The 54,999-nt window shown below is 73.3% G+C and carries 53 protein-coding genes (2 of these 53 running past the window's edge); 28 read left to right on the top strand and 25 right to left on the bottom strand.

Features of this window, described 5'->3' with window-relative positions; translation table 11 throughout:
• Positions 1-314, top strand: partial view of a methylated-DNA--[protein]-cysteine S-methyltransferase gene (locus AC27L3_RS13000; protein WP_487234180.1) — the 3' portion only. The gene continues 223 nt to the left of window position 1, outside the view; only the last 314 of its 537 coding nucleotides appear in the window; its start codon lies off the left edge, out of view; the stop codon is at positions 312-314.
• Between the two features lie 25 nt (positions 315-339).
• Here AC27L3_RS13000 and AC27L3_RS12995 read toward each other — a convergent pair whose 3' ends face one another.
• The gene (locus AC27L3_RS12995) at positions 340-876 is read right to left on the bottom strand and encodes a DUF4232 domain-containing protein (RefSeq protein ID WP_487234179.1); all 537 of its coding nucleotides are present in this window, start codon (positions 874-876) and stop codon (positions 340-342) included.
• A 127-nt stretch (positions 877-1,003) separates the two neighbouring features.
• Entirely contained in the window at positions 1,004-3,337 is a 2,334-nt protein-coding gene (locus AC27L3_RS12990) for an Orn/Lys/Arg family decarboxylase (RefSeq protein ID WP_487234178.1), read from the bottom strand.
• A 235-nt stretch (positions 3,338-3,572) separates the two neighbouring features.
• Between AC27L3_RS12990 and AC27L3_RS12985 the strand changes: the two genes are divergently transcribed.
• Positions 3,573-4,688: a PP2C family protein-serine/threonine phosphatase gene (locus AC27L3_RS12985; RefSeq protein ID WP_487234177.1), complete on the top strand. Its 1,116-nt coding sequence runs from the start codon at positions 3,573-3,575 to the stop codon at positions 4,686-4,688.
• An 85-nt stretch (positions 4,689-4,773) separates the two neighbouring features.
• Positions 4,774-5,475 carry a phosphatase PAP2 family protein gene (locus AC27L3_RS12980; RefSeq protein ID WP_487234176.1) on the top strand — a complete coding sequence of 234 codons (702 nt, stop codon included), beginning with the start codon at positions 4,774-4,776 and terminating at the stop codon, positions 5,473-5,475.
• A gap of 24 nt (positions 5,476-5,499) precedes the next feature.
• On the opposite strand, the gene AC27L3_RS12975 is transcribed toward AC27L3_RS12980, so the two are convergent.
• Positions 5,500-6,921: an alkaline phosphatase family protein gene (locus AC27L3_RS12975; protein ID WP_487234175.1), complete on the bottom strand. Its 1,422-nt coding sequence runs from the start codon at positions 6,919-6,921 to the stop codon at positions 5,500-5,502.
• Between the two features lie 655 nt (positions 6,922-7,576).
• Between AC27L3_RS12975 and AC27L3_RS12970 the strand changes: the two genes are divergently transcribed.
• Together AC27L3_RS12970 and AC27L3_RS12965 are read left to right on the top strand one after the other, a co-directional pair.
• Entirely contained in the window at positions 7,577-9,406 is a 1,830-nt protein-coding gene (locus tag AC27L3_RS12970; protein ID WP_487234174.1) for an ABC transporter ATP-binding protein, read from the top strand.
• Positions 9,403-10,371, top strand: coding sequence for a serine/threonine-protein kinase (locus AC27L3_RS12965; RefSeq protein ID WP_487234173.1), 969 nt, complete (start codon positions 9,403-9,405; stop codon positions 10,369-10,371). Before AC27L3_RS12970 ends, AC27L3_RS12965 begins: the two co-directional genes overlap by 4 nt.
• Here the strand turns inward: AC27L3_RS12965 and AC27L3_RS12960 are convergent.
• On the bottom strand, positions 10,270-11,298 hold the full coding sequence (locus tag AC27L3_RS12960; RefSeq protein ID WP_487234172.1) for a DUF72 domain-containing protein: 1,029 nt from the start codon (positions 11,296-11,298) through the stop codon (positions 10,270-10,272). The genes AC27L3_RS12965 and AC27L3_RS12960 overlap by 102 nt on opposite strands.
• Positions 11,299-11,409: 111 nt before the next feature.
• Positions 11,410-12,099: an APA family fibronectin-binding glycoprotein gene (locus AC27L3_RS12955; protein ID WP_487234171.1), complete on the bottom strand. Its 690-nt coding sequence runs from the start codon at positions 12,097-12,099 to the stop codon at positions 11,410-11,412.
• A gap of 167 nt (positions 12,100-12,266) precedes the next feature.
• On the opposite strand from AC27L3_RS12955, the gene AC27L3_RS12950 reads away from it, so the two are divergent.
• Entirely contained in the window at positions 12,267-13,205 is a 939-nt protein-coding gene (locus tag AC27L3_RS12950; protein ID WP_487234170.1) for a cyclase family protein, read from the top strand.
• 15 nt (positions 13,206-13,220) lie between these two features.
• Here the strand turns inward: AC27L3_RS12950 and AC27L3_RS12945 are convergent, their stop codons facing one another.
• Positions 13,221-13,757: a YrhB domain-containing protein gene (locus AC27L3_RS12945; RefSeq protein WP_487234169.1), complete on the bottom strand. Its 537-nt coding sequence runs from the start codon at positions 13,755-13,757 to the stop codon at positions 13,221-13,223.
• A gap of 422 nt (positions 13,758-14,179) precedes the next feature.
• Between AC27L3_RS12945 and AC27L3_RS12940 the strand changes: the two genes are divergently transcribed.
• The 6 genes from AC27L3_RS12940 (at position 14,180) to AC27L3_RS12915 (ending at position 23,218) form a co-directional block, all read left to right on the top strand.
• Entirely contained in the window at positions 14,180-16,990 is a 2,811-nt protein-coding gene (locus tag AC27L3_RS12940) for a SpoIIE family protein phosphatase (RefSeq protein ID WP_487234196.1), read from the top strand.
• A gap of 46 nt (positions 16,991-17,036) precedes the next feature.
• Positions 17,037-18,542, top strand: coding sequence for a sugar ABC transporter ATP-binding protein (locus tag AC27L3_RS12935; protein WP_487234168.1), 1,506 nt, complete (start codon positions 17,037-17,039; stop codon positions 18,540-18,542).
• Positions 18,539-19,540 (top strand): ABC transporter permease, encoded by a 1,002-nt coding sequence (locus AC27L3_RS12930; protein ID WP_487234167.1) that lies wholly within the window; start codon positions 18,539-18,541, stop codon positions 19,538-19,540. The genes AC27L3_RS12935 and AC27L3_RS12930 overlap by 4 nt, the downstream gene beginning before the upstream one ends.
• 19 nt (positions 19,541-19,559) lie before the next feature.
• Complete coding sequence (locus AC27L3_RS12925) at positions 19,560-20,720, top strand: substrate-binding domain-containing protein (RefSeq protein ID WP_487234166.1); 1,161 nt, start codon at positions 19,560-19,562, stop codon at positions 20,718-20,720.
• A gap of 132 nt (positions 20,721-20,852) precedes the next feature.
• The gene (locus AC27L3_RS12920) at positions 20,853-22,466 is read left to right on the top strand and encodes a class I adenylate-forming enzyme family protein (RefSeq protein ID WP_487234165.1); all 1,614 of its coding nucleotides are present in this window, start codon (positions 20,853-20,855) and stop codon (positions 22,464-22,466) included.
• Positions 22,457-23,218 carry a tRNA-dependent cyclodipeptide synthase gene (locus AC27L3_RS12915; RefSeq protein WP_487234164.1) on the top strand — a complete coding sequence of 254 codons (762 nt, stop codon included), beginning with the start codon at positions 22,457-22,459 and terminating at the stop codon, positions 23,216-23,218. Before AC27L3_RS12920 ends, AC27L3_RS12915 begins: the two co-directional genes overlap by 10 nt.
• Here the strand turns inward: AC27L3_RS12915 and AC27L3_RS12910 are convergent.
• Positions 23,172-24,047, bottom strand: coding sequence for a YceI family protein (locus AC27L3_RS12910; RefSeq protein ID WP_487234163.1), 876 nt, complete (start codon positions 24,045-24,047; stop codon positions 23,172-23,174). The genes AC27L3_RS12915 and AC27L3_RS12910 overlap by 47 nt on opposite strands.
• Positions 24,048-24,275: 228 nt before the next feature.
• Here AC27L3_RS12910 and AC27L3_RS12905 point away from each other — a divergent pair, with 228 nt between their 5' ends.
• On the top strand, positions 24,276-25,439 hold the full coding sequence (locus AC27L3_RS12905) for a PP2C family protein-serine/threonine phosphatase (protein ID WP_487234162.1): 1,164 nt from the start codon (positions 24,276-24,278) through the stop codon (positions 25,437-25,439).
• 43 nt (positions 25,440-25,482) lie between these two features.
• Here the strand turns inward: AC27L3_RS12905 and AC27L3_RS12900 are convergent, their stop codons facing one another.
• Positions 25,483-25,941 carry an Lrp/AsnC family transcriptional regulator gene (locus AC27L3_RS12900; RefSeq protein WP_487234161.1) on the bottom strand — a complete coding sequence of 153 codons (459 nt, stop codon included), beginning with the start codon at positions 25,939-25,941 and terminating at the stop codon, positions 25,483-25,485.
• A gap of 175 nt (positions 25,942-26,116) precedes the next feature.
• On the opposite strand from AC27L3_RS12900, the gene AC27L3_RS12895 reads away from it, so the two are divergent.
• The 3 genes from AC27L3_RS12895 to AC27L3_RS12885 all read left to right on the top strand — a co-directional run bounded on the left by AC27L3_RS12895 (position 26,117) and on the right by AC27L3_RS12885 (position 30,108).
• Positions 26,117-27,124, top strand: a complete 1,008-nt coding sequence (locus AC27L3_RS12895; RefSeq protein WP_487234160.1) for an asparaginase — start codon at positions 26,117-26,119, stop codon at positions 27,122-27,124.
• A 69-nt stretch (positions 27,125-27,193) separates the two neighbouring features.
• Positions 27,194-28,642: an aspartate ammonia-lyase gene (gene aspA / locus AC27L3_RS12890; RefSeq protein ID WP_487234159.1), complete on the top strand. Its 1,449-nt coding sequence runs from the start codon at positions 27,194-27,196 to the stop codon at positions 28,640-28,642.
• Between the two features lie 50 nt (positions 28,643-28,692).
• Positions 28,693-30,108, top strand: a complete 1,416-nt coding sequence (locus tag AC27L3_RS12885) for an NAD-dependent malic enzyme (RefSeq protein ID WP_487234158.1) — start codon at positions 28,693-28,695, stop codon at positions 30,106-30,108.
• A 272-nt stretch (positions 30,109-30,380) separates the two neighbouring features.
• Here AC27L3_RS12885 and AC27L3_RS12880 read toward each other — a convergent pair whose 3' ends face one another.
• From AC27L3_RS12880 to AC27L3_RS12860, 5 genes are all read right to left on the bottom strand, one after another.
• Positions 30,381-31,268: a peptidoglycan-binding domain-containing protein gene (locus AC27L3_RS12880; RefSeq protein ID WP_487234157.1), complete on the bottom strand. Its 888-nt coding sequence runs from the start codon at positions 31,266-31,268 to the stop codon at positions 30,381-30,383.
• A gap of 55 nt (positions 31,269-31,323) precedes the next feature.
• On the bottom strand, positions 31,324-31,548 hold the full coding sequence (locus AC27L3_RS12875) for a hypothetical protein (protein WP_487234156.1): 225 nt from the start codon (positions 31,546-31,548) through the stop codon (positions 31,324-31,326).
• 75 nt (positions 31,549-31,623) lie between these two features.
• Positions 31,624-31,821 (bottom strand): hypothetical protein, encoded by a 198-nt coding sequence (locus AC27L3_RS12870; protein WP_487234155.1) that lies wholly within the window; start codon positions 31,819-31,821, stop codon positions 31,624-31,626.
• Positions 31,822-31,852: 31 nt separating this feature from the next.
• Complete coding sequence (locus tag AC27L3_RS12865; protein WP_487234154.1) at positions 31,853-32,053, bottom strand: hypothetical protein; 201 nt, start codon at positions 32,051-32,053, stop codon at positions 31,853-31,855.
• 285 nt (positions 32,054-32,338) lie between these two features.
• Positions 32,339-34,789: a cyanobactin maturation protease PatG family protein gene (locus AC27L3_RS12860; RefSeq protein ID WP_487234153.1), complete on the bottom strand. Its 2,451-nt coding sequence runs from the start codon at positions 34,787-34,789 to the stop codon at positions 32,339-32,341.
• 212 nt (positions 34,790-35,001) lie between these two features.
• On the opposite strand from AC27L3_RS12860, the gene AC27L3_RS12855 reads away from it, so the two are divergent.
• On the top strand, positions 35,002-35,715 hold the full coding sequence (locus AC27L3_RS12855) for an AfsR/SARP family transcriptional regulator (RefSeq protein ID WP_487234152.1): 714 nt from the start codon (positions 35,002-35,004) through the stop codon (positions 35,713-35,715).
• A gap of 82 nt (positions 35,716-35,797) precedes the next feature.
• Here AC27L3_RS12855 and AC27L3_RS12850 read toward each other — a convergent pair whose 3' ends face one another.
• The 3 genes from AC27L3_RS12850 to AC27L3_RS12840 form a co-directional block, all read right to left on the bottom strand.
• Positions 35,798-36,619 (bottom strand): SDR family NAD(P)-dependent oxidoreductase, encoded by an 822-nt coding sequence (locus AC27L3_RS12850; RefSeq protein WP_487234151.1) that lies wholly within the window; start codon positions 36,617-36,619, stop codon positions 35,798-35,800.
• Positions 36,620-36,794: 175 nt separating this feature from the next.
• A complete protein-coding gene (locus AC27L3_RS12845) occupies positions 36,795-36,989 on the bottom strand; it encodes a hypothetical protein (protein WP_487234150.1) in 195 nt (64 codons plus the stop codon).
• A gap of 105 nt (positions 36,990-37,094) precedes the next feature.
• The gene (locus AC27L3_RS12840; protein ID WP_487234149.1) at positions 37,095-37,682 is read right to left on the bottom strand and encodes a TetR/AcrR family transcriptional regulator; all 588 of its coding nucleotides are present in this window, start codon (positions 37,680-37,682) and stop codon (positions 37,095-37,097) included.
• A gap of 92 nt (positions 37,683-37,774) precedes the next feature.
• Between AC27L3_RS12840 and AC27L3_RS12835 the strand changes: the two genes are divergently transcribed.
• From AC27L3_RS12835 to AC27L3_RS12825, 3 genes are all read left to right on the top strand, one after another.
• The gene (locus AC27L3_RS12835; RefSeq protein WP_487234148.1) at positions 37,775-38,191 is read left to right on the top strand and encodes an organic hydroperoxide resistance protein; all 417 of its coding nucleotides are present in this window, start codon (positions 37,775-37,777) and stop codon (positions 38,189-38,191) included.
• A 170-nt stretch (positions 38,192-38,361) separates the two neighbouring features.
• A complete protein-coding gene (locus AC27L3_RS12830; protein ID WP_487234147.1) occupies positions 38,362-38,865 on the top strand; it encodes a hypothetical protein in 504 nt (167 codons plus the stop codon).
• Between the two features lie 232 nt (positions 38,866-39,097).
• Positions 39,098-39,985 (top strand): glycoside hydrolase family 19 protein, encoded by an 888-nt coding sequence (locus AC27L3_RS12825; protein WP_487234146.1) that lies wholly within the window; start codon positions 39,098-39,100, stop codon positions 39,983-39,985.
• A 199-nt stretch (positions 39,986-40,184) separates the two neighbouring features.
• Here the strand turns inward: AC27L3_RS12825 and rox are convergent, their stop codons facing one another.
• Positions 40,185-41,615, bottom strand: coding sequence for a rifampin monooxygenase (gene rox, locus AC27L3_RS12820; protein WP_487234145.1), 1,431 nt, complete (start codon positions 41,613-41,615; stop codon positions 40,185-40,187).
• Between the two features lie 241 nt (positions 41,616-41,856).
• On the opposite strand from rox, the gene AC27L3_RS12815 reads away from it, so the two are divergent.
• Positions 41,857-42,417: a GNAT family N-acetyltransferase gene (locus tag AC27L3_RS12815; RefSeq protein WP_487234144.1), complete on the top strand. Its 561-nt coding sequence runs from the start codon at positions 41,857-41,859 to the stop codon at positions 42,415-42,417.
• A 22-nt stretch (positions 42,418-42,439) separates the two neighbouring features.
• Here AC27L3_RS12815 and AC27L3_RS12810 read toward each other — a convergent pair whose 3' ends face one another.
• Positions 42,440-42,874, bottom strand: coding sequence for a MarR family winged helix-turn-helix transcriptional regulator (locus AC27L3_RS12810; protein WP_487234143.1), 435 nt, complete (start codon positions 42,872-42,874; stop codon positions 42,440-42,442).
• A 62-nt stretch (positions 42,875-42,936) separates the two neighbouring features.
• On the opposite strand from AC27L3_RS12810, the gene AC27L3_RS12805 reads away from it, so the two are divergent.
• Positions 42,937-43,752: an SAM-dependent methyltransferase gene (locus AC27L3_RS12805; protein ID WP_487234142.1), complete on the top strand. Its 816-nt coding sequence runs from the start codon at positions 42,937-42,939 to the stop codon at positions 43,750-43,752.
• On the opposite strand, the gene AC27L3_RS12800 is transcribed toward AC27L3_RS12805, so the two are convergent.
• The 4 genes from AC27L3_RS12800 to AC27L3_RS12785 all read right to left on the bottom strand — a co-directional run bounded on the left by AC27L3_RS12800 (position 43,718) and on the right by AC27L3_RS12785 (position 47,585).
• Positions 43,718-44,527, bottom strand: a complete 810-nt coding sequence (locus AC27L3_RS12800; protein ID WP_487234141.1) for a class I SAM-dependent methyltransferase — start codon at positions 44,525-44,527, stop codon at positions 43,718-43,720. The genes AC27L3_RS12805 and AC27L3_RS12800 overlap by 35 nt on opposite strands.
• A 7-nt stretch (positions 44,528-44,534) precedes the next feature.
• The gene (locus tag AC27L3_RS12795; RefSeq protein WP_487234140.1) at positions 44,535-45,038 is read right to left on the bottom strand and encodes a MarR family winged helix-turn-helix transcriptional regulator; all 504 of its coding nucleotides are present in this window, start codon (positions 45,036-45,038) and stop codon (positions 44,535-44,537) included.
• A gap of 24 nt (positions 45,039-45,062) precedes the next feature.
• On the bottom strand, positions 45,063-46,517 hold the full coding sequence (locus AC27L3_RS12790; RefSeq protein ID WP_487234139.1) for an MFS transporter: 1,455 nt from the start codon (positions 46,515-46,517) through the stop codon (positions 45,063-45,065).
• Between the two features lie 75 nt (positions 46,518-46,592).
• Complete coding sequence (locus AC27L3_RS12785; protein WP_487234138.1) at positions 46,593-47,585, bottom strand: NHL repeat-containing protein; 993 nt, start codon at positions 47,583-47,585, stop codon at positions 46,593-46,595.
• A gap of 470 nt (positions 47,586-48,055) precedes the next feature.
• Here AC27L3_RS12785 and AC27L3_RS12780 point away from each other — a divergent pair, with 470 nt between their 5' ends.
• The 3 genes from AC27L3_RS12780 (at position 48,056) to AC27L3_RS12770 (ending at position 50,745) form a co-directional block, all read left to right on the top strand.
• A complete protein-coding gene (locus AC27L3_RS12780) occupies positions 48,056-48,706 on the top strand; it encodes a hypothetical protein (RefSeq protein WP_487234137.1) in 651 nt (216 codons plus the stop codon).
• Positions 48,703-50,046: a sensor histidine kinase gene (locus AC27L3_RS12775; protein WP_487234136.1), complete on the top strand. Its 1,344-nt coding sequence runs from the start codon at positions 48,703-48,705 to the stop codon at positions 50,044-50,046. Before AC27L3_RS12780 ends, AC27L3_RS12775 begins: the two co-directional genes overlap by 4 nt.
• 141 nt (positions 50,047-50,187) lie before the next feature.
• Positions 50,188-50,745: a hemerythrin domain-containing protein gene (locus AC27L3_RS12770; protein ID WP_487234135.1), complete on the top strand. Its 558-nt coding sequence runs from the start codon at positions 50,188-50,190 to the stop codon at positions 50,743-50,745.
• 88 nt (positions 50,746-50,833) lie between these two features.
• On the opposite strand, the gene AC27L3_RS12765 is transcribed toward AC27L3_RS12770, so the two are convergent.
• The 3 genes from AC27L3_RS12765 to AC27L3_RS12755 form a co-directional block, all read right to left on the bottom strand.
• Positions 50,834-51,175, bottom strand: coding sequence for an antibiotic biosynthesis monooxygenase family protein (locus tag AC27L3_RS12765; RefSeq protein ID WP_487234134.1), 342 nt, complete (start codon positions 51,173-51,175; stop codon positions 50,834-50,836).
• A gap of 66 nt (positions 51,176-51,241) precedes the next feature.
• Positions 51,242-51,520, bottom strand: coding sequence for a hypothetical protein (locus AC27L3_RS12760; RefSeq protein WP_487234133.1), 279 nt, complete (start codon positions 51,518-51,520; stop codon positions 51,242-51,244).
• A gap of 256 nt (positions 51,521-51,776) precedes the next feature.
• Positions 51,777-52,073 carry an ATP-binding protein gene (locus AC27L3_RS12755; RefSeq protein ID WP_487234132.1) on the bottom strand — a complete coding sequence of 99 codons (297 nt, stop codon included), beginning with the start codon at positions 52,071-52,073 and terminating at the stop codon, positions 51,777-51,779.
• A gap of 196 nt (positions 52,074-52,269) precedes the next feature.
• On the opposite strand from AC27L3_RS12755, the gene AC27L3_RS12750 reads away from it, so the two are divergent.
• The 3 genes in view from AC27L3_RS12750 to AC27L3_RS12740 are tightly spaced (at most 4 nt apart) and all read left to right on the top strand, a layout consistent with a single transcriptional unit that may run on beyond the window.
• A complete protein-coding gene (locus AC27L3_RS12750) occupies positions 52,270-53,691 on the top strand; it encodes a pyridoxal phosphate-dependent decarboxylase family protein (protein WP_487234195.1) in 1,422 nt (473 codons plus the stop codon).
• Entirely contained in the window at positions 53,688-54,509 is an 822-nt protein-coding gene (locus AC27L3_RS12745; RefSeq protein ID WP_487234131.1) for a hypothetical protein, read from the top strand. The genes AC27L3_RS12750 and AC27L3_RS12745 overlap by 4 nt, the downstream gene beginning before the upstream one ends.
• A 4-nt stretch (positions 54,510-54,513) precedes the next feature.
• Positions 54,514-54,999, top strand: the start of a protein-coding gene (locus AC27L3_RS12740; protein ID WP_487234130.1) for a pyridoxal-dependent decarboxylase. 2,298 nt of this gene lie beyond the right edge of the window; only the first 486 of its 2,784 coding nucleotides appear in the window; its start codon is at positions 54,514-54,516; its stop codon lies beyond the right edge, outside the window.

Raw genomic sequence — 54,999 nt, 5'->3', positions numbered from 1 at the left:
TCGACCTCCCGCTGCTGCTGCACGGCACCGCCTTCCAGCAACGCGTCTGGGCGGCGCTGCGCGAGATCCCGTACGGGCGGACCTGGACGTACGGCGAGCTCGCCGAGCACATCGGGCAGCCGACGGGATCCCGGGCCGTCGGCCTGGCCAACGGCCGCAATCCCCTCGGCATCGTCGTGCCCTGCCACCGTGTCGTCGGCGCGGACGGCAGCCTGACCGGCTACGGCGGCGGCATCGAGCGCAAGCGCGCCCTGCTGGCGCACGAGTGCGCCCTGCCGGCGGCCTCCGGCGACGGTCAGGCCGCCCTGTTCTGACCTACCGCAGGTTCTCCTGCAGGTCCTACTGCACGTCGATGTGCTCGGTGAAGGCCGTCACCGACAGGTCGCCGTTGGTCACCAGCTTGTCGAACGGCACGGTCAGATGCTCGGTCGAAGCCGGCGGGGTGATCTGCAGGTACGAGGCCCGCACCATGACCGGGGCGTCGGCGTGCGCCCAGGCCAGCGCGGCCTCCGCGGAACCGCCCGGCTTCAGGAACAGGGTGCGCTTGCCCGGGTCGGTCACGAAGTAGGTGCTGCCCCAACGGGTGTGGCTGGTCAGCGTCTTGTGCGACGCGTCCTCCAGCCCCAGGCCCGGGTAGCCGCGCAGCGCGCAGGTGCGCCCGCTGGTGTTGGTGAGCTTCAGGACGGTGCCCTCGTGGGACATGCCGACCTGGTGGCCGGCGTCCGACAGCGAAGCCTTCAGGCCCGCGACCTGGCAGGTCGGTGTCGCCTCGGCCGGTGCGGCCGAGGCGGCGCCGGCCCCGCCGAGGACGGCCCCCGCCGCCAGCGCCGTCGCAGCGGCCGTCGCAGCGGCCCTGCCCAGTGTGTTCCGTATCATCACACGCCCCCTTGGAGTGAAGAGGAGAAGCACGAACCTTCCCCGTGCTCTCCATGATCTCTCTTCCGTCTGCCTCGCGCAGGTCTCCCCAAACGCCCTGCGGCACACGGAGGGTGTGTGATTTCCCTCAGCCGAGCCTGTCCTCGCGCAGGCACTCGATCTGGTAGTCGCCACTGGCCTCGTCGACCGTCACGCCGTGGGTCTCGCACCCGAAGCCGGGGAAGGCACGGTCGAAGGACTCCAGGGCGCGCAGGTAGCGCAGCAGGGGCCCGTCGGCGTCCCCGGTGGACTCGCCGGGCATGAGCACGGGGATGCCCGGCGGGGTGACGGTCACCATGGCGGCCGCCACCCGTCCCGCGGCGTCGGCGACCCTGACCCGTTCGGTGCCCTCGCGGATCAGCTGCCGGTAGCACCAGCGGGGGACGGCGACGGGCTCGGGCAGTTCCCTGAAGGCCCGGTCGAGGAGGGTGACGAGGTCGGCCCGGCGCAGGTGCTCGTGCATGGACCGGCACAGCTCGTCCAGCGTCACGCCGGCGTAGCGGCCGGGGTGGCGCTCGACGAGGCCGGGCAGGACGCGCTCGAGCGGTTCGGCGGCGTCGTAGAGGGACTTGAAGTCCATCAGGGCATCGAGCAGGGTGCCCCACTTGCCCTTGGTGATGCCCATGGAGAACAGGATCAGGGTGGTGTAGCTGTCGGTCTTCTCCACCACGATGTTGCGGGTCGCCAGGTAGGCGACCAGGACGCGGGCGGGGATGCCGCGCTCGGCCCAGGTGCCGGTGGCGTCCATGCCGGGGCAGGTCACGGTGACCTTGACGGGGTCGAGCAGGGCGTAGCCCTCGTCCAGGCCCGGGAAGCCGTGCCAGTCGGCGTCCGGTGCGAGCTGCCAGCAGGAGGGCTCGGTGCGCAGCAGGTCGGTCGGGGCGTCGGCGAAGGCGTGGCGCTCGCCGGTGGCGGGGTCGGTGACCTCCTCGGGCTGCCAGATGCCGAAGAACCAGGGGGGCCGGTCCGATGCCTGCTCGATGCGGCGTGCCGTGCGCACCACGGCCTGGCGGAAGCGGACGGCCTCGGTGATCGCCTCGTCGACGAGCCAGTGGCCCTGGGGGCCGTCCATCATGCCGGCGGCGACGTCGAGGGAGGCGATGGCGGGGTACAGCGGCGAGGTGGTGCCGTGCATCATGAACGCCTCGTTGAACCGCTCGTGGTCCACCGGGGCCCTGGGCGCCGCCCGGACGTGGACCATCGCGCTCTGCGAGAGCGCGGCGAGCAGCTTGTGCGTGGACTGGGTGGTGAAGACGGTGGGGCGCTCGGGGCCGGGGAAGGTGCCGGGCCCCACGGCCATGCCGTAGCGGCCGGCGTACAGGGGGTGGAAGCGCGCGTAGGCGAACCACGCCTCGTCGAAGTGCAGCCGCGGGGTGCTGGGGGCCAGTTCGTGCGCGAGGCGCACGGCGTCGTAGCACACGCCGTCGTACGTGGAGTTGGTGACCACGGCGTACTGGGCGGCGGGCGAGGTGGCCTGCGCGGCGAGCGGGTTGCCGGCGATGCGGGCGGCGACGGCGTCGGCGGCGATGCCCGCCGGGGGCAGCGGGCCGGCCAGCCCGTAGCCGTTGCGGGTGGGCACGAGGTAGACGGGCCGGGCGCCGGAGAGGACCAGTCCGTGCAGGACGGACTTGTGGCAGTTGCGGTCGATCAGGGCGACCTCGTCCTCGGCGACGCAGTACTGGCCGACCATGCGGTCGGCCGTGGAGTTGCCGTGCAGGACGAAGTAGGTGCGCTCGGCGCCGAAGATGCGGGCGGCGTTGCGCTCGGCGTCGCCGACGGGGCCGGTGTGCTCGAAGAGGGAGCCGAGCTCCTCCACCGAGATGGACAGGTCGGTGCGGAAGAGGCGCTCGCCGTAGTGGTCGAAGAAGGCGCGGCCCACCGGGGACTTGAGGAAGGCGACGCCGCCGGCGTGGGCCGGGGTGTGCCAGGAGTACTCGTGGGCGTCGTGGAAGCGGCGCAGGGCGCGGAAGAAGGGCGGCAGGACGGCCTCGCGGTAGGCGCGGGCCGCGCCGGCGATGCGGCCGGCGATGAACGCCGGGGTGTCCTCCAGCGGCCACACGTAGCCGACCACCGCCTCGGCGACCCACAGGGGCAGGCGTTCGAGGTCCTCGTCGGCGTCGTCGGTCATGACCAGCAGGACGGGAAGGCCCTTGAAGCGGCGGGAGATCTCGCGCAGGACGGTGGCGCCGCCGGGGCCGTCCGCTCCGGGGGCGCCGGCCGGGGCGAGGTCCCAGGAGACGACGGCGGCCGCCAGGCCCGCCTCGGTGCGCAGCACCGCCCGGGCGTCGGATTCGGTGCGGGCCCAGCGCACTTCGAGCCCGTGGGACTCCACCGCGGTGCGGATCCTGCGCAGTTGCTCGCTGTGGGATCCGGCGGCGAGCGGGTCCTGCTGCAGTGCGAAGAGGACGGTTCCGTCGGTCATCTCAACTCCCCCGTTATTGAGATCAACGGACCACACCCTGCCCCCTGCGGGCCGCGGCCACTCGCGGTACGGGGTCCGCCGGGGGTCAAACCACCCGGTCGTGGGGAACCGGTGGGCGGCTTGCGGGCGCGAGCCGTGGCGAGCGGGTGCTCCGGGTGCGCTGATCGGTGGGTACGGGCCGCGGGCGGGCATGGCGGCGGGCCGGGCCCGGGGCGTGGTGGTGTAAGCAGGAGGCATGGATCTCTGGCGCCCGCGCGGGGCCCCGCGCCGGCCGGGGCGGCCGCACCGGGCCCTGGTCGCGGTGCCGCTCCTGCTGGTCGTGGTCGTCACGGTGGTGGACATCCTGGCGCCGCCGGAAGTGCACCTCGGTCCTTTCCTGGTCGCCGCTCCCGCCGTGACGGCCTCGTTCGGCGGGGCGCGGCTGACGGCGTTCGTCGGCCTGGTGGCGGTGGTGGCGCAGACCGTCGTGGCGGTGGTGCGCACCACGGCGACCGATCTCAACCACACGCTGCAGATCACGGCGCTGATCCTCATTTCGGCGATCGTGACCGTCTTCGCGCACCGCCGGGAGCGGCACGAGCGGCAGATGACGCAGCTCAGGTCGGTGGCGGAGGCGGCCCAGGGCGTGGTGCTGCGGGCGCTGCCGCGGCGCTCGGGCCCGCTGCGGATCGCGTCGTTCTATCTGGCGGCCGAGGCGGAGGCGCAGATCGGCGGGGACCTGTACGCGGTGGCGCGGACGGCCGGCAGCACGCGGCTGGTCGTGGGGGACGTGCGGGGCAAGGGGCTGGCGGCGGTGGGGGACGCGGCGCTGGTCCTGGGGGCGTTCCGGGCGGCGGCGCACCGGCAGGCGGAGCTGCCGGACCTGGTGGCGGATCTGGAGGGCGCGCTCGCCTCGGGCGTGAACGGGCTCGGAGGGCGGGAGCGGGCCGACCGCAGCGAGGCGTTCGTCACCGCGGCCGTGCTGGAGGTACCGGACGGGGCGCCGGTGCTGCACATGGTCAGCTGCGGGCACCCGCCTCCGCTGCTGCTGCGCGAGGGCCGGGTGACGGCGCTGGAGGCGGCGCAGCCGGGGCTGCCGCTGGGGCTGGCCGCCTTCGACCGGTCGGGCTTCGTGCTGGAGTCCTTCGCGTTCGGCCCGGGTGACGTCGTCCTGCTGTACACGGACGGGGTGATCGAGGCGCGGGACGGGGCAGGGGTGTTCTATCCGCTGGCCGAGCGGCTGGCGGGGCGCTCGGGGGACCATCCGGAGGCGCTGCTGCGGCACTTGCGCGAGGATCTGCTGGCGCATGCGGGCGGGTTCCTGGGTGACGACGCGGCCATGGTGGTCGTCCAGCGCCTGGCCGCGCCGTAGGCGACCGCAGGGTCCTGTCCCGGTGGGGCCGTTGGCCGTCCTCGGTCGTCGTCTACAGTGCTGCGATCAGCCGAGGAGGGGTCCGATGACGTCCGTCCATCGCCGGGCAGCGGCCGTGACCGGCCTGGTGGCCCTGGCCGTCTTCGCCGTGCTGGCCGCCGTGGTCGTCCTCCGGGGCGGCGCTCCCCTGCCGGTGGACACCTGGGTGCTGGGATGGGCCGTGGGGCACCGGCCGGGACCTGCGGTGACCTTCGCACGCTGGCTGACCGGCACCGGCACGGGCGCCGTGCCGTACCTGCTGGCCGTCCTGGCAGGGGTTCTCGCCGGGCGCACGGCCCGGCAGCGCCTGCTGTCCGCCGCGTGGTGCCTGCTCTTCCTGGGCGCGGGTCAGGGGCTGCGGCGGGCGGTGCTGTACGTGGTCGAGCGGGTGCGGCCGCCCGTGCGGCAGTGGGCGACGCACGCCGCGGACTGGTCCTTCCCCTCCGGGCACGCGACGACGGCGGCCCTGACCGCCGCCCTGCTCGTCGCGGCGGTCCTGCTGCGCGCGCCGCGGGCCCGGTGGCCGCTGGCCGTGCTGGCCGGCTGCTGGGGCGTGGCGGTGGGGCTGACGCGGGCCTACCTGGGCGTGCACTGGATCAGCGATGTCGTCGGGGGCTGGCTGTTCGCGCTCGCGTGGTGCGGTGCGGGTGCGTGGGCGGCCACCCGGTGGCTTCCCGTGCCCTCGCCGCCGCGGCGGCGAGGGTACGCGGGCTCCCGGCGCGGTGCCGCCCGCGCCGGGAGCCGCTGAGCCGGACGGCGTAGCGCGACCGCGTCACCGACGGGGCCGGGTGCCCGGTTCCTGGCGCGGGGGCTGCTGGGCGGCGCCGGGGAAGGCGGGTGCCGGCAGGTGGGCGACGTCCCACTCGGCCTGGCGCAGCCGTTCCTCGGTGTCGGTGGGCAGGCCCGGCGGCCTGCCGGCGGCGGAACCGAAGCCGAAGGCGGAGGTCAGGTCGCCGAAGGTGCGCCGGCGCCAGGCGCTGATGTTGGGCTCGCGCACGCCCGTCCAGCGTTCGAGGAAGCGCAGCACCGAGGTGTGGTCGAACGCCTCGCCGGCCGCCCAGCCGCCCACCGTCCACGGCGAGACGATCAGGCAGGGCACGCGGAAGCCCCCGCCGATCGGCAGGCCCTGGACGAACTCGTCCGGGGTGCCCTTCGGGGGGACGGGCGGGGGCACGTGGTCGAAGAGGCCGTCGTTCTCGTCGAAGTCGAGGATGAAGACGGTCTTGCGCCACACCTCGGGGTTGTCGGCGATCGCTTCGAGCTTCTTGGCGATGAAGTCCGCGCCGGCTGCGGGCAACGCGTCGGGGTGCTCGCAGGAGGCGGTGGTGGGCAGGATCCAGGAGACGGCCGGCAGGCGGTCGTTGCGCGCGTCGTCCTCGAAGGTCCCCTCGGGGGCGACCCGCAGTCCGCGCTCGTACAGGGGGCTGCCGGGCTTGGCGTTCTTGAACTGCTGGAACTGTTCCAGCATGTTCGTGCCGTAGTCGTCCTCCTCCCGGTAGACGCGCCAGCTGATGCCGGCCTTCTCCAGGCGCTCGGGGTAGGTGGTCCAGCGGTAGGGCTTGGGCGCGGTGTTGTCGATGACGGGGCCGCCGCGGGTGCCGCCGGGGTCGATCGTGCCGGTCATCCAGTACAGGCGGTTGGGCCAGGTGGGGCCGAGGACGGAGCAGAAGTAGTTGTCGCAGATGGTGAAGGCCTCCGCGAGCGCGAACTGGAAGGGGATGTCCTCGCGCGTGTGGTAGCCCATCACGTAGGGGGCCTTGCTGCCGTCGGAGCCGGGGCGGCGGTGGGCGGTCATCCAGCGGTCCATCCTGCCGCCGTTCCACGACTCGTGCTGGGTGCGCCAGGAGTGGTCGGTCGAGGGGATCGCCTGGGCGCGGGTGCGGTGGGTGTCAAGGTGGAAGGGCAGCAGGTAGCCCTTGGGGTTCTTGGCGTCGGGCTGGTGGAAGACGCTGCGGCCGCCGGGCAGGGTGAGGGCGTCGGGGTCGGCGAAGCCGCGCACCCCCTTGAGGGTGCCGTAGTAGTGGTCGAAGGATCTGTTCTCCTGCATCAGCAGCACGACGTGCCGGACGTCGGCGAGCGAGCCGCCCCGCGCGGCTCCGGCGGCCACCGCCCGCTGGAGGCCGGGGGGCAGCACGGACAGCGTCGCGGCGCCGGCCGCCGCGCCGAGGAGCCTGCGCCGGGTGATGTCGGACATGAGGATCCCTCCCTGGGTGTCGTGTGGGGGCCACACGCATGACCGGTACGACTGTCCCGGTGCGGGCCCGTCGACAACAGGGGGGAGGGAGTGAACGATGCGGCAATTGGCTGTGAATGAGGGGAAGTTGACCGATCGGCGCCAGGGAGGGCGCCCGCGGCGCGCCGGGCGATCACCTACGGGGGGCGCGGGTCCTGCGCCCCGGCGCCCGGCATCCGTCCGGGTGCCGGGGCCGGCGTCCGTCCGGGTGCCGGGGCCGGCGTCCGTCCGGGTGCCGGGGCCGGCGTCCGTCCGGGGCGCCGGGGCCGATGTCCACGGGACGGGGTCGGTGTCCGGGGGACGGCGTTACGCTGGAATCGTGGCAGATTAAACCATCCCCGTTCCGGCAATCCCGCGGTGCGGGGACCGGGAAGATCCGGAGGAAGCCATGGGGATCCTGGCGAACCTGACTCCGGCCCTCGGCAGCATGCGCAAGCGCACTACTGACGACAGGCGCAAGAAGAGGACCAGTCACCACAAGAAGAGGGATCACCGTCGTCGCCACCGCAGGCACGGGGGCTACTGACGGCATCCGGCAACCGTCCAGGCCGGGCCGCGCAGGCCCGGCCGTGTCGATCGGGCGGGGGCACGCACCGTGTGGTCGCCGCGGCGGTTCGTGGCCGCCATCGCCAGTCCGCAGGAAGAGGAGTCGGTCGTCCCGGCCGCTCCCCCGGTGCCGCTGCGCGAGGTCTTCCGGCGCTTTTGGCCCTACACCCGCGGCGGGCGCCGCTGGCTGCCGGTGCTGCTCCTCCTCGTCGCCGCCGGTCCCGTACTGGACGCGGCCGGCGTCTGGCTGTTCAAGATCGTCATCGATGACGTCCTGGTCCCGCAGCACCTCGCCCTCTTCGTGCCCGTCGCCCTGGCCTACGTGGCGATCACGCTGGCCGCGGGCCTGGTGAGCTTCGGCGACGAGGTGACCTCCACCTGGGTCGGCGAGCGCTTCCTGATGACACTGCGCGCCGACCTCTTCCGGCACCTGCAGGGCCTGTCCCTCGGCTTCTTCGAGCGCCGCCGGCTCGGTGACGTCCTCGCCCGCCTGACGGGCGACGTCGAGGCGGTCGAGACGTTCCTGCTCTCCGGGATCGTCAGCGCGATCGCCCACCTGATGGAACTCGCCGTCTTCCTGACCGTGCTCTTCTACCTCAGCTGGGACCTGACGGTGGTCGCGCTCCTGGTCGCCCCGCTGTTCTGGGGCACGGCCCGCTGGTTCGCGGCCCTGGTCAAGGACGCCTCCCGGGAGCGGCAGCGGCGCAGCGGGACGATCAGCGCCGTCGCCGAGGAGAGCCTCGGCAACGTCGCCCTCGCCCAGGCGTACGGGCGCGAGGGCCACGAGCAGCGGCGCTTCCGGGCCGAGAACCTCGGCAGGTACCGGGCCGAGATGGCCTCCGCCCGGATCGCCGCCCTCTTCGGCCCGGTCGTCGACGTCCTGGAGCTGGGCGGCGTGCTGGTCGTCATGGGGCTGGGGGCCTGGGAGCTCACCCAGGGCCGGCTGACCCTCGGCGGGCTGCTGGTCTTCCTCACCCTCCTGACCCGGCTCTACGGGCCGATCCGGGGCGTGGCGCGGCTGAGCAACACCTTCTACGCGGCGTCCGCGGCCGCCGAGCGGATCATCGAGATGTTCGACCAGCGGCCGCAGGTCACCGAGACCCTCTTCCCCGCCCGCCTGGGGCGGGCACGCGGCGAGGTGGTCCTCGACGCGGTCACCTTCCGCTACCCCGGGGCCGCCCGGCCCGCACTGCGGGACGTCACCTTGCAGGCCGCGCCCGGCGAGACGCTGGCCCTGGTGGGGGCGAGCGGCGCGGGGAAGTCGACCGTCGCCAAACTGCTGCTGCGCTTCTACGACCCCGAGCACGGCGCCGTCCGCATCGACGGCCTCGACGTGCGCGAACTGCGCCTGGCCGAGCTGCGGGAGAACATCGCACTGCTCCTGCAGGAGACGCCGGTCCTGCACGGCACCGTCCGGGAGAACATCGCCTACGGCCGGCCCGGCGCGAGCGAGGCGCAGATCCTCGCGGCGGCGCGGGCCGCCGACGCCGACGGGTTCGTCCGCCGCCTGCCGCAGGGCTACGACACGGTGGTCGGCCAGCACGGCCGGCTGCTGTCGGGCGGGCAGCGCCAGCGCCTGGCCATCGCCCGGGCCATGGTGCGCGACGCGCCCGTCCTCGTCCTCGACGAGCCCACGACCGGGCTCGACGCCGCGTCGGGCCGCCGGATCCTGCAGCCGCTGCGGCTGCTGATGGGCGGGCGCACGACGATCATCATCTCCCACAACCTGCTGACCGTGCGCAGCGCCGACCGCATCGTGCTGCTGGAGGACGGCCGGGTCTCCGACAGCGGCACCCACGCCGAGCTCCTCGCCCGCAGCGCCTCCTACCGGCAGCTGCACCGCCTGCACGGCGTGGGCGACGGCCTGCCGCTCGCCCCGGCCGAAGGGGACGCCGCATGAGCGCCCGCGCCGGTCCGCGGCCGGCGCCGCTGCCGGCCGGTGCGCTCGTCGCCCCGGGCTACGAGGTGCTCGCGCACCTGCACCGCACCGGCTGGCTGGATCTGTACGACGCCTGGAGCCCGGAGCGCGAGTGCCGCTGCGTGGTGAAGGTGCTGCGCCCGGACCGCGCCGCCGACCCCGAGCTGCGCGAGCGGCTGGTGCGCGAGGGCCGCTGGCTGAAGGACTTCACGCACCCGCACCTGGTGCGCGCGTACGAGGTCGCCGGTGCCGCGGACCCGCGGCCGTACGTCGTCCTGGAGACGCTCACCGGCGAGACGCTCGACCACCTGGTACGGCACGCGGACGCCCTGCCGGACGCCGCCGACCTGGCGCTGCTCGGTGTGCAGCTGTGCTCGGCGGTGCACTACCTGCACGGCCGAGGGCTGCTGCACCTGGACATCAAGCCGGACAACGTCGTCATCGACTGCCGCCGCGCCAAACTCCTCGACCTGAGCACTGCCGCCCCGCCCGGCCCCGGCGAGCCCGGCGTCGGCACCCGCTGCTACCTCTCCCCCGAGCAGGCGCGGGGCGGGCCGCTGTCGGCGGCGACGGACGTGTGGGGCATCGGCGTCACGCTGTACGAGGCCGCCACGGGGACGGTGCCGTTCGGCGAGGGCGAGGAGGTGCAGGAGGAGTCGTCGGGCGAAGGCGGACCGGGCGAGGAGGAACCGGGCGAAGGCGAACCAGGCGAGGTGGAGCCGGATGAGGACGAACCGGACGAGGACGAGCTGATCGGGCGCTACCCCCAGCTGAGCCTGCCGGCACCGCCCGTGGCGAGCCACCGGCGCCTGCCCGACGGCCTGGCCGCGGCGATCGACGCCTGCCTACGGCCGGATGCGGCCGCCCGCCCGCCGCTGGGCACCCTCGCCGCCGCGCTCGACGCCCTGCTGCCGCAGGGGCGCCGCGCCGTTGTGCCCCGGGAGTGAGGGTGCCGCCGTTGTCGCGGTGGTCGCCGTTGTCGCCGTTGTCGCGAGGAGGGTGCGCATGGTCTCCGCGGCCGTGACGGCGGCCTGACCGCAGCAGTTGTTGAACAGCACGTGCACGCGTGCGGCGCCGCGGGCGAGCCGCCGCACGCGGGCGGCCCACGGGGCCAGCTCGGCGCTGGTGTAGTCGTGGCGGAAGCGCTCCTCCTTGCTGCCCCGCCCCCAAGCCGCCGAGCGGCCGTGGAACCGCACGACCGCGAGGTCCGGGCAGGTGACCTCGGCCACCGGCGGGACGGCTCCGGGAACCCGCGGGGAGGTGTCCACCGCCACCAGGGCCATGCCGCATTCCCGCGCCAGCCCGAGGGTGCCCGGCAGCTCGGTGTGGCCGAACCAGCCGGGGTGGCGGAACTCGACGGCCAGCGGCAGGTCACCGGCGTACGCCCGGCAGGCGGCCACCCGTGCGCGGCCGCGCGGCCCGGGGGCCAGCCACGGCGGGAACTGCACCAGGACCGCGCCCAGCCGGCCGGCCTCCCGCAACGGCCGCACCCCTTCGGCGAACCTGCGCCACAGCTCCCCGATGAGCGCGCGCGGCAGCTCGGCGCTCGTCAGGCGCCGCTCGAGCGGCCCCGGCGGCCGCAGGTCGGCGGGCAGCATGGCCGCCCGTACGGGGTGGCCGGTCAGGGGCGCGAACGCCTTGACGTCGAAGGTGAAGCCGGCGGGCGTGCGCTGCGCCCACTGGCGGCCGATGTGCGGAGCGGGCAGCCCGTAGTAGGTGGTGTCGGCCTCCACGACGGGGAAGCGGGCCGCGTAGTGCCGCAGCCGTCCCTCGGGGGACCGTGCGCCCGGCGGGTACCAGCCGCTCGCCACGAGGGCCTGGTCCGTCCAGGAGCAGGTGCCGACCAGGATGCCGGACCGGTCGATGGTGCTCACGCCGTCTCCTTCCCGGTGCCTTCCCGGTGCCTTCCCGGCCGAAGGTGCCGCCGGTGCGGGGAGGGCCGGGAGCTCAGGCGTGTTCCCCGGATCGGCCCGGTGACACCCCCTTCAGCGGACGGCAGTGCTGCGCAGCACCGCGTCGACCTCCCGGCCGGCCCGGGTGCCGGGGGCGTCACTGCTGAGACCCAGGACGAAGGACGTGCGGCGGTGGTCGACGGTGACCACGGTCATCCTCAGGTGCGCGGTGGTGCCCTTGCGGTCGGTGATCTTCACCGTGACCGTGTGGGCCGGCTGGTCGCCGACCTGCGCCGGGCGGGAGTCCTCCAGCGTCGCCGGCTGGTCGGGAAAGAAGAACTCGGCGTTCGACCGGGCCGCGCGCTCGGTCTGTCGCGGCAGGGCGGAGGGCGGGACGACCTGGCCGGACCGCCCGGCCATGACGGTGGCACCGGTCGTGTCGCCTTCCGCCCCGGCGTCCGGCTTCCTGATGATCTGCGAGGTGAAGGCGCTCATCAGGTCGGCGTCCTTGGCCGCGTCGTGCTGCCAGCCCGCGGGTATCGCGTAGGACAGTCCGGCCCGGGTGTCGTCGACCCGGGGCCGGCCGGCCAGCGGGGAGTCGTCCTCCTCGCGTGTCAGCCACCAGGTGAGCGCGCCGCCGGCGGTCAGCAGCACGGCGAGGGCGGTGGCGCCGGCGATCAGCGCGGTGCGCCGGGCGGGCCGGGTGGCCGCAGGCGGTACGGGTGCGTGGGCGGGGTGGGGCGGAAGGTACGGCTGGGGGGAGGGCGGCATCGGGCTGGTCATGGCCTCCAGCCTTCCGCCCCGGCGGGGATCCGGCCTGAGTGCCCGTACTCAGACCGCGTACTCAGACCGTGCACTTCACACCTGTGCACTTCAGCCCCGTGCACGTCAGACCGTGCGCTCGGGCATCCGGCGTGCCGGGCGCCCCGGGTACGGTCACACTGGGGCAGGTGAGCAGCCTTGCTTCCGGGTCGTCTCCGGCCCTCACGCGGGCGGAGTTCGACGCGCTCTTCGCGCAGCTGCGGACGTGGGGGCGCTGGGCGGACGCCGGGCGCGGCGCATTCGGGCGGGTCGATCCCGACCGGGTACGGCGGGCGGTGGAGCTGGTGCGGTCGGGGACGGTCGTGACGATGGGGCTGCCGTGGAACACCGTCTGCGGCCCGGACAACCGCAGGGCCGCCCTGCACTACATGTCCGACCTCGGTGACATCGAGCCGCCCGAGCCCGCCACCCACAAGGACTTCCTCGGCGCCGACTACCACGGCAAGGGCGTCAGCCACCTCGACGCCCTGTGCCACGTCGCCTACCGCGGGCGGTTGTACGACGGCGGCGAGGCCGGGCGGTTGGTGGGCGCCGCGGGGGCCCGCTTCGGCGACGTCGCGGCCCTGGGCCCGTTGGTGACACGCGGGGTGCTGCTGGACCTGCCCGCGGTGCGGGGCGCCGAGTGGCTGGAGCCCGGGCAGGCCGTGCACGCCGCGGACCTGCTGGCGGCGGAGGCCGCGCACGGCGTGCGCATCGGCGAGGGGGATGCCCTGCTGGTGCGGACCGGCCGGTTCCGGCGGCGGCGCCGCCTGGGCGCCTGGGACGCCGACGAGGCCGGTGCGGGCCTGCACGTCCATGCGGTGCCGCTGCTGGCCGAGCGCGGCATCGCGCTGCTCGGCGCCGACGGCGACAACGACGTGCGGCCCTCGCCGGTGGAGGGGGTGCACTCCCCCGTGCACGCCCTGGCCGTGGCCGCGATGGGGGTTCCGCTGCTGGACAACCTCGACCTGGAGGCGCTGGCGGCGGCCTGCGCGGACGCGGGCCGGTACGCGTTCCTGTGCGTGGTGGCCCCGCTGAACGTCCCCGGCGGAACGGGCTCTCCGGTCAACCCGGTGGCGGTTCTCTGAGACCGTGTGTGAGACCTACTCGACCGGACCAGCCAGCGTTTCGATCGGCACAGGCGGCCATTTCGGCTCCGTCCGGGTAAGCCTTGCCAGCTCTTCCGGTGGTTCGGCGCCGTCCTGAACAGCCGTGACGTACGCCTTCGCTTCCTGCAGGTTCAGCCGCGGGGCCTGCCTGCGCAGGTAACCCATCGCGGCCACGACGCCTGCGGAGTGGACGAGCTCGCGAACGGCGCAGGCCAGCGGATCGGGCGGTCTGATGCCCTTGACCTGCAGGAGGTACTGCTCCTCCCAGCCCTCGTCCTCCCACCGGACGGCGGGCACGTAGTGGATGCTCCCGTCGTGCCGGTCCACCAGGTAGTGGCCGCCGACGAAGCTGCCGCGCACGTCACGGGCCCGGGCCTGCTCCGCCGAGCGCCAGAAGACGAGCCAACCGACCGCGCGTTCCTGCACGTGGTAGATGTCCGGCGTGGGGGCGCACCCCTGCCACGGCCACGTCGGCAGCTCTCTGGCCAGGAAGGACTCGATGAGCGCAACGGCGCGTTCCTCGGAAATCACGCTCTCATCATTCGCCACAGGTCAACCGGTTTTCGCCATGCCCGCGCCGCCCCCACTACGGCCGGGGTCCGGCCGAACTCGGTGTCTTCGGGGCGCGGCACTGTGTCAAAATCCGACGCATGGCTGTTCGTTACCCGCCGTCAACGGGGCGTACGGCCGTATCGTGCACACGTCACGCCGCAGCGAGCTGACGCAGACCTTGGACTGACGCAGCAGTTCGGCTGGCCGATCTTCATGGGAAGGGCGCCGGGGCGCGCCCCATGCGACCGGTGCATCAGGCTGCGCTTCGGGGATCGCCGGCACGTACCGAGCGTGGACCGTGCGCAGCCGCGCGTGACCGCCGCTCGCCCGGCAAGGCACGAGGGACGATTTAAAATAGAACGTCGAGCGACTTCCGCAGTGTCGTACGGGAAGTGATCCGGATGGGCCTCGTCGCGGAGGACATCGGGCCGGTGCTCGCCCGTGAGAAGTTCTTCCGTGGCGGGACGGTCGAGGAGGCCGTGCGCGGCCCCATCCTCAGCTCCTGGGAGCGCAGCCGGCAGCTGGGGCTGTCGCCGGACGGCTGCGAGCTGCCGTACGTGCAGGACCTGGACCTCGACGGTCGCCTGGTGCGCGCGGCAGCGCCTGTCATGGACCGGTTGCAGGCCCGCTTCACCGATCGCGACATGAACATCTGCCTCGCCGACGGGCGCGGGGCGGTGCTGCAGCGCCGTTTCGGCACGGCCTCCCTGGCCCGGCGCCTGCCGGCGATCCAGAGCGTGCCGGGCTTCGTGTTCGCCGAGAAGTACGCGGGGACCAACGGCATCGGTCTGGCTCTCGCGGAGCGCCGGTTGATCAATGTCTACGGTGCCGAGCACTTCGCCGAGCGCTCGCAGTCCAACGCCTGCTCCGCGATCCCCGTGCGGGACCTGCTCAGCGGGCGCATCGAGGGCGTGCTGTGCTTCGGCTATCCGTACGCGGACGTGGACGGCGGGCTGGACACCGTGATCCGCAGGGCGGCCGGCGCCATCGAGCAGCGGCTGCTGGAACAGAGCACGGGGCGCGAACGGGCGCTGCTGCAGGCCTACTTCGATGCCAGGCGCCTGCTGCCGGACGGCGAGGTGCGCCTGGGTGAGCTGGCGGCGAGCGGACTGGACTGGCGCGACCAGATGATCCTCAAGGAGAAGGCCGCCGAGCTGATCTCCTCGGGCCAGCGGGCCGCGATGGCGGTGTCGTTGCCCGGCGGGCGGCGGGTGACGCTGCTCAGCCGCCCGGTGACCAGTTCCTGCGGTGTGGAGGGCCTGGCCGTGGAGGCGGTCCTGCCCGCCCGGCACGAGCGGCTGGCCGTCGTCCCGGAGCCGGGGGCGCCGGTGGGCGGCGGGCCCGCCCGGCTGCTGGGCCGGCAGTCCCTGGCCGAGAGCGTCCCGCAGGCCCCGCCGCGCCCTGCGCCGCCGCGGGGCGCGACCGAGGACGCGGGCGAGCTGGTCATGGTCGGCGAGCCGGGGGTGGGGACGTACGCGGTGGCGGCCCGGCGCCGCCTGGAGCTGCTCTCCGAGGCCAGCAGCCGCATCGGCACGACCTTGGACGTCACGCGCACCGCGCAGGAGCTGGCCGAGACGGCCGTGCCGCGCCTGGCGGACTTCGTCACCGTCGACCTGCCGGAGGCGGTGCTGCGCGGTGACGAGCCGGCCGATCCCGCCAGGGATCTGTACCGCACGGTGGTGCACGGCTTCCGCGGCGACTGCCCCTTCTATCCGGCGGGCGAGCTCGTGGACCTGCAGCCGACGACGCCGCAGCTGCGGTGCCTGACCACCCGGCGCACCGTGCTGGAGCCCGACCTGCGCACCGCCCCCGGGTGGGTCGGCCAGGACCGTACGAAGGCCCAGCGCATCCTCGCCCACAACGTGCATTCCCTGATCGCCGTGCCGCTGCTGGCCCGGGGCATGGTGCTGGGCATCGCGAGCTTCTACCGCGCCCGTGATCCGGCCCCCTTCGGCGACGACGACCGCTCGCTGGCGCAGGAGCTGGCCACGCGGGCGGCGATCTGCATCGACAACGCGCGCCGGTACACCCGCGAGCACGCGATGGTGCTGGCGCTGCAGCGCAGCCTGCTGCCGCAGGCCTTCCCCGAGCAGAACGCGGTCGAGGTCGCGCACCGCTACATGCCGGCCGAGTCCGGGGTCGGCGGCGACTGGTTCGACGTCATCCCGCTGTCCGGCACGCGGGTGGCGCTCGTGGTCGGGGACGTGGTCGGCCACGGCCTGCACGCCGCGGCCACCATGGGGCGGCTGCGCACCGCCGCGCGCAACTTCGCCGAGCTGGACATGCCCCCGGACGAGGTCCTCACCCACCTCGACAACCTCGTCGGGCGCCTGGACCGGGAGGAGTGCGGCGGGGATCCCACCGCGGGCCTGACCGGCATCGTCGGCGCGACCTGCCTGTACGCCGTCTACGACCCCACCTCGCAGGAGTGCGTCATGGCCCGGGCCGGGCACTGTCCGCCCGCCCTGGTGCGCCCCGACGGCACCGTCACCTTCCCCGACCTGCCCGCCGGCCCGCCGCTGGGGCTGGGCGGCCTGCCCTTCGAGACCGCCACGTTCCACCTGCCCGAGGGCAGCCAGCTGGTGCTGTACACCGACGGGCTCATCGAGGACCGCGAGCGCGACTTCGACACCGTCCTGGAGCTGCTGCGCCGGGCCCTGGCCCACCCCAGCAGGCCGCCCGAGGAGACCTGCCGGGCCGTCGTGGAGGCGGTGGTGCCCGAGCATCCTGCGGACGACATCGCGCTGCTGGTCGCCCGTACCCACGTCCTGGACCCGAACCGGATCGCCGTGTGGGACCTGCCCGCAGATCCGGCGCTGGTCTCCTCCGTGCGCTCCGCCGTCACCGCGAAACTGACCGAGTGGGGGCTGGAGGAGCTGGCCTTCTCCACCGAGCTGCTGCTGAGCGAGCTGGCCACCAACGCCATCCGCTACGCCAGCGTCCCCATCCAGGTGCGCCTGCTGTACGACCGCACGTTGACCTGCGAGGTCTCCGACGGCAGCAGCACCGCCCCGCACCTGCGGCACGCGGCGAGCACCGACGAGGGCGGCCGCGGGCTGTTCCTGGTCGCCCAGCTGTCGCAGTCCTGGGGCACCCGCTACACCCCGGGCGGCAAGGTCATCTGGGCGGAGTGCCCGCTGGAGATGACCGCCGGCAAGGACCTGGACGCCTCGATCGCGCTCGCCTCCTTCGACGACATACCGGCCATCTGACGCTCCATCCGGCACAGCGGGCGAAAGGGGTCGTAGCATGACGGGCATGCGGCCCCCGGAGCCCCTCGTGCGCATCCGCGGCCTCGGCAAGCGGTTCGGCGGCACCCTCGCGCTGGACGGGGTCGACCTCGACATCCGCCCCGGCAGCGTCCTGGCCCTGCTCGGCGCCAACGGCGCGGGCAAGTCCACGCTCATCAAGATCCTCGCGGGCGTCCACCGCGCGGACGCGGGCGAGGTGAGTGTCGCCGGGCACCCGCTCGGCACGGAGGCGGCCTCGCGCGCCATGTCCTTCATCCACCAGGATCTCGGGCTCGTCGCATGGGCGACGGTCGCCGAGAACATCGCCCTGGGCACCGGCTACGCCCGCCGCGGGGGCCTGATCTCCTGGTCCCGCACCCGTGCCCGGTGCGCCGAGGCCCTGGACCTCGTCGCCGCGCACCTGGACCCGGACGCCCCCGTGGCCGGCCTGCCGCGGGCCGAGCGCTCGCTGGTGGCCATCGCCCGGGCCCTGGCGACCCGGGCCCCGGTCGTGGTCCTCGACGAACCGACCGCGAGCCTGCCCGCGGCGGACTGCGCGCGCCTGTTCGCCCTCCTGCACGCCCTGCGCGACCGCGGCCGGGCCGTCGTCTTCGTCACCCACCGGCTGGACGAGGTGTACGAGGTCGCCGACACCTTCGCCGTGCTGCGCGACGGGCACCTGGTCGGCCGGGGGCCGGTCGCCGGCCACGACCCCGCCCGCCTGGTGCACGACATCGTCGGCCACGACCCCGGCGGCCGGCACCGTTTCCCGGCCCCGGCCCCGGGGCCGGCCGTGCTGACCGTCGACGGCGTGCGCACCGCGCAGAGCGCGCCGCTGGAGCTCGCGGTAAGCCCCGGCGAGGTCGTGGGCCTGGCGGGCCTGACCGGGTCCGGGCATGCGGCGGTGGGCCGGGCCCTGGCCGGCTGCGGTCCGCTGCTCGGCGGGCGCGTCCTGCTCGCGGGGCGGCCGTACCGGCCGGGCTCGGTGGCGGCCGCGGTGGGCGCCGGCGTCGGCCTGGTGACGGGCAACCGCCTGGAGGAGGGGTGCGCCGCGGAGCTGACGGTACGGGAGAACCTCCTGGCCGGGCCGCCCGCCGGCGGCCGGCGGGGCCCGCACCGGATCGGCACCGCGGCCGAACGGGCGAGGGCCGCGGCGCTGGTCGAACGGCTCGGGGTGCGTCCGCCCGACACCGAGGCGCCGATCGCCACGCTCTCCGGGGGCAACCAGCAAAAAGTCGTCCTCGGCCGGTGGCTCCCGCAGCACCTGCGGCTGCTGGTCCTGGAGGAGCCGACCGCGGGGATCGACGTCGGCGCGCGGGCCGCGATCCACCGCCTGCTCGGGGAGGCGCTCGCCGAGGGGCTCGCCGTCCTGCTGGTCTCCACCGACTTCGAGGAGATCGCCGACGTGTGCCACCGGGCGCTGGTCTTCGTGCGCGGATCCGTCGCGGCCCGCCCGGCGGGCCGCGAGCTGACCGCCACCGCGCTGACGCGCGCCGCCTCGGCCGTGCCCGCCGTGACCGGTGGGCACGGGTGAGCGCGCGGCTGCGACACCCGCCGGGGCACCGGGTCGGGCATCTGGTGGGCGCCTACGGGCTCCTGGCGCTGACCGTCGTGCTGTTCGCGGCCTTCTCCCTCGCGCTGCCGCACACGTTCCCCACGCTCGACAACGTCTCGGCCGTGCTGTCCAACCAGTCGATTCCCGCCCTGCTCGCGCTCGGTGCGACGCTGCCGATCGCGGCCGGCCGGTTCGACCTGTCCCTCGGCTACGGCCTGGGGCTGGCCCACGTCATGACGATGCAGCTGATCGTCGCCGGGGGCTGGCCCTGGCCGCTCGCCTGCCTGGTGGTGGTGCTCGGCGGGGCGGCGGCCGGGGCCGTCAACGGCCTGGTCGTCGAGTTCGCCAGGATCGACTCGTTCATCGCCACCCTCGGCACCGGCAGCATCATGTACGCCTTCACCGGCGCCCTCACCGGCGGGGCCCGGGTCGTGCCCGGTCCGCACGGGCTGCCGCCGGCGTTCACCGCGCTGTACGACTCGTACTTCCTCGGGCTGCCGGTCGCCGCCTTCTACGTCCTGGCCCTGACGGTGCTGCTGTGGGTGCTGCTGGAGCGGCTCCCTCTCGGCCGGTACCTGTACGTCATCGGCTCCAACCGCCGCGCCGCCGACCTGCTCGGCATCCCCGCCCGGCGCTGCACCACCTGTGCCTTCATCGGATCGGGGCTGGTGACCGGCGTCGCCGGCGTGCTGCTGGCCGCGCAGCAGCAGACCGGCAACCCGAGCGTGGGCCTGGACCACCTGCTGCCCGCGTTCGTCGGGGCGCTGCTGGGCTCCACCGCGGTCCGGCCGGGCCGGGCCAACGCCCCGGGCACCCTGGTCGCCGTGAGCGTCCTCGCGGTCGGGCTGGCCGGCATCGAGCAGCTCGGCGCCCAGTTCTGGGTGACCCCGCTGTTCAACGGCGCCACCCTGCTCATCGCCGTCGGCCTGGCCGGGTGGGCCGCCCGCCGGCAGGTGCGCCGGCGGCGGACGGCCTGACGGCGTGCGAGGAGTGCCCGTGCCCGTACGACGCAGGACCGCCCTGGGGGCGGCCGTGCTCCTCGCGGTGGCGGTCGCGCCCCTGGCCGGCTGCGAACGGGACGTCTCGACGGGGCCCGCGCCCTCCCCCGTACGGCCGACGGCGGCCGGCTGTCCCGCGGCGTGGGCGCGCGCCACCGCGGCCGTCCGCCGGGCCGAGCGGTCCGACACCCGGTGGACCGGCCCGGCGACCGGCCCGCGGGCGGCCCGCGGCAAGGAGGTGGTGTACGTGGCGCAGAGCATGACCAATCCCGGCGTCGCGGGCACGGCCCGGGGCGTACGGGACGCCGCGCGCGCCGCCGGCTGGAGCGTGCGGGTGCTCGACGGCCAGGGCACCCCGGCCGGCATCCAGGCGGCGTTCGGCGAGGCGGTGACGCTGCGGCCCGCCGGTATCGTCGTCGGCGGCTTCGACCCTCGCCTGACTTCCCGTCAGGTCGCTGCGGCCACGGCCCGGCACATCGTGCTCGTCGGCTGGCACGCGGTCGACGACCCGGGCCCCAGCGCGGATCCGCCGCTGTTCACCAATGTCACGACGCGTGTCGAGGACGTCGCGCGCACCAGTGCCGACTGGGTGATCGCGCACTCGGGGGGCAGTGGTGGAGCGGTGCTGTTCACCGACGCCTCGATCCCGTTCGCGCGGCACAAGTCGGAGCTGATCAGGGCCGAGCTCGCCACCTGCCCGGGGGTGCGGCTGCTGGCCGAGGAGAACATCCCGCTGCCGGACACCGGCAGCCGCACGCCGCAGGCCGTCTCCTCGCTGCTGTCCCGCTACGGCGCGCGCTGGACGCACTCGGTGGCCATCAACGACGTGTACTTCGCCGATGCCGCCCCGGCCCTGCGGGCCGCCCGCAGGAAGGGGACCGGTGCCCCCTACAACATCGGCGCGGGCGACGGCGACCCGTCCGCGTTCGAGCGCATCAACGAGGGCGCGTTCCAGGCGGCGACCGTGCCCGAGCCGCTCGCCGCACAGGGCTGGCAGATCGTCGACGAATTCAACCGCGCCTTCGCGGGCGCGCCCGCCAGCGGTTATGTCGCCCCCGCGCACATCGCCACGGCCGCCAACACCGGCGGCGCCACGACGTGGGACCCGCCGGGCTACCGCGCGGCCTATCGCCGGATCTGGGCGGGCGGCGCACGGTGACGGGAGAACGGGGAGGAGATGACGGATTCGCTGGAAGGCATCCCGGTGTCTTGACGCACGCTTTGAGCCGACTCTAGGGTCACCCCCGATCATCGTGACCGCTCGGCAGGCCACCGGCACTTGGGGGAATCGATGCGCAACGTCCGGCTGTGGAAGTCCGGTGTGGGGCTCCTCTTCGACCGCAGGGCGGAAGTCGGCAAGCCGATGATTTTCCGGCTGAGCCGCCCCCTCGATATCGATCCGGCGGGCCGGACCCTCCTCGACATCGAGGAAATCGCCGGCTACGTGCGCAAGGCCGCCGGCGCGTTGCACGCGGCGGGAATCGGTCGCGGCGATCGGTTCGCGGTGTACAAGGACAACCATTTCGACTGCCTGTTGCTCGCCGCCGCCGGAATCAGGATCGGCGCCATCCCCGTGATGCTGTCGGGCCTGCTGCCCCACGACTCGGTGCGTCCCCTGCTGCAGCGTGTCGAGCCGAAGCTGCTGGTGAGCAGCCGACGGCTGCTGACGGGCAAGGGAAGCGACGTGAACGCGCTGGCCGCGTTCACCGAGCGGACGTTATGCCTCGACGGCGGCTTACCCGGCGCACTGGACTTCGCGGACCTCTACGGAAGCAGCGATCCGGTGCCCGCGCCACGGCGCGACGACGAACTGATGATGCTCACCCACACCTCGGGCACCACGGGCATCCCGAAGCTCATCATGTACACCCCGGCCAAACTCCAGGGCCAGATGGCCCGGTTGGAGTGCCGCCATCTGCCGCCGATCACCTTCCGGCGCGGCGACACGGTGGCGATGTCCACGCCGTACGTCCACGCCCGGGCCTTCACCTGGATCTATTCGGTGCTGACCCTCTCCCCCGGCAAGGTCCTGCTGGTGAGCGACAGCGATCCGCAGGTCGTCGGCCCGCTGTTCCGGCAGCACCGGCCCACCGTGATCGAGGGACTGCCGATCGACTTCGCCCGGCTGGAGAAGCTCGCCGAGGAGCGCGAGCACAACGTCTTCTCCTCGGTGCGCATGTTCGTGGGCAACTTCGATGCGGTGCGCTGGTCGACGATCCGCACCTTCCTCAACGCCTCCCGGCACCCCTTCCCGCTGTGGCGCGAGGGCTACGGGCAGTCCGAGACCGGCGGGCTGGGCATGACCTTCATCACGCGCCGTACGGCGAACAAGCGGCGGGAGGAGCAGGCGGGCCCCCGCACGGTGGGGCGGCCGATGCCCGGGTTCGTGCAGCTCAAGGTGGTGGACCCGCAGACGTTCCGGCCGGTGCGCAACGGCCGGCCGGGCCTGGTGCTCGCCCGCACCAAGGCGCGGTGCGTCGGCTACTACCGCGAGCCCGAGCGGTGGAGCGAGAAGCTCGTGGGCGAGTGGTGGAACACCGGCGACATCGGCATCAAGACCCGCAGCGGCAGCCTGAAGCTCCTCGACCGCGAGGTGAACCACACCCCGGGCGTGAGCTGGCTGGAGCAGGAGGACGTGCTCGTCGACCGTCTGCCCGTGGGACACGACGTGGCCCTGCTGCCGGTGCCCGGCGGGCCGCCGGTCCCCGTCGTCGCCACGCCCGACGGCCGGCTGGACGAGGAGCGGTGGGCGAGGGCGGTGCGCGGGCTGCCCGCATGCGCCGAGCCGGTCGTGATCGCTTTCGCGGACATGCCCCGCACCGGGACCGGAAAGATCATCCGGGAGGAGCTCCGCCGGCGCTTCCTTTCCGGCGCCGAGCACCCGGGAACGGGGCGATGGACGTGACGGCGGCGCAGAAAGGCGCGGTCGGCCGGAAGGAAACCCTGGTGTTCCGGCGGGGGCCCTTCGTCGTCGAACCGTTCACGCCGTCCTGCCGTGCGGTCTGGGAGCGGCGGCAGCACGTGGTGTTCGGGGTCAGCCCCGGAAACAGCTATTTCCACGTGACGCGGCTGACCGATCTGCTGGGCTGGTTGTGCGCCGAGTTCGCCCGCGTCGACGTCGTCATTCCGGATACGGCGCTGGAGCACACGTACGCGGCCCTGGGCTATGACGCGCGCCGTGCGGCGAAAAAGGCGCGCGCCGAGATCAATGTGCTGCACAACCGGGTGGTGCGGGCGTGGAGGAGCAGTGGCGGGCCGAGGGCGTCCGACGGCCTGCACCGGATGTCGGATCTGGTGGCGAACGACGTCTATCGCGAGACATTCGCGCAATGCGAGCGGGCGCTGGCCGAGGACGGCGCCCTGTGGGAGACGTGCGCGGCGATGAGCAAGGACGTCCTGGCGGCCCGGGGGTACCACGGGCCGTTCACCCGGGATCGCATCGAGCGGGCCATGGGATATCTCCTGGCCGAACTCCCCTTCTTCGTGGCGTCGGCCGATGTCTTCGGCGTTCCGTCGTCGCTGAACTTCTACCACCGGGCGCTGCCGCTGGCGGAGTTCGTCTTCGCCGGGACGTCCTCGATACCGGCCTCGCCCCGGCAGGGCTACGCCGTCATTCGCCCCGCTCCGGCACCGCCTGGATGTCCAGTTCGACCCTGATGGTCGTCCCGATCATGACGATGCCGCGCTGCAGCATGGAGCGCCAGTTGAGGGTGAAGTCCTCGCGGTGCAGCTCGGTGCCGGCCGAGCAGGCGGCCCGCATCTCGCCGGCGATGCCGGTGCCGATGCCGAGGTAGCGGGTGTCCAGGGAGACGCTCCTGCTGACGCCGTGCAGGTTCAGCACCCCCTCCACGCTCCAGCGCGAGCCGCCGCGGTGCACGAAGCGGTCGCTGGTGAAGCGCATGTGGGGGTAGGCGGCGACGTTCAGGAAGTCGGCCGACCGCAGGTGCTCGTCGCGCAGGGCGACGCCGGTGTCGATGCTCGCGGTGTCGATCATCACGTCGAGGTGCGAGTGCTCCATGCGCTCGCCGACCCACAAGGTGCCCTGGAACCGGTTGAACCGCCCGTGGATCTCGGCGAGGCCGATGTGCCGGGCGATGAAGCGCACCGCCGTGTGGTCGGGGTCGATCCGCCAGGGTCCCGGTGTCGGCATCGCGGGCGTCGGCGCGGTCTCCATGCCGATCGGGTCGAGGGCGGTGCGCGTCCGTTCCGTGCAGGCGACGGTCCGGCGCACCGGCTGGAAGCCCTCGGCCGTCACGGTCAGGCCGTACTCGCCGGGCGGGACGGTCGCGCCGAACCGGCCGTGCGGGTCGGTCTGCCCGTGGACGACCTCGCGGCCGGCCGCGTCCCGGACGGATATCTCCGCGCGGTGCATCGGCAACTGCACCGGGTCCAGGACAAGGCAGTCGAGCGCGCCCGCTCCGTCGGGGAGGGGGGCGGCCGAATGCCGCGGGGAGTTCCGGAAACGGCGCAGCAGCGCGAGGGGCATCCCTGGGGACCCTTTCTCTGGTCGAAAGATGATCGACCGATAGACCATCACATCCGACCTTTACAAGGCAAAACGACTACTTGGCCTTTAAAATCGCCCCTACCCACCCTCAGCGGTCCTGAATCGCCCAGATCTCCCCCGGACATGCCGCCGATGGAGCAATGGCGGCGCGCTGCCGCGCACCACGGCAGGCTGATGCGTCCTGACCACGTCGCTGGGGAGTGATGGGTGAGCCGGCAGCACCGCCGCGGCACCGGGGCGGCCGCGTACCGCGGCAAGGCGGTGCGGCTGAGCGACGCCGGCGACCGGGCGCCCGCCCCGCCCCGCTGGATGCGCTGGCTGCCGGCGGCCTACGTCGCCGCCGTCCTGCTGCTGGAGCCGCTGACCCCGGTGCAGTGGCCGGTGAGCTTCGTGCTCATCGCGCTTCCCGCGGTCGCCGCCTTCGCCCTCGGCCCGGTGGGCGTCGCCGTCGCCACCTGTTTCGCCGTCACCTTCCTGGGTCTGCTGGCGGGTACGCCGTGCTGCGCGGGCCGCAGCTCCCACGACCTGTGGGAGCGGCACTACGTCGCCGCGTACCTGTGCACCGGGCTCGTGGGCGTCCTGGCGGTGGCCCTGGCGGGCTACCGGCGGCGGCAGGAGGCCCACCTGGTGCACGTCAACTCGGTGGCGGAGGAGCTGATGCGCACGCTGCTGCGGCCGGTGCCGGCCCGGGTGAACGACGTCCTGGCCGCGGGTCTGTACCGCCCGGCGGAGTCGGGGACGATGGTCGGCGGGGACCTGTTCGACCTCCACGCCGCCCCGGCGGGCGTGCGGGCCGTCATCGGCGACGTCCGCGGCAAGGGCCTGCAGGCGGTGCACACCGTCGCCGACGTCCTGGGGGCCTTCCGGCAGGCCGTCTCCGAGCCCGGGGACCTGGTGGAGGTCGCGGCCGGCATGGAGCGGCGCATCGCGCACGAGGCCGGGGCCCTGCAGGACGCGGAGCTGTTCGTCACCGCCACGCTCGTCGAGTACGACTCCGGTGCCCGGCAGGTGACCATCGTCAACCTGGGGCACATCGAGCCGGTGCTGATCTCCGCCGGCGAGGTGCTGGCACTGACCGGGCCGCCGTCGCTGCCCCTGGGGCTGGGCGCGCTGACCGGCGAGCGCCCCGTGGCCTACCGGCATCCCTTCGCCCCGGGCGACGTCCTGCTGCTGTGCACGGACGGCCTCGTCGAGGCCCGCGACGACAACGGCGGCTTCTACCCGCTGCTGGACCGGCTGCGGCAGCGCTTCGGCGCACGCCCCTGCCCCACCCCCGCCGAGGTCGTCGACTTCCTCGACGGCGACCTGCCGTGCCACTCGCGTGCGTTCCACGACGACGTGGCGATCCTGGCCCTGGCTCCCGCGCGCTGAGCGAGGGCCGCGCGGCGGGCGCGGCGGGCGTCAGCGGCGGGCGTCAGCGGTCGTCGACGGGCAGGCCCCGCGCCTCCTTGACCCGCTTCATGATGATCTGCGAGTTCACCTCGGTCACGCCGGACAGTGTGGTCAGGCGCTCGATCCACAGCCGCTCGTAGGCGGCGAGGTCGGCGACGGCGATGCGCAGCAGGCAGCCGGGACTGCCGAAGAGCCGGTAGGCCTCGATGACGTCGGGGATGTCCTGCAGCGCCGCCTCGAAGGCCTCGACGGCCTCCCTGTCGCGCCGGACCTCGACGGAGACGAGGACCTCGAATCCCCGCCCGACGGCCTCGGGGTCGATCACCGCCCGGTAGCCCTGGATCACTCCGTCCTGCTCCAGCTGCCGGACGCGGCGCATGCACGGGGAGGAGGTGAGCCCCACCCGCTGGGCGAGCTCCTGGATCGTCAGCCGGCCGTCGCTCTGGAGCTCGCGCAAGATGTTTCTGTCGATCTGGTCCATCGCGCAATTATCCACCACGGTTACCGGAGGAACGCGGCCGACTTGGCGATCCGATTGCGCGCGTTTCGTTTTATGGTTGCTCTCGGCCCGCCGACCGCGAACTGATGTGCGAGATGCACCTGCGCGATGTTGCCCGGCCGCGATCACCGGCAGGAAACGCAAGAGGAGCGAGCACGTGGGACAGGTCGTCGTCATCAGCACCGGCGGGACGATCGCCAGCCGCTGGCAGGGCTCCGGCTACGCCGCCGACGCCGCCGGCGGGGACGTCCTGGCCACGGCCGCCGTGCCCGAGGGCGTCAGCGTGCGGGTCGTCGACCTGATGAGCGTCAACAGCGCCCGGCTCACCACCGCGCACCAGCTGACGCTGCTGCGCACCGTGCACGAGGTGCTGGCCGACCCCGACGTCGACGGCATCGTCGTCACGCACGGCACGGACACCCTGGAGGAGTCCGCCTTCCTGCTCGACCTGTACCACGACGACCCCCGCCCGGTCGTCCTCACCGGCGCCCAGCGCCCGCTGGAGGCACCAGACGGCGACGGCCCGCGCAACCTGCACGACGCGCTGCTGACCGCGGCCACCGTGCGCGACCTCGGCGTCCTGATCGTCTTCGACGGCCGGGTGCACGCCGCGCGCGGCACGGTCAAGGTGCAGACGATCGCCGCCGACGCCTTCGCCGACCCCTCCGGCAGCCCCGTCGGCGACGTGCGCGACGGCAGCGTCGTCGTCCGCCGCCGGCCGCAGCGCCCGGCGCCGCTCCCCCTGCCCCCGGCCACGCAGGCGTCGCCGCGGGTGGACGTCGTCATGCACCACTGCGACGGGGACCCGCTGCTGTTCAACGCCGCCGTCGGGGCCGGCGCCCAGGGCGTCGTCCTGGTGGCGACGGGTGCGGGCAACGCCACCCCCGAGGTCTGCGCCGCCGTCGAGGCGGCCGTCGCCCGGGGCGTCCTGGTCGCCCTCACCACGCGGGTGCCCACCGGTCCGGTCGCGGAGATCTACACCCACGGCGGCGCGGTGGACCTGGTCGCCGGCGGCGCGGTTCTCACCGGCACCCTGCGCGCCGGACAGGCGCGGATCGCCGTGCTCGGCGCCGTTCTGTCCTCGAGCGACCCGGCCGAGCGCACCCGAGCGCTGCGCCATGTGCTCGGCGCCACCGCGGCCGCTCCGGCGGGCGTCGCGGCCTGACCGCCCGCCCCCTCTCTCCCCCCACGCCTCTCCTCCACGCCTCTCCCCACGCACGTGATCGGATCCGTCATGCCCGCACCCGCCCCCGCCCCCACGCACGACCCCGCGCAGGTGCGCACCGAGCACGACCTCCTGGGCGACCGGGACGTCCCCGCAGCCGCGTACTACGGCGTGCACACGCTGCGGGCCGTGGAGAACTTCCCCATCACCGGTACGCCGATCGCCGCCCACCCCGACCTCGTCGTCGCGCTGGCCTGCGTCAAGCAGGCCGCGGCCATGGCCAACCGCGACCTGGGCCTGCTGGAGGCGCGCAAGGCGGACGCCGTCGTGGCGGCCTGCGAGGAGATCCGCGCCGGAAAGCTGCACGAGCAGTTCGTCGTGGACGTCGTCCAGGGCGGGGCCGGCACCTCCACCAACATGAACGCCAACGAGGTCGTCGCCAACCGGGCGCTGGAACTCCTCGGCCACGCCAAGGGCGAGTACCGCCACCTCCACCCGCTGGAGGACGTCAACGCCGGGCAGAGCACCAACGACGTCTACCCCACGGCCGTCCGCATCGCCCTGCAGCTGTCCGCCGCCCGGCTGCTGGAGGCCATGGAGGTGCTGCGCACGGCCTTCGCGGCGAAGGCCGACGAATTCCGCGACGTGCTGAAGATGGGCCGCACGCAGCTGCAGGACGCGGTGCCGATGACGCTCGGCCAGGAGTTCGCGGCGTACGGCGTGATGCTGGCGGAGGACCGGGAGCGCCTGCGCGAGGCGTGCGCGCTGCTCGGCGAGATCAACCTCGGCGGCACCGCGATCGGCACCGGCCTCAACGCCCATCCCCGCTACGCCGAGGCGGCCTGCGGCCACCTGGGCGCGCTGACCGGGCTGCCGCTGAGCGTGGCCGGCGACCTCGTCGAGGCCACCCAGGACATGGGCGCGTTCGTCCAGCTCTCCGGTGTCCTCAAGCGCATCGCCGTCAAGCTCTCCAAGACCTGCAACGACCTGCGGCTGCTCTCGTGCGGCCCGCGCGCCGGCCTGGCCGAGATCAACCTGCCGCCGGTGCAGGCCGGCTCCAGCATCATGCCGGGCAAGGTAAACCCGGTGATCCCCGAGGTCGTCAACCAGATCGCCTTCGAGGTCGTCGGCAACGACGTGACGGTGACCATGGCCGCCGAGTCCGGTCAGCTCCAGCTCAACGCGTTCGAGCCGGTCATCGCCCACAGCCTCCTCAAGAGCCTGGCGCACCTGCGCGCCGGCTGCCTGACCCTGGCCGAGCGCTGCGTCGGCGGCATCACCGCCAACCGCGAGCACCTGGCGCAGCTGGTGGGCCAGTCCATCGGCCTGGCCACCGCGCTCAACCCGCACATCGGCTACGAGCAGGCCACCGCCGTCGCCCAGGAGGCACTGACCACCGGCGCGTCCGTGTACGACCTGGTGCTGGCCAAGGGCCTGCTCACCCCGGAGCGGCTGCAGGAGATCCTCCACCCGGACAACCTGGCCCGCCCGCACGACCGGGCCGCCGCGTCGTCCTGACGCCCCCTTCCGTTCCCCCATTCCCACCGAAGCAAGGAAGTAGTACCCCCATGGCAACGGCGCCCAGCGTCTCGTACTCGATGACGGTCCGGCTGGAGGTTCCCGCGAGCGGGACCGCGGTCAGCGAGCTGACCACGGCCGTGGAGTCCTCGGGCGGGTCCGTCACCGGCCTGGACGTGACCGCCTCCGGCCACGAGAAGCTCCGCATCGACGTCACCATGGCCACCACCTCCACCGAACACGCCGCCGAAATCGTGGAGAAGCTCCGCGGCATCGAGGGCGTGGTGCTGGGCAAGGTCTCCGACCGCACCTTCCTGATGCACCTCGGCGGCAAGATCGAGATGGCCTCCAAACACCCCATCCGCAACCGCGACGACCTCTCCATGGTCTACACCCCCGGCGTCGCCCGCGTGTGCATGGCCATCGCCGAGAACCCCGAGGACGCCCGCCGCCTGACCATCAAACGCAACAGCGTCGCCGTGGTCACCGACGGCTCCGCCGTCCTGGGCCTGGGCAACATCGGCCCCAAGGCCGCCCTGCCCGTCATGGAGGGCAAGGCCGCCCTCTTCAAGCGCTTCGCCGGCATCGACGCCTGGCCCATCTGCCTCGACACCCAGGACACCGACGCCATCGTCGAGATCGTCAAGGCCATCGCCCCCGGCTTCGCCGGCATCAACCTCGAGGACATCTCCGCCCCCCGCTGCTTCGAGATCGAAGCCCGCCTGCGCGAAGCCCTCGACATCCCCGTCTTCCACGACGACCAGCACGGCACCGCCATCGTCGTCCTCGCCGCCCTGACCAACGCCCTGCGCGTCGTCGGCAAGAACATCGAGGACGTACGCGTCGTCATGTCCGGTGCCGGCGCGGCCGGTACGGCGATTTTGAAGCTCCTGCTCGCCGCCGGCGTGCGTCACGCCGTGGTCGCCGACATCCACGGCGTCGTCCACACCGGCCGCCCCGACCTCGTCGACGCAAGCCCCGAATCGGCCCTGCGCTGGATCGCGGACAACACCAACCCCGAAGGCATCACCGGCACCCTCAAGCAGGCCGTCCAGGGCGCCGACGTCTTCATCGGCGTCTCCGCCCCCAACGTCCTCGACGGCGACGACGTCGCCGCCATGGCCGACGGCGCCATCGTCTTCGCGCTGGCCAACCCCGACCCCGAGGTCGACCCCGCCATCGCCCGCCGCACCGCCGCCGTCGTCGCCACCGGCCGCTCCGACTTCCCCAACCAGATCAACAACGTCCTGGTCTTCCCCGGCGTCTTCCGCGGCCTGCTCGACGCCCAGTCCCGCACCGTGAACACCGACATGATGCTCGCCGCCGCCCGCGCCCTCGCCGACGTCGTCGCCGGCGAAGAACTCAACGCCAACTACATCATCCCCAGCGTCTTCAACGCGAAGGCCACGGAAGCCGTGGCCTCGGCGGTCAAGCGGGCGGCACTGCAGCTGCGCGAAACGTCCTGACGGCCGGACGGGCCAAGGGCCCAGGACGGCACCTCATCTGCGGGCGCGCCGTGGTTCATCGCGCCCACGCGGCGGAGCCGCACATCGACACCGCCCCGCGCCCCTGACGGGGCACTGCACCAGCCACGGCGCCCCATAGGGGCGCGGGGAACTGCGCGACAAGCCACCACGCACCCGCAGACGAGGTGCCGCGTCACGCCCACGCGGCGGCAACCGCACATCGACACCGCCCCGCACCCCTGCGGGGCGCTGCGTGATCCGCCGGACGGGCCCTAGGGGACTCCGAGGACCGTGAAGCCCCCGACGGTGAGCGCATCTCCAAGAGCGCTCACCGTGTCGGGGTCGTCGTACCGTCCGTTCACGTTCAGCCCGTTGGCGGCCTGGAAGGCCATGACGGCCCGCTGCGTCAGGGGGCCGTCCACGCCGTCCTGGGGACCGGGCCGGTAGCCCAGGGCCAGCAGCGCACCCTGCACGCCGAAGGCGTCGGAGAGGTCCATGGCGATCTTCTCCGGTGGCAGGGAGCCGTCATCGACGGCCGCGGCGAGGAGGAAGTGGGCCCGGTCGAGTTTGTTGCGGATTTTGATGGTGCCGATGTCGGGCTGGAAGCGGCATTCCTCCGCGGCGCCGGTCCAGTTGCGGTCCTTCACGAAGCCCTCGAAGTGCGGGAACTTGAAGGCCGGGCCCAGGGCCCAGCACATGCTCATGGTGGCCAGTTGGGCGTTGGCGGGCCAGTCCTCGAAGTCGGCGAACGGGCTCGACGCGCCGGTGCCGATGCGGGTGGTTTCCATGCGGTCCAGGACGACGAAGACGTGACGGTCGATCTCGCTGTTGTCCAGGTGCAGGGAAGTAAGAGGCGGTTTGAAGGCCAGATGGCCTTGCGGGGCCAGCTCCAGGTGTGCCTTGACCGTGTCCCAGTCGGCCGCCACCTGATCCGCCGTCGCCACCTCGTTCGTCTTGGTCAGCCACTGCAGCTCCCTGGCCATCGCCAGTGACTTCGACCGCTCCTCGGGGGTCGGTGCGGTGTTCGCCTTCACCGTGGCGTCGATCTTGTTGCCGATGCCCGTGCTGACCCAGCCTTTTTGATCCAGGTACATGAAGTTGACGCGACCTTCGAGCGGATCGTTGAACGTGATCCAGTAATCGCGAACACTCTGGTACATGAGGAAGCCTTTCGGTCCGGCACGGGCATCGGGTCGGTTGTTTCACGGGTTTGCTTCAGACGACGCCCTCCCATTCACAGCCCGCTTCCGGGTGGCACTGCCATCCGCGGGAGTCGCAACAGGGCCAGGGCGGGTCGTTGGGGTCGGTTTCGAAGGTCTGCTCAGGGAAACCGAAGAGGGTGGTTTCGAATTCTGCGTCGTACGCCAGGAACATGTAGTAGGCGTACCTGAGCTTCCTGCGGTCGACCGGTTGTCCTTGATCGGGGATGTTGAGCCTCACGGTGCACTCCCTTCCGCCGTCGGACACGCCTGCGGCGGCCGTGCCGGCCGGGGCCGGCACGGCGGCTCACCGGTCTCAGGTGAATGCGTTCAGGCCCATCTTCAGCAGCGAGCCGAGCAGACCACTCGCCTCCACGCCGGGAGAGGCCCCGGCAGCGGCGACGGCAGCGGCCGTGCTCCGCTCCACGGGCGGCGACTGCACCGGCAGGTGCAGGCCCACGGGCTCCGGACGGAGCCGGAGCTCCCTGTCGTTGCGCTCGATCCGTTCGTACATGGCGGTACTCCTCTCTGTCGGCCTGGCCGCGTCAGAACGGCAGCAGGTCCAGTGCCCCGCCCAGGATCGACTTCCACGGCACCGCACTGGCCTGGACGCCAGGGGTCTCGGCGGCGCCCCGCGGCAGCGCGGTCGCACTGCGCTCGACGGGCGGCGACTGCAGCGGCAGCTGCAGCCCCAGGGGCTCGGCGCGACGCGCCCGGTTCTCGTTGCGCTCGGTCAGGTCGTACATGACAGTGCTCCTTTCCTTTGTTCGCGATCACTGCATGACGGACGTGGGTCAGGAAATGTCCGTCAGGTCGAAACGCCGTAACGCGCGGCGTAGCACATCTCCCGGGCCATGCCCGGAAGGTCGGCACACGGCGTCTTGGCGGCTTCCACACCACCGCGGCCGTCCGCGGTGGCCGGTGTGCTCCGGGGGCCCCTGTGCACGGGCCGGGCCTGCACCGGTGGCTGGATGCCCGGGTGCTGTCGGTGGCTGTCCATGGTCGCCTCCTGTCTTTTCCTGTCCGCTTCCTCAGGTCTCCAGGAAGTGGTGGACCGGCACGATGCTGACGCCGAAGGGCTCGCTGACGTCGATGGTGAACTGGTAGGTCACCCGCGCCCGCCGGTCGTCCTCGGGGTCGAAGAAGGTGATGCGCACTTCCTGGCAGTCGGCACCGGGCCGGCAGAACGGGCTCTTCGAGACCTTGACGGTGTCCAGGGAGTACATCCGGTCGCTGGGGCCGGGCACGTACTTGGTGGACATCAGCCCCTCCGCGAAGACCTTCGCGAAGAGGAAGGCATTGGTTCCGGCCGCATTGAGGGCGCGGTCGGCGGAGCTCTGGCCGAGGTTGCGGAACTGGTAGTAGATCTTGTCCAGCAGCGCGCGGACGTTTTTGCGGATCTCTCCTTCCGAGACCGCCAGGTGCAGGAGGTCGGCTTCGCGCTTGACCGCGGCGACGACGGTGTCCACCAGCGCCCGTTCGTTCCAGGTGTAAAGGCCCCGGCTCTGGACCTCCACCACCGGGACGACCTGCCCGGAGTACAGGCGGACGGTACGGTCGGTCAGGATCCCGGGAATGGAGACCCGGGAGATCAGATAGCTGTACCCCCGCGGGACGCCTTCGATGTCGACGGACGGGTCGGGCGGGTCCTCGATCTGGGTCACCTGGCCCTTGATCGCTTCCCGGAACGTCTTGTGCACGACCGACACGGGCGGGTGGGAGAGCGCTTCCTGCAGCTGATTCAGTTGCTCGCCCAGATGCTCGTACTGGCCCTGGCCCGTCTGGGCGGCTCCGGCGTGACCCGCCCGGCCCTTGCTCCCGTCGGGCAGCGGCGTGCCCCAGTCGACGGCAATGGTGGGCTCGGCCTCGAGCGCGTAAATGGGGGTGCTGTCCAGGACGAGGGTCCAGGTCAGGTTGCTCGACTGCCAGGGTTCCCGCACCAGGTAGTCGTACATCTGCAGGGGGTCGTACGGCATCGCCGGGTACTCGTTCTCCCCCTCGGGGTGGCGCACCCTGTGGGGCGGCATCAGCTGGGTGAAGGCGTCGCGGTTGGCCTCGGTGCGGAAGTCGAAGCCGATGGACCCGATGGCGTAGATCGGGGGGCGCCGCGAGGTGAAGCCTGCGGAGGTGCCGCCGCACTGGCAGCCCGACGCGGAGCTTCCGCCGCATCCGCAGGACGGCCGGATCCCCGCCTCCGTGGGAGGGGGCGCGACCGGCGCGGGGGCGCTCGGTGCCGCCGCGAGTGCCACCCCGCCCGAGCCCTGGGCCGCCGGCACCGGCGCGGACGGAGGAGGCACGGACGGAGGAGGCACGGACGGAGGGGGCGCCGACGGCCGGGGCGGCACCGCGGGCGCCGGGTCGGGGACGAATCCCGTCCCGTACGGCGTCCCCGCGGGCTCCGTCTGCTGTGTCACCGGCTCGGCGGGCTCCTGGGGGAACCCGGGGTCGGTGGGCGGGGCTCCCGGCGGGGGAGCTTCGGCTCCGTCGCCCGCTGCGGCATGCATGCGCTCGTTGTCCATGGCACTGTCCCTCTCGCTCGAATCGGATGCGACCACAGGGGTCGACGGGGATGCACCGGGTCCGGCCCCGGGGGTGCTCCCCCGTCCGGTGATGCGCTCGTAGGCCCGTCCGGCCCGCATCGCGCCCGCCAGGTGCCGCCGGCACCGGGCGGAGTCGTCGGGAGTGCAGGGGACGGACGAAGCGGTCTCGAGGATGGCCCTGCCGGCGGCCAGGGGGTCCGCCGGCGCCCCCTGCCGGAGCTGAGCCGTCACCAGCAGGGCGGCCACGCCGGCCACCAGGGGGGTGGCGAAGCTGCTGCCGGTGAGCGCCTGCCGCCCGCCGCCGGGGGCGGCGCCCTCGATGAGCGCTCCGGGGGCCAGCACACCGTTCGTCCGGTAGACCGAACCCCAGTTGTTGACCGCCAGCGGCGCTCCGGTGGCATCGGCGGCGCCGACGGCGAGCACGGAGGGGACGGCCGAGGGAACCTGCAGGCAGTCGCAGCCGTCGTTGCCGACCGCCGCCACCACCAGCACTCCCCGCTCCTCGCACAGGCGCAGGGCCCGCTGGAGCATCTCCTCCGCCTGGCCGTCGGCACTGCGCTCGCCGCCGCTGACGTTGATGACGTGGGCGCCCTCCTCGACGGCGCGCTCGATCGCCCGGGCGAGGTCCAGCTGGGAGAGCGTCCTGCCCTCTGCGTCCTGGAACACCGGCAGGACCAGTCCCCGGCAGCGGGGAACGATGCCGGAGACGGAGCTGCCGAGCCGGCCGAAGAGCAGGCTTGCGACATGCGTGCCGTGCAGGGCCATCGGGCCCCGGCCGACAGGGCCGCCGACCAGGGTGTCCACGCGGGTCAGATCGGCGCCCTCGAAACAGGGATGGGTCAGGTCCACCGGCCCGTCGAGCACCGCGACGCACACCGCGGCGTCGCCCTGGAGCTCCTCGGGCCGGTGGTGAAGGTCCCGAAGGACCGTCCTGGCCTCCATCCCGTCTCCTTTCCGTTCCCCCGTCAACTCGGGTCACCGACAGCCTCCCCGGGGCCCGTCCCGGGATCGTCGGCGCGGGCGTGACGGGTCCGTTCCGCAAACGTCGCGCGCGCGTCGTCGTGGCGTTTGCGCAGGCCAGAGGCGGTTCCGGGGCCCTCGGCGAAGACGAACAACAGGTGCGTGGGCCACAGGCGGGTTGCACAGTGGGGAATGTGTCGTGGAATGGTGCATCCCTTGAACTGCTCAAACCGTTCGAGCTGTCCTGTGCCGGCAGCGCGGTTCCCCTGGCCAAGGGGGCTCAGCGTCTGCTGGCATTTCTCGCCCTGCAGAGCGACGGCGCGCACCGGTGCGCGATCGCCGAGCAACTCTGGCCCGACTGCATCCCTGCCCGGGCGGCGGCGAACCTGCGGTCGGCCCTGTGCCAGGGACGGCGCGTGGGAAACGACACCGTCATCGAGAGCGCCGGCCAGCGGCTGCTGCTCTCGTCCGCGCTGCGGGTGGACCTGCACCACGCCTGGGCGGAGGCACGCCGGATCATCGACGGGTCCATGTCATTGCCCGGGGTCTGGGAAGGGGTCGTCGGCGATCTGAGCCGTGAACTGCTCCCGGGGTGGACGGAGGACTGGCTCCTGCTGGAGCGCGACCGGTGGGATCAGATGCGTCTGTACGCGCTGGAAAGCCTCGCCCAGCAGCTGCAACAGCAGCAGCACTACCTGCCCGCGCTCCAGGCGGCACTGGCTGCCGTCGCCGTCGACCCGTTCCGCGAGACCGCGTACCGCATCGTCATCGAAGTGCACCTGGCGGAGGGCAACGTCGCCAGTGCCATCAGGCGCTACCGGGACTACCGCGCCTATCTGCGCCGGGAGCTCAACGTCACGCCGTCCTCCCGGATGACCCAGCTGATGCGCGACCTCATGCCCACCTGACCGACCGGGACGGCAGCGGCGGCGGCCGGCCCACCCCTGCCCGGGTGGGCCGGCCGCCGCCGGTGGCTGCGCGCCGCGCGCGTTACGAGGCGATCCCCACGAGCCGGTCGGTCAGGGCCATCAGGCGCTCGCGGGCCGCGGCGTCGTACGTCTGCTCGTGGGCGCGCGTGTCGGTGAACTGGTCGAAGTAGCGGCCCGTCGTGGTCTCCAGGGCCGGGTCGATGACCAGGCGTACGGTCGGCCGTACGCCCTCGTCGACGGTCGTGACCGGGGTCAGGCCGTACGCGCGCAGGCCGTCGGTGTCCATCAGGTGGGCGGGGTGGAGGGCGTTGACGGTGACGCCGGTGCCGTCGAGCTCGTCGGCCAGGGCGAAGGTGGCCATGAGGAGGGCGACTTTGCTCCGGCAGTAGGCGCGCAGGCCCTCGTAGTCGTGCTCCAGCATGACGTCGTCGAAGTCGATGGCCTCCTGGCCGATCGAGGCGACGTTGACGACGCGGGCGGGCGCGGATGCCTTCAGCAGCGGCAGCAGGCCGCGGACGAGGGCGTAGGGGGCGAGGTGGTTCACCGCGAACCGCAGTTCGTGGCCCTGACGGCTCAGCTCGCGGCGCAGCGGCTCGGCGCCGCCGCCCGCGACGGCGTTGTTCACGAGTGCGTCGAGCCGGGGCTCGGCCGCGCGGACGGCGGCGGTCATGGCGTGCACCTGGTCGAGGTCGGACAGGTCGGCGAGGTAGGTGCGCACGTCGCCGCCGCCGTCGGCCGCGGCGGCCTCGGCCGCGACGGCCTCCAGGCGGGCCCGGTCGCGGCCGTGGAGCAGGACGGTGTGGCCGCGCGCGGCGAGGTCGAGGGCGATGCCGCGGCCCAGTCCCTGGGTCGCACCGGTGATCAGAACGGTGGTTCGCTTCATACCGGCGAGTGTGGCCCGGCGGGCATGGCGGGTGGGGAGAGCGTGGTGAGCCTGGTGGCCACACCACCAGGCAACCGCCTGCCCGACGTCAGCTGCCGAGCAGGCGGTTGAAGAAGGACCGGTAGCGGCACAGGGCCGTGCGCAGGGCCTCGGTGTCGGCCTCCTCGCCCTGGCTTCATTGGGCCTCCGGCTCCTGCTTGTGCCGGGCGAAGGTGGCGGCCAAGGTCTGCACGAGGTCGGCGACCGGCGTGTCCTCCACCTGCTGCTCGTAGCCCTCGGTCGGGTAGCCGCGCTCGCGCATCAGGGAAGTGATCAGCCGGTCCGCTTCGTGGACGGCCGCCTGCGGCCTGTCGACGAACTCCTCCTGCACGCCGTTCCCCTGCCGGGCGTACCGCTCGCGCGAGGTGTCGGACAGGGGATCAATTCTGGACTTTTCCGTACCAAGGGGTTACGAACGTACGCGCCCCGCGCGGCGTCAGGCGGCGGCGAGCACGGCGTCGACCGCGTGCCGCAGGGCGGCCGCGGCGCGGGCCGGGTCGTCGAGGTAGCCGCCGGTCATGGTGCCGTCGCGCAGCAGGACGAGCGTGTCGGCGGCGTCCTCGGCACGGGAATGACCGGCGTCCTGCAGCAAGTGCACCAGCCGCGCCCGGAACCAGCGCCGATGCTCGGCGACGGCCTGCCGGACCGGGTGGCCGGCGTCGGGATACTCGGCGGCGGCGTTGATGAACGCGCAGCCGCGGAAGCCCGCACCGCAGGCCTGCTTGCCCAGCTCCGCGACGAGGGCGGTCAGCACCTCGCGCGGGCCGCCGGCCTGTGCGGCCAGGGCGTCGGCCCTGGCCCGCACCGCCCGGTCGCGGTCCTCGACGTAGGCCCGGACCAGGGCGTCCTTGGTGGGGAAGTGCCGGTAGAAGGTGGCCTTGGTGATCCCGGCCTCGGCGATGAGCCGGTCGACGCCGACGGACTGGATGCCCTCTTCGTAGAACAGCCGAATGGCCGCCTCCAGCAGTCGCTCCCGCGGCGGGAGGGCGGTCGGACGGGCGTCCTGTCGGGTCTTCGGTGCCATGCATTGACATTAACAGAACGGTCTGTCTACCGTAAGCGTCACCGCAGGGAGACAGAACAGTCTGTCTCCCCGGTTCGAGAGGACGTGACGCCATGACCCCGCTGTACACCGCCGTCGCCACCGCCCACGGCGGCCGCAACGGTCGCGCCACCACCGCCGACGGCACGCTGGACCTGCACCTGACCCACCCCAAGGAGCTCGGCGGCAGCGGTGAGGGCACCAACCCCGAGCAGCTCTTCGCCGCCGGGTACGCCGCCTGCTTCACCAACGCCCTGCACACCGTCGCGCGCCGCATGAAGGTCGACGCCTCGCAGGCCGCCGTCACGGCCGAGGTGAGCCTCGGGGCCATCGGGGAGGGCCGCTACGGGCTCGCGGTGACGCTGCGCGTCGAGCTGCCCGAGGAGCTGCGCGGCGAGACCGGGAACCGGCTCGTCGAGGCCACCCACCAGGTCTGCCCCTACTCCAACGCCACCCGCGGCAACATCCCCGTGGACCTCGTCGTGGCGTGAGCCGTCGCCCGAACGGGCCCTTCGCCGGCGGTACCGCCACGGCGGTGACGGCCCGTCACCACCCGGCACCCGGGGCGGCCGCCCCCGCTCCCCCGACGCGCCGTGCCCCGGTGCACTGCAGCGCATCCGGCAGCGGGCCGCCCCATCCTTGAGGGGTGAGGAAGCACTCCGTGGCACAGGTCCCGCCCGGCCGGCCGGTGCCGCAACACCTGCCGGCCGACTACGCGGGGGCCGTCTACGGTTCTCTGCTGGCCGCCTCGGTCCTGGCCGGCACCGGCGTCGCCGGCCCCTACTCCCGCCTGCAGCTCGTCCTGCTCCTGCTGTGCACGAGCCTGGTGTTCTGGATCGCCCACGGCTACGCCCACCTCGCGGGCCGGCTGGCCCACCAGCCGCTGAACCGCAGGACCGTCCTGCAGGCGTTCGGGGCCGAATGGCCCATCGCCCAGGCGGCCGTCCTGCCCTCGATCGCCGTGGCCCTCAGCCCCCTGCTGGGGCTGGACCTCGGCGGAACGGTGTGGTTCGGCCTGTGCGTCGCCGTGGCCGAACAGGCCTGCTGGGGCGCGGCGGCCGTGGCCCGGGCCGGCGCCCCGCGGCACCAGGTAGTGGTCTCCGGCGCGGTCAACCTGCTGATCGGCCTGCTCATCGTCGTGGTCAAGGCCGCCCTCGCCCACTGACGGCGCGCCACCGCAACCCCCCACGACGACGGTTGTCCGGAAAACATTCCCAACGCCCGCGGGCGCGGCCCGCGATGACGCGTGAACGTTGACAACGAAGTCGCACGAGCTCTTCATGGCAGCCATTCACTGCGTGGTGGCGACGCGCTGCGGCACTTCCGAGGCGCCCTCATATACCGTCAGCCATACCGTCAGCGCGCGTCACTTCGCACCGATGCCGCAAGGAGCCTCCGTGAGAAGACACCGCATCGCCACCTTGCTGACGGCCGTCGTGGCCCTGATCGGCACGATCCTCCTGCTGCCCACCGGCACGGCCGGCGCCGCGGGCCCCTGCGAGAGCGCACCCCGCTGGGTCGCCGGGACCTGGTACCCGACGGGCACGGTCGTCCGGTACACCGACGGCCATTACTACATCGCCGAGCACGACAACCCCGGCTACGACCCCGTCGTCAGCACCTGGTACTGGGACCCGTACGTCTGCCAGGGCGGCGGCACGCCCGGCGCCTTCCCGGTGAGCGAGGCGCAGTTCCGGCAGATGTTCCCGGACCGCAACGCCTTCTACACCTACAACGGCCTGGTCACCGCGGCGCGCGCCTACCCCGGCTTCGCCACCACGGGCAGCGAACAGGTCAGGCGGCAGGAGGCGGCCGCCTTCCTCGCCAACGTCGCCCACGAGACCGGCGGGCTCGTCCACATCGTCGAGCAGAACACCGCCAACTACCCCCACTACTGCGACCTGAACCAGCCCTACGGCTGCCCGGCCGGCCAGGCCGCATACTACGGCCGCGGCCCCCTCCAGCTCAGCTGGAACTTCAACTACAAGGCGGCGGGCGACGCCCTCGGCATCGACCTGCTCCACAATCCCTCGCTCGTCCAGACCGACGCGGCCGTCTCCTGGAAGACCGCCCTGTGGTACTGGAACACCCAGCGGGGCCCCGGCACGATGACTCCGCACGACGCCGTCGTGGGCGGACACGGATTCGGGGAGACCATCCGCAGCATCAACGGGGCCATGGAATGCAACGGCCGCAACCCCGCACAGGTCCAGAGCCGGGTGGACAGCTACCGGCGCTTCACCGCGATGCTCGGGGTGGCACCGGGCGGCAACCTGACCTGCTGATCCTGCCGGTCCCGCGCACCAGGGCCCGTCCGGCGGATCATGCGGTGCCCCGTAGGGGTGCGGGGAACTGCGCGACAAGCCACGACGTGCCCGCAGGTCGCCCGGGCCCCGGGGTGAGCAGCGGGCCGTCGGTGGCCGATCGCGCAGTTCCCCGCGCCCCTACGGGGCGCCGTGGTGGCGGTTCTCCGGGGGGTGCGGCTCAGGCCGCGGCGGCGCCGAACCACTGCGGCAGCCGGTCCAGCAGCTCCTGCCGGTCCTCGCCGGCCCAGGCCACGTGGCCGTCCGGCCGCAGCAGCACCGCGGGGGCGTCGAGCTCCTCGCTGACGTCGACGACGTGGTCGACCCGGTCCGCCCAGCCCGCCACGGAGAGCCGGCCGGTCTGGTCGAGCAGGAGCCCGCGGCCGCCGCGCATCAACTCGTACAGGCGGCCCCGCTTGAGGCGGACGTCCCGCAGGCGCCGGCCGAGCAGGTGGTGGCCCTCGCCGAAGTCGTAGTGGACCCCGACCGCGGTGATCTTCTCGATCAGGTGGCGGTTCACCTCCTCGAAGTCCATCAGCTCCGCCACCAGCCGGCGTACGGCCTGGGCGCCCGGCTCGGTGGACATCAGCGCCATCTGCGCGCGGGTGTTGTCCAGGACGTCGGCGGCCACCGGGTGCCGTTCGGCGTGGTAGCTGTCCAGCAGCCCCGCCGGGGCCCAGCCGGCCACCTCGGCGGCCAGCTTCCAGCCGAGGTTGAAGGCGTCCTGGATGCCGAGGTTCAGGCCCTGCCCGCCGGTCGGCGGGTGGATGTGCGCCGCGTCTCCGGCGAGCAGCACCCGGCCGACCCGGTAGCGCTCGGCCTGCCGGGTGGCGTCGCCGAACCGGGAGAGCCAGCGCGGCGAGCGGGCCCCGAAGTCGCTGCCCGCCACGGCCCGCAGCTGCTGCCGGAAGTCCTCCAGGGTGGGCGGGAGGGTGCGGTCCTCGGCCAGCCCCGCGGCGGGCACGACGACGCGGTACACCCCGTCGCCGAGCGGCATGAAGCCGAACCGCGTCTGGGTCCTGCGCACTTCGGCCATCACCGCCGTCAGCTCCTCCAGCGGCGTGGTCAGCTCCATCTCCCCCAGCAGCGTCTCGACCCTGCTGGGCTCGCCGGGGAAGGCGATGCCGGCGAGCTTGCGGACGGTGCTGCGGCCGCCGTCGCAGCCGACGAGGTAGCGCGAGCGCAGGGACGTGCCGTCGGCCAGGTGGACGGTCACCCCCTCGTCGTCCTGCTCCAGCCCGACCACCTCGCTGCTGCGCCGGATCTCGGCGCCGACTGCGGTGGCGTGCTCTTCGAGCAGGCGGTCGGTGATGTTCTGCGGGATGCCGAGGACGTACGAGTGCGCCGTGTCCATGCGCTCGGGCCACGGCTTGCCGATCGCGGCGAAGAAGCCGGGGAACCCTTCGTACTTCGTGCCGTTCTCCAGGAACCGCTCCAACAGGCCGCGCTGGTCCATCACCTCGATGCTGCGCACGTGCAGACCCAGCGCGCGCACCATCCTCGCCGGCTCCGCCGCCTTCTCCAGGACGACCACGTGCACGCCGTGCAGGCGCAGTTCAGCGGCCAGCATCAGCCCGGTCGGTCCTCCACCGGCCACGATCACGTCAATCATCACAAGCCCCCCGTTCCTTCAGGTTCCGTCATCGGCCGGTCATTCTGCGGCACACCGGGGGCCTTGCGGCAAGGCCCCCCATGCGCTATAGGTTGTAAAGGGCAAGGGGTATGGCCTCTTTCTCCGAGGTTTTTCTCCGAGGTTTTTCTCCGAGGCTTTCTCCCGGGTCTTCTCCCTGGCTTCTCCGGCGGGATCGAAATCCGCTGGCGCCCTGCCCCCGTCCTCCCCTTACGTTGTGCGCATGAAGCCCGCGTTCCCGCTTGTCACGGCCCGTTTGCAGCTGCGTCCCTTCACCACCGAGGACACCGACGACGTCCTCGACTACCAGCGGCGGGCCGACGTCGCCCGGTACATGCGCTGGGAGCCGCGCGACCGCGCGCAGTGCGCGCAGGCCGTGGCGCAGATGGCGCGCGAGACGGAGCTGCGACGGTCCGGCGACTGCCTGAGCCTGGCGGTGGTGCTGCCCGAGGAGGGGCGGGTCGTCGGCCAGGTCGAGCTGGTCTGGCTCAGCGAGGAGCACCGGCAGGGCGAGGTCGGGTACGTCTTCAACCCCCGTTTCCAGGGCCGGGGACTGGCCACCGAGGCCGCCCGGGAGGCCCTGCGGCTGGGCTTCGATGCGCTGGGCCTGCACCGCGTCGTGGGCCGCTGCCACGCCCGCAACACCGCCTCCGCCGCGCTGCTGGAGCGGCTGGGCATGCGCCGCGAGGCGCACATGATCGGCACCGAGCGGTTCAAGGGCGCGTGGCGCGAGGACTACGTGTACGCCATGCTCCGCAGCGAGTGGCGGGCCGCGATGGGCTGATCCGCCGGGTACCGCCGGCGGATCAGGCTCGCGGGGCGTCCTTGGCCGGCGGCAGCAGCCGGGCGAGTTCGTCGAGCAGCGCGACGACCCGCCGTGCCTGGTCGGGGTCCGCGACGGCCCGGGCGATCGCCTCGTCGGCGGGGCGGTCGGCGCGGGCGCGTACGGCCCGGCGTGCGCGGTCGGTCAGGCGGACCAGGGTCCGCCGGCCGTCGGCGGGGTCGGCCGCCGTCTCCAGCAGACCGCGTTCGCGCAGCCTGCTCACGGATGCGGAGACATGGCTCTGGGCGAATCCGGTGCGGGCCACGATCTCGCGGACCGAGCAGTCGGGGTAGCGGAACACGTCCGCGATCACGGCCGCCTCGCCGGGGGTGATCGCGGTGGGCCCGGCCTCGTCGATGACCTGCCTGCCGAGCTCGATCAGGCGCCTGCCGAGGCCGAGGAGCTGCATTCCGTCCATGGCCCGAATATACCCCTCATACATCGGTGCAGATACATCGCTGGCGATGTAATGTGCGGAGCATGACGACCTCGCAACCGCTGAGCGCCGTGTCGAAGACGGCACTGGCCGTGGCCCGGGTGCGCGCCCACGAAAGCGCTGCCGAGAGCCCCTTGTTCACCGATCCGTACGCCGCAGCCTTCGTGGCCGCCTCCGACAAACCGATACACCCGCCGCACCGCCCCGGCCCGCTGGCCACCGCCCTGGTGCGCCAGACGGTCCTGCGGACCCGCTTCTACGACGACCGGCTCGTCGGCTCCGGCTGCGACCAGGTGGTTCTGCTGGCAGCCGGGCTGGACACCCGCGCCTACCGGCTGCCCTGGCCCACCGGGGTCCGCCTGTACGAGCTCGACCTGCCGCCGGTGTTCGCGTTCAAGCACCGCGTGCTCGCCGCTCAGGACGCCGCACCGCGCTGCGAGCGCACTGCCGTGCCCGCGGACCTGCTGACCCCCGGCTGGGCCGACCGCCTGGTCGCCGCCGGCTTCGACCCCGCCCGGCCGACCGCCTGGCTGATCGAGGGTCTGCTGGTGTACCTCACCGCCGAGGAGGCGGCCGCGCTGCTCGCGACCGTCGGCGAGCTGTCCGCCCCTGCCAGCCGGCTGGCCCTGGAGCGGGGGCGCAGCGGCAGGACCGTCGTCGACGACCCGTCCGTCGCGCACATCACCTCCCTGTGGAAGGGCGGCCTGGGCGCCGGCACCGCCGACTGGCTCGCCGGCCACGGCTGGTCCACCGAGGAGCACCCGCTCGACGCGGTCGCGGCCCACTACGGGCGTCCCATGGCCAACCCCTCCGGCACCGGCTTCATCACGGCCCTGCGGGCCGCGCCCGGCGCCCCGTGAGGGGCGCAGCACGATCCGGGCGTGTCGCCATCAGCAGGTCGACGACGTAGGTCTCCTCCACCACCTCGTCGGGGAACGCTGCGCGCAGCAGCCGGCGCTCCTCGGCGGCGAAGGCACGGGTGGCGGCCTCGTCGAGGACGAGGAACGCCGAGCGGCTGGTGATGTTGGCGAGGTGCACGTCCAGGGTCACCGCCCGGCTCCAGCGCACCTGCCGGCGTACGACCGGCAGGCCCGACAGGCCCGCGAGACGGACGGCTTCCGCGTCGTCGGGCAACGTCCTCGGACGCGGGGGCAGCGTGCAGTGGTGGGCGATGCGCTCGTGCTGCGCACGGATCCACGGCACGTCGAACGCGGTGGTGTTCCACCAGAGGGCGAGCACACCGCGCGGGCGCAGGACACGCAGTGCCTCGGGGACGGAGCGTTCGACGTCCGTCCACTGCCAGGACTGCGCGTAGGCGAGGAGGTCGTGGGAGCAGGAGGCGAGGGGCAGGGCGTTGCCGTCGCCCCGGACGACGGGCACGTCCGGCAGCGTCTCCCGGCACCGGGCGGCCATCGGCCCGCCGGGTTCGACGGCGACGACGTCGGCGCCGCGCTCGTGCAGGAGGCGGGTGGCGATGCCGGTGCCGGCGCCGACGTCGGCGACGCGGGCGCCGGCCAGCGGGCGGTCCATGGCCTGCTCGACGTGGTCCAGGACGTCCGGCGGGTACGCGGGCCGGCCGGCCGCGTACCGGGCGGCGGCCGCGTCGAAGGCGCGGGCACGGGGGTCTGCGCTCACGGTGTCGTCAGCGTCCTTCGGGTGCGTCGGGGCCGAGGAGGTCGGCGATGCGCAAAAGGGCGGGCAGGGCGGCCCTGATGGCGGCGCGGTCCTCCTCCGGCAGGGCCTGCAGGGCGCCGCTCAGGCGCTGTTCGTGGGCGGCGTTCCAGGCGGCGAGCTGGTGGCGGCCGGTGTCGGTGAGGGTGACGGCGGAGGCGCGGCGGTCCTTGGGGTCGGTGGCGCGGGCCACCAGGCCGGTGTTGATCATCTGGGTGACGAGGCCGCTGACGGTGCTGAAGGCCAGGCGCTGGCGGGTGGCGAGGTCGCCGACGCGGGCGGGTGAGTGTTCGGCGAGGGCCTGCAGCAGTTCGACCTGGGCCATGGGCAGGCTCTCCCAGGGGTAGTCGGTGCGGATGGAGGCGCGCAGGGAGCGCCGCAGGCGGGTGACCGCTTCGGTCAGCTGCCGGGCGTCCGGTTCCCCGGAACCTGTCGGTGCGTCATGGGCCTGTCCGGACCGGGGCTGCGGCGACATGGCCGCCACTGTAACCGGCGGCTTTCACGCCGCTCCTCCCCCCTGGCGCGGAAGGGGCCGGGCGGGCGGCGTGCGCAGGGTGGTGGCGAGCGCGGCCGCCGCGGCTGCCAGCAGGACGAGGACGGGGCCGTGCGGGGTACGGGCGCCGGTGCCCGGAAGGTGGAGGGCCAGGGTGACCAGGGCGACGCCGAGGGCGGAGCCGGTGGCGCGGGCCATGTTGACGAGCCCGCCGCCCGTACCGGCGCAACCGGCGGGCACGGCCGCCATGACGACGGCGTTGTTGGCGGGCAGGAAGACGCCGAGGCCGAGGCCGAGCAGCACCAGGGCCGGGGGGAGCGTCGCCGCCGTGAAGGGCAGGGCGTACAGGGCCGCCAGCGCCGCGAGGACCAGGCCGGCGCCCAGCAGGCAGCGCGCCCTGGGGCTCCAGCTGCCCGGCAGCGCCCGGTCGGCGGTGGTGGCGGCCGTCGCGAAGCCGGCAGGCAGCCAGACCAGCACCAGTCCGGCGCCCAGGGCGTCGCTGCCGTGGCCGATCAGGACGAGGGGGACGAGCACCATGGGACCGAAGAGGACCAGGTAGCCGCACAGGGCCCCGGCGAGGCCGGCGCGGACGGGCCGGGGCCGCAGCAGGTCCGGTGGGAGCAGGGGGTGCGGCGCCGTGCGCCGGCGCCGGGCGAACCCGGTGCCCGCACCGGCCGCGACCAGGAGTGCGGCAGCCGCCGGCCAGGGCCGGGCCGGGGTTGCGGAGAGGGCGGACAGCCCGAGCAGGGCGCCGGTGGTGGCGACGGCGAGCAGGGCCGTCCCCTGCAGGTCGAAGCCGGGCGCGCGGTGACGCTGCCGCGTACGGGGCAGCAGGAAGTGGCCCGCGACCACGGCGACCAGCCCGACGGGCACGTTCAGGGCGAAGATCCACCGCCAGCCCAGGGTGGTGACCAGCGCTCCCCCGGCGAGCGGGCCGAGCGCGAGCCCGAGGGCCTGGGCGGTGGCCTGGACGCCGAGGGCGGCCCGCAGCCGACCCGGCGGCGCGCTCGTCGCGACCAGGGCGACGCTGTTGGCCTGCATCAGGGCCGCGCCCGCGGCCTGGACGACGCGCAGGGCGATCAGTACGGGCAGGGTGGGGGCGAGGGCACAGCCGGCGGAGGCGGCGGTGAAGACGACGAACCCGTACAGGTACAGCAGTTTGCGCCCGTGGGCGTCGGAGAGCCGGCCGGCAGGCAGGAGCAGGGCCACGAGGGTGAGCAGATAGGCGAGGGAGACCCAGGTGACGGCGGTGAGGGAGGCGCCGAAGCCGGTCCGCAGGTCCGCGTAGGTCAGGCTGACGATGCCGGCGTCCAGCTGGCCCATGAAGGCCCCGAAGCAGACGGTGGCCACGGCCAGCCGCCAGGCCGCCGGGTGGGTGCGTATGCGTTCCGGTCGCGGCCGTTCGCGTATCAGGGCTCCGGGAAGCCGGACGGTTCCTGCTGTGCGCACGTCGCCGGGCATCGTCTCTCCTGTCCGCGGGCCCCTCCCTTCCAGAATATATCGGTCACCGAAATACTTGGTGACCGATGCAATGGGTCATGGGCGGGCGCCGGCCAGCTGGGCCACCGTGGCGGTCGTCAGCTCCGTGACGAGCACGCTGCGCGCGAGCGGCAGCAGGCGGTGGGCCTTGCACATCTGCGTCGGCAGCGCCGCGTACTCCTCCTCCACGATGCGGGTCCACGACGCGTCGAACCGCACGCGGACGACCTGGTCCCGCGCGGCGTCGGAGACGATCGACGACGCCAGTAGCCACAGCACGGGCTCGTGCGGGTCGAGGGCCAGGTGCAGCAGGGACGCCGAGCGGCCCTGCGGGGCCCGCAGCCGGTGCCAGGCGATCCGGCCCTGCGCGTCGATCCGGCCGAACGTGCCGGTCCCGTCCCGTGCCGTGCCGAGCAGGACCATCCAGACCGCGCCGGCCCCGGCGACCAGCCCGACCGGTGTGCTGCCCTGCTCCGCCGGGACGGGCATCTGCACGCTGCGGCCGCTGCGCGGGTCGATGCGCAGCACCGAGCTCGCCCCGTCCTGGCTGACGTAGAAGTCCCCGCTGCCCGGGTGCCGCGCGGCGAAGATCGGATGGGGTTCGGCCCCGTAGAGGCGGAAGCGCTGCGGGCGCGTATGGTCCAGGGCCAGGACCTGGTCGCTCCCCTTCAACGTCACCCACAGGGTGTCGCCGTACTCGCTGACGTAGTGCGGGCCCCGGCCGCCGCCCGGAACGGCGATCTCCTTCTCGACACGCGGCGCGGCACCGAGCGCGTCCGCCCGCGGGTCCACCAGCAGCAGCCGGTTCCCGCCCTCGTGCGTGGCCCAGATCCGGCCCGGGTGGCGCGCCGAGACCGCCAGGCCGTGCAGCATCGCGTCCTTCGGCCCCAGCGGGAACGCCCTCGCGCCGGTGACCTGTTCGGTGCGCGGGTCCAGGCTCAGTTTCACCAGGTGGCTGTTGGACATCTGCGACACCAGCGCCATCGGCCGGTCCGGCACCTTGATGATCTCGTGCGTCTCCTCGGCGGGCGGCAGCGCGTACTCCACCACCGAGCGGCGGGGCGCCCCGGTTCCCGTACTCCCCCGCCCGGCCGCATGCCGCGGATCGGCGGCCGCGCTCCCCCGTGTCCCCCACAGGGCCCCGGCCATGGCCAGGCCCCCCAGTGGCAGAAGTCGGCCCTGAAACGTACGGCGATCCAACCGGCCCTCCCCAAGCGCACGGCATAGATGACGGGTCCATGCAAGCGGATGACCCGACGATCGGACGACGGTTGCGCCACGTTCATCCGTACGGGCGATGGGCGGGGACGGGTACGCAAAACGGCCGGGAATCGAACAGAAAACCGGCCCGGTGGGCCCATGCGTTACCGTGTCAGGGCTTTGTCCGACCGCCGCACAGCGACGCGGAGAACATGTCTGCCCTTGCACGCCCCTGTCCGGCGCCTTCCGCAGGTGCCGGGCCCACCGCCCTGCGGCCGCGTCCGGCCCGTCGTGCGCGAGCGGCGGCCCTGGCGGTCGTGATGGCGGGAACGGCCGCCCTGCTGGCCGGGTGCACGGAGACCGGGCCGCCCCGCAGCGCCGGGCACACCCCGCCCGTCTCCGGACCGGCGCGGCTGTGGCCCGACCGGCCGCCGGCGCCGCCGCCCTCGCCGGCCCCGGGCGGGGACGACACGCCGATGCCGCTGCCCGCGCTGGCCCGGGTGCCGTCGGGGGACATCCGCACGGTGCCGGTGCTCTCCGTCGTCCGGGCGCAGATCGCCGCCGATGCCCGGCGCGGCGCGCCGGCCTTCGAGAAGGGCACCGAGAACAAGATCGCCGCCTGTGCCGCGCAGCCGCGGTCGTGCCCGGTGCGGGCGCCGGAGTACCACGACCTGACCGGTGACGGGAAGCCCGAGCTGATCGTCGGCGTGGAGGGCACGGAACACGTGGTGGCCGTCTGGGTCTACACGCTCAAGGACGGCGTGGTGCACCGGATCCTGGACGCCGCCGGGACGCCGCGGTCGTTCGAGGTGACCGGCGGCAAGCTGATCATGCGGGAGCCGACCGAGACCCCCACCTACGAGATCCGCTCCGTCTACGGGTGGGACGGACAGGTCATGGTGCTGCAGTCCACGGAGTACGAGTGGCGCACCGCCCCGGCCCCCTCCCCTCCCCCAAGGCGTACGTCGTGAGCGCCCGTCGACCGCGCCTGCGCGGACGGGTGCGGCGGCTGCCCGCCTGGACGGCGACGCTCTACTGGAAGGCCGCCGTCTTCATCACCGCGATGTGCTGCCTGCTCGCCGTCATGGTCGGCGTCCTGGTGCACGTGCTGGTGGACCGCCAGACCCAGGACCGGGCGCGCGGCGCGGCCCTTGCGGAACTGGACCGCACCGTGGCCGCGTACGTCGCGGGGCAGCCCCTCGGCCGCGACGCGGCGGTGGACCCGCCGGACCTGCCCGCTCCCCTGCGCGAGATGGCGGTGCAGCGGCAGGAACGCGGAACGCAGCTCGCCGCCCACCGGGGCCGTCCGGTCATGTGGGCCGTCACGCCCGTCGCCGGCGGCAGGGCGCTGGCGGTCCGGCTGGACTACAGCGAGCAGGCGGCCGCCCTGCGCGGACTGGACCGCGCCATCACCGGCTCCGCCGGCGCCGCCGTCGTCGTCACCCTGGTGGCCGGACTGGTCTCCGTCTCCCGCATCACCCGCCGGCTGCACCACACCGCCCAGGTGGCCCGGCGCATCAGCACCGGTGACCTCGACGCCCGCGTGAAGGACCCGCGGGCCGAACGCCCCGGCCGGGCGCAGGACGAGGCCGCCGCGGTGGCGGCGGCGCTCGACGCGATGGCCGCCAGCCTCCAGGCGCGGCTGCACAGCGAACAGCGCTTCACCGCCGACGTCGCCCACGAACTGCGCACACCGCTGGCCGGGCTGCACGCCGCGGCGGGACTGCTGCCGCCCGGCCGCCCGACCGACATGGTGCGCGACCGGGTCGGCGCCCTGGTGCGGCTGACCGAGGACCTACTGGAGATCTCCCGGCTCGACGCACAGGTGGAGCGGGCCGACCTCGGCGTCCACCGGCTGGGCCCGCTGGCCGAGCGCGCGGTACGGGCCACGGGGACGGCGACCGAGGTCCGCGTCGTACGGGACGCCGAGGTGGAGACCGACCGGCGCCGGCTGGAGCGGGTGCTGGGCAACCTCGTCGCCAACGCCCACAAGCACGGCCGGCCGCCCGTCGTGGTCACCGTCGACGGCCGCCTTGTCACCGTTCGGGACCACGGCGACGGCTACCCCGCCTACCTCCTGCGGCAGGGCCCGCAGCGCTTCCGCAGCCAGTCGGGCGGCGCGGAGGGCGGCAGACGGACCGGGCACGGCCTGGGCCTGACGATCGCCACGGGCCAGGCGCAGGTCCTGGGCGCCACGCTCCGCTTCGCCAACGCCCCGGACGGCGGAGCCGTCACCGAGCTGCGCCTCCCGCCCGGGTCGGCCCCCGACGACCACGGAAGCGACGCGGTCGTCGCCTGGGATCGCCCTTGAGGGACGTTCCCCGCGGCGCCTGAGCGGCTGTCACTCCCCTGGCCCATCGCATCGATCGGTCCGGTACCGGCACGGGGAACGCATGGCATGGCGTGGCCCGCCGCGGGCAGACGCGTCGGCACACGAGCGAAGGGACATCGCATGAGCCACGGCGGAAACGTCATCGAGGAGCTGACCACCGACCACCGCGAGGTGGAATCCCTCTTCCGGCAGATCCAGTCGCTGCCGGCGGAGGACCCGCGGCGGCGGTCCCTGGCGGACGAGCTCACCATCGAGCTGGTACGGCACTCGGTCGCCGAGGAGGAGTACCTGTACCCGGCCGTGCGCGCGCACGTGGACGACGGGGCCGCGCTGGCGGAGAAGGAGATCTCCGACCACGCGCGGGTGGAGCGGCTGCTGAAGGACCTGGAGAGCGCGCGCCCCGGCGAGCACGCGTTCGAGGCCACGCTGGAGCAGCTGCGGGAAGAGGTGCTGCAACACGTGGCGGACGAGGAGAGCCGTCTGTTCACGTTGCTGCAGCGCGCCTGCTCCGCCGAGCAGCTCGACAAGCTCGGCGACAAGATCCGCAGGGCCAAGAAGACGGCACCGACCCGGCCCCACCCGTCCGCCCCCGACCGGCCGCCGGCCAACAAGCTCCTGGCGCCCGGTGCGGGGCTGGTCGACCGCGCGCGTGACCTGATCACCGGCCGCGGCCGCTGAGGGGGCTGTTTCGGACCGGCTTTCGGACCGGCTTTGGGACCGGCTTTCGGACCAGCGCCGTTTTCGCGGCGCTGGTCCTGACGGCCCCTCACTCGTAGCTGACGGCAACCTGGTACAGCGCCGGGTTTGCCGACACCTTCACGTCCGGGTCGTCCTCGAGGGCGCGCATCCGGGCCCGGAACTCCGGGTGGGACATGGCCGCCTCCCACGCCTCGCGGCTGTCCCAGTGAGCGACGTTGACCAGCTGGAAGCGTGTCTGCGAGGACATGGCCCGGTGCAGCCGTGAATCGCGGAATCCCGGCGCAGTACTCATGATGCGTGCACGTTCCTGCCATTGGGCGATGAACGCGTCGACCCGCTCGGCGGGCACCTCGATGACGTTGATGAACGTGACCGACGTGTCGCCGGTCGGTGTGCTGTCCTGACTCATGGAACGCATCGTCCTCCCTCAACCGCACTTGAGGTCAAGGCTGCAGGACCGGGCCGTCGCCGTGGACTACTTGGCACGTATCTTGCGACCCTTCGGCGGTTCGCATTCCGTGGCGGCGGCAATGAAGGGCTTGAGCGCGTCATGGAGCTTATTCAGCGAGTCGGGCCCGAGCTCGATCTGGTAATACTGGACAGAGGGGATCAATCTGGTTTCCAATTCGCCGCTCCCCTCCTCGCCATTCGCCGCGGCCCCGACCCGCACTTCCATACCCGGGACGGCGAACGTGTGCAGATGGACGTCCCCGGTCACGGTCGGGTCGAGATCGTCGTAGGATTCGACCTTCACCCATGTCTCCTGGGTGATGGACCGGCCTCCCACCGTCAATGTTCTGCCTCCCTTCCGCACGCCCGGCTCGCCTTGCCGCGATTCGTCTACCTCTATAAACCTGGTGCCCATCAGCGCCCCTTCTCAAGAACGAGCAAATCCTAGCCGGTGCCGGGTAGTTGCCCTTCCATCGGAAGGCGGCGCGGGATCCGCTGTTCTCGGGCGTCGAGCACTTCGGCAAGGCGATGTCCGGCATGCCGACGCCTCGGGCGGAATCTCAGCCGCCGGCCGGCGCCGGGGGGCTTCCCTTCGGCAGGCCGCCCCTCGTACCCGCGACCATGGCGCCGCCGATGGACCGTCCCGCCGATCCCGCCGCCTGCCCGATGAACCGCTGGACGCCGGAGGTCGCCTGTCTCAGGGCACCGTCCGCCCGGTCGACGGCGGGCAGGGTCCGCCCGAGCTCGTCACCCCCGGCCGGGGCCCCGCCCGCGGCATGGGCGACGGCGCCCGGGCCGGTGACGCCTGCACTCAGCGCGGCCGCGGTCAGGACCGTTGCCGCGAGAACTCGTCGCATCCGAACTCCTTCAGCCGATTCCGGCAAGACGGGCATATGTGGCAACAACGAGCCGGAGGAGCCCCCGGACACGTCACCGGTTCGCCGAACCGGCCTCCCGCTTGCCTCTTTCAGGTGATTGCCGTCGATTGTCGCGATGGGGTGATTTTCTGTCGCTACGGTGATCGGGCCAAAGGGGCCGGGGTCGGGGGTGGGCATGGAGCTGGGGTACTGGCTCGGGCGGGGCGTCGAAGCCTTCCGGGAGTGGGCGCGCACGTACGGCGAGTTCGCGGCGCACAGCGCGACGGCGGTCGACGACGCGGCCTGCGAGGCGGCGTTCGAGGAGCTGACCGCCCGGCTGCGGGGCAGTTATCCCTTCTTCCACCCCTGTTACGCAGGGCAGATGCTCAAACCGCCGCACCCGGTGGCGGTCGCCGGCTATGCGGCCGCCATGCTGGTCAACTCCAACAACCACGCGCTGGACGGCGGTCCGGCGACCTCCGTCATGGAGGAGGAGGTGGTGGAGCAGCTCGCGCAGATGGTCGGGTTCGCGACCCACCTGGGGCACCTGACCAGCAGCGGCACCCAGGCCAACCTGGAAGCCCTGTTCGTCGCCCGCGAGAGCCGCCCCGGCACGGGGGTGGCCGTCAGCGCCGAGGCGCACTACACGCACGCCCGGATGTGCCATCTGCTGGGCGTTCCCGTCCGCACCGTGCCGGTGGACGAGCGTGGGCGCATGGACATGGCCGCGTTGGAGCGGCTGCTGTCCACCGGGGCCGCCGGCACGGTCGTCGCCACCACGGGCACGACGGCGCTGGGTGCCGTCGACCCCCTGCACCGCATCGTCCCGCTGGCGCGCCGGTACGGGGTGCGCGTGCATGCCGACGCCGCTTACGGCGGCTTCTTCCGGCTGCTGGCCGACGCAGCGCCCGACGGGAGGCGGGCGCACCTCGCGCCGGAGACCGGGGACGCGCTGCGGGCGATGGCGCAGTGCGACTCGGTGGTGATCGATCCGCACAAGCACGGGCTGCAGCCGTACGGTTGTGGAGCGGTGCTGTTCGCGAACCCGGACGTCGCCCGGTTCTTCCGGCACGACTCGCCCTACACCTATTTCACCTCGCGCCGGCCCCACCTGGGGGAGATCGGCCTCGAATGCTCCCGCTCCGGTGCGGCCGCGGCGGCCGCGTGGCTGACGCTGAAGCTGCTGCCGCTCACCCCGGACGGGCTCGGGGCGGTGCTCGCCGCCGGACGGCGGGCCGCCGTCCGCTGGGCCGAGCTGATCGGCGCCTCCGCGTACCTGGATGCGTACCAGCCTCCCGAACTCGACATCGTGACGTACTACCCGGCGGCTCCGGGGAGTTCGCCGCCGTGCCTGTCCCGTGTCGGCGCGGCGAGCAAGGAGGTGATGCACCGGGGGATGAACGCCAAGGAGGACCCCGTCTTCCTCAGCGTCGCCCGGGTCACCGCCGGCGCGTTCACCGCCCGCCGCGCCGATGCCGTCGTGGACGGCGACGCCACCCACGTGTTGCGCAGCGTGCTGATGAAACCGGAGAGCGAGCTGTATCTGGAGCGCCTGCACCAGCGGGTGGAGCAGCTCGCCAAGGCGTCGCGTCCTGCTCCTCGCGGGGGCGGCCGGTGAACAGCGACATGGCGCCGGTCCCGCTGCCCCTGGCCACCGACGCGCGCATCCCCGCGCGGCCTCCGGCGGCCACGACCGCCGATTACGACCGGTACTTCCACATCGCGCGCCACGCGCCGGACCTGAGGTCCTGGACGTGCGGCCTGCTCCGGCTCCAGGCAGCCGTCCTCGCCGACCTTCCGCACACCGGTCTGGACGACTCCCAGCGTGCCGCGGTCCTGACCGGCCTGGTGCACGCCTCCCACGCTACGTTGGCCGCGTGGCTGCACGGCGAGACTGCCGGCGACCGGCCCTGCGACGACGGCCCGGGCGACGCACTGCGCCGCTGGAAACTCGGCCATCAGCTCTTCCATCTCCTGCTGACCACCATGAACAGCACCCTCGACGACACCGTGGCCGCCGTGGGCGCCGCACGGTGGGCCTCCGTCCGGCACGGCCTGGAGCGGTTGCGCACGCTGTACGACGCGGCCACCGCCGCCATGGCCTACGCCTCGGACTTCCCCGCCTGCGTCTATGCGGACGAGATTCGGCCCACGATGGAGCCGCCGTTCGCCGCACCGGGCTTCTCCGGAACCCTCAATCGGGAGCACCGGGTCATGACCGAGCGGACCCGCGCCCTCACCACCGCGCTCGGGAACCTGCCCGCGTCGACTCCCCTCCTCCCCGTGATCCGTCACGAGGAGACGCTGCTGCGGGCGGCCCAGCGAAGGAACCGGCAAGCGCACGCGGCGATCTGCGAGCGCTGCGTGCCGGACGGCGCCTCGCTCCTGGCCCGGCACACGACCCGGGAGGGGAGCGGCCGTGCAGCGGACGAGTGAGCCCGTGAGTCCCGCCCCGCGGACCGCGGGAGACATCGAGGGCATCGACGCACGCACCGGTCTGCGGCTTCTGGCCGATCTGGTCGACGAGGTCGTGTGGCTCGACCACTGCCCCGCCGTGAGCGCCTCGTTCCGGCCGGCGCCCGCCTGGCTCCGGCACGAGCCGGTCTCCGCGTGGCAGCCCGTGCCGGCACCCCCGCCCGGCCGGCCACCGTGCCCGCCCGATCCGCGCCGCGTCTGTGTGTCCTTCGCTCCCGAGCACGGCAACAACGCCCGTACCTGGGCCCGTACGCACGGCTACCGGCTGCTGGCCCCGGACGCCGGCGTCACGGCGTGGGCCGCCGACAAGATCAGCGCCACCCGGCTCTTCGCCGAGGCCGGCGTCCCCGTCCCGCCCTTCGTGGTGATCCCCGCGACGGGCCGCGAGCCGGCACAGGCGTACTGGAGCGGCCGGTGGCGGCAGGCCGTCGCCCAGCGGGCGGCGAACAAC

This window comes from Streptomyces sp. PKA51 (assembly GCF_057552455.1).
The sequence above is the reverse complement of the archived record's forward strand: the minus strand, read 5'-3'. Positions and strand labels throughout refer to the sequence as shown.

What these genes read in the sequence shown, in the direction of transcription:
- AC27L3_RS12780 (WP_487234137.1), top strand. Translation starts at nt 48,056, where the DNA reads ATGGCGGGAACGGCCGCCCTGCTGGCCGGGTGCACGGAGACCGGGCCG.
- AC27L3_RS12900 (WP_487234161.1), bottom strand. Translation starts at nt 25,941, where the DNA reads ATGGACCAGATCGACAGAAACATCTTGCGCGAGCTCCAGAGCGACGGC.
- AC27L3_RS12815 (WP_487234144.1), top strand. Translation starts at nt 41,857, where the DNA reads ATGAAGCCCGCGTTCCCGCTTGTCACGGCCCGTTTGCAGCTGCGTCCC.
- AC27L3_RS12880 (WP_487234157.1), bottom strand. Translation starts at nt 31,268, where the DNA reads ATGTACCAGAGTGTTCGCGATTACTGGATCACGTTCAACGATCCGCTC.
- AC27L3_RS12915 (WP_487234164.1), top strand. Translation starts at nt 22,457, where the DNA reads ATGGACGTGACGGCGGCGCAGAAAGGCGCGGTCGGCCGGAAGGAAACC.
- AC27L3_RS12940 (WP_487234196.1), top strand. Translation starts at nt 14,180, where the DNA reads ATGGGCCTCGTCGCGGAGGACATCGGGCCGGTGCTCGCCCGTGAGAAG.
- AC27L3_RS12835 (WP_487234148.1), top strand. Translation starts at nt 37,775, where the DNA reads ATGACCCCGCTGTACACCGCCGTCGCCACCGCCCACGGCGGCCGCAAC.
- AC27L3_RS12995 (WP_487234179.1), bottom strand. Translation starts at nt 876, where the DNA reads ATGATACGGAACACACTGGGCAGGGCCGCTGCGACGGCCGCTGCGACG.
- AC27L3_RS12980 (WP_487234176.1), top strand. Translation starts at nt 4,774, where the DNA reads ATGACGTCCGTCCATCGCCGGGCAGCGGCCGTGACCGGCCTGGTGGCC.
- AC27L3_RS12805 (WP_487234142.1), top strand. Translation starts at nt 42,937, where the DNA reads ATGACGACCTCGCAACCGCTGAGCGCCGTGTCGAAGACGGCACTGGCC.
- AC27L3_RS12990 (WP_487234178.1), bottom strand. Translation starts at nt 3,337, where the DNA reads ATGACCGACGGAACCGTCCTCTTCGCACTGCAGCAGGACCCGCTCGCC.
- AC27L3_RS12965 (WP_487234173.1), top strand. Translation starts at nt 9,403, where the DNA reads ATGAGCGCCCGCGCCGGTCCGCGGCCGGCGCCGCTGCCGGCCGGTGCG.
- AC27L3_RS12910 (WP_487234163.1), bottom strand. Translation starts at nt 24,047, where the DNA reads ATGCCCCTCGCGCTGCTGCGCCGTTTCCGGAACTCCCCGCGGCATTCG.
- AC27L3_RS12935 (WP_487234168.1), top strand. Translation starts at nt 17,037, where the DNA reads ATGCGGCCCCCGGAGCCCCTCGTGCGCATCCGCGGCCTCGGCAAGCGG.
- aspA (WP_487234159.1), top strand. Translation starts at nt 27,194, where the DNA reads ATGCCCGCACCCGCCCCCGCCCCCACGCACGACCCCGCGCAGGTGCGC.
- AC27L3_RS12860 (WP_487234153.1), bottom strand. Translation starts at nt 34,789, where the DNA reads ATGGAGGCCAGGACGGTCCTTCGGGACCTTCACCACCGGCCCGAGGAG.
- rox (WP_487234145.1), bottom strand. Translation starts at nt 41,615, where the DNA reads ATGATTGACGTGATCGTGGCCGGTGGAGGACCGACCGGGCTGATGCTG.
- AC27L3_RS12750 (WP_487234195.1), top strand. Translation starts at nt 52,270, where the DNA reads ATGGAGCTGGGGTACTGGCTCGGGCGGGGCGTCGAAGCCTTCCGGGAG.
- AC27L3_RS12865 (WP_487234154.1), bottom strand. Translation starts at nt 32,053, where the DNA reads ATGTACGACCTGACCGAGCGCAACGAGAACCGGGCGCGTCGCGCCGAG.
- AC27L3_RS12790 (WP_487234139.1), bottom strand. Translation starts at nt 46,517, where the DNA reads ATGCCCGGCGACGTGCGCACAGCAGGAACCGTCCGGCTTCCCGGAGCC.
- AC27L3_RS12755 (WP_487234132.1), bottom strand. Translation starts at nt 52,073, where the DNA reads ATGCGACGAGTTCTCGCGGCAACGGTCCTGACCGCGGCCGCGCTGAGT.
- AC27L3_RS12955 (WP_487234171.1), bottom strand. Translation starts at nt 12,099, where the DNA reads ATGACCAGCCCGATGCCGCCCTCCCCCCAGCCGTACCTTCCGCCCCAC.
- AC27L3_RS12975 (WP_487234175.1), bottom strand. Translation starts at nt 6,921, where the DNA reads ATGTCCGACATCACCCGGCGCAGGCTCCTCGGCGCGGCGGCCGGCGCC.
- AC27L3_RS12885 (WP_487234158.1), top strand. Translation starts at nt 28,693, where the DNA reads ATGGCAACGGCGCCCAGCGTCTCGTACTCGATGACGGTCCGGCTGGAG.
- AC27L3_RS12870 (WP_487234155.1), bottom strand. Translation starts at nt 31,821, where the DNA reads ATGTACGAACGGATCGAGCGCAACGACAGGGAGCTCCGGCTCCGTCCG.
- AC27L3_RS12810 (WP_487234143.1), bottom strand. Translation starts at nt 42,874, where the DNA reads ATGGACGGAATGCAGCTCCTCGGCCTCGGCAGGCGCCTGATCGAGCTC.
- AC27L3_RS12795 (WP_487234140.1), bottom strand. Translation starts at nt 45,038, where the DNA reads ATGTCGCCGCAGCCCCGGTCCGGACAGGCCCATGACGCACCGACAGGT.
- AC27L3_RS12765 (WP_487234134.1), bottom strand. Translation starts at nt 51,175, where the DNA reads ATGAGTCAGGACAGCACACCGACCGGCGACACGTCGGTCACGTTCATC.
- AC27L3_RS12920 (WP_487234165.1), top strand. Translation starts at nt 20,853, where the DNA reads ATGCGCAACGTCCGGCTGTGGAAGTCCGGTGTGGGGCTCCTCTTCGAC.
- AC27L3_RS12985 (WP_487234177.1), top strand. Translation starts at nt 3,573, where the DNA reads ATGGATCTCTGGCGCCCGCGCGGGGCCCCGCGCCGGCCGGGGCGGCCG.
- AC27L3_RS12850 (WP_487234151.1), bottom strand. Translation starts at nt 36,619, where the DNA reads ATGAAGCGAACCACCGTTCTGATCACCGGTGCGACCCAGGGACTGGGC.
- AC27L3_RS12770 (WP_487234135.1), top strand. Translation starts at nt 50,188, where the DNA reads ATGAGCCACGGCGGAAACGTCATCGAGGAGCTGACCACCGACCACCGC.
- AC27L3_RS12840 (WP_487234149.1), bottom strand. Translation starts at nt 37,682, where the DNA reads ATGGCACCGAAGACCCGACAGGACGCCCGTCCGACCGCCCTCCCGCCG.